Annotated in this window: 49 protein-coding genes and 1 riboswitch; of the genes, 22 read left to right on the forward strand and 27 right to left on the reverse strand. The window is 71.5% G+C overall.

Annotated elements, in window-relative coordinates; genetic code table 11:
* Positions 1-162 precede the first annotated feature (162 nt).
* Positions 163-399: a chaplin gene (locus tag ACZ58V_RS41060; protein ID WP_382484577.1), complete on the reverse strand. Its 237-nt coding sequence runs from the start codon at positions 397-399 to the stop codon at positions 163-165.
* A gap of 218 nt (positions 400-617) precedes the next feature.
* Between ACZ58V_RS41060 and ACZ58V_RS41065 the strand changes: the two genes are divergently transcribed.
* Positions 618-824 (forward strand): hypothetical protein, encoded by a 207-nt coding sequence (locus ACZ58V_RS41065; protein WP_189727596.1) that lies wholly within the window; start codon positions 618-620, stop codon positions 822-824.
* A 57-nt stretch (positions 825-881) separates the two neighbouring features.
* On the opposite strand, the gene ACZ58V_RS41070 is transcribed toward ACZ58V_RS41065, so the two are convergent.
* From ACZ58V_RS41070 to ACZ58V_RS41085, 4 genes are all read right to left on the reverse strand, one after another.
* Entirely contained in the window at positions 882-1,388 is a 507-nt protein-coding gene (locus ACZ58V_RS41070; RefSeq protein ID WP_471296478.1) for a DUF5709 domain-containing protein, read from the reverse strand.
* The gene (locus ACZ58V_RS41075) at positions 1,388-2,974 is read right to left on the reverse strand and encodes a hypothetical protein (protein WP_471296480.1); all 1,587 of its coding nucleotides are present in this window, start codon (positions 2,972-2,974) and stop codon (positions 1,388-1,390) included. The genes ACZ58V_RS41070 and ACZ58V_RS41075 overlap by 1 nt, the downstream gene beginning before the upstream one ends.
* Positions 2,975-3,085: 111 nt before the next feature.
* Positions 3,086-5,449: a glycoside hydrolase family 65 protein gene (locus tag ACZ58V_RS41080; RefSeq protein ID WP_471296481.1), complete on the reverse strand. Its 2,364-nt coding sequence runs from the start codon at positions 5,447-5,449 to the stop codon at positions 3,086-3,088.
* Positions 5,446-6,186 (reverse strand): HAD family hydrolase, encoded by a 741-nt coding sequence (locus ACZ58V_RS41085; RefSeq protein WP_468199529.1) that lies wholly within the window; start codon positions 6,184-6,186, stop codon positions 5,446-5,448. The genes ACZ58V_RS41080 and ACZ58V_RS41085 overlap by 4 nt, the downstream gene beginning before the upstream one ends.
* A gap of 103 nt (positions 6,187-6,289) precedes the next feature.
* Here ACZ58V_RS41085 and ACZ58V_RS41090 point away from each other — a divergent pair, with 103 nt between their 5' ends.
* Positions 6,290-6,946 carry a nucleoside/nucleotide kinase family protein gene (locus ACZ58V_RS41090; RefSeq protein ID WP_471296483.1) on the forward strand — a complete coding sequence of 219 codons (657 nt, stop codon included), beginning with the start codon at positions 6,290-6,292 and terminating at the stop codon, positions 6,944-6,946.
* A 2-nt stretch (positions 6,947-6,948) separates the two neighbouring features.
* Positions 6,949-7,554, forward strand: coding sequence for a hypothetical protein (locus ACZ58V_RS41095; protein ID WP_468199611.1), 606 nt, complete (start codon positions 6,949-6,951; stop codon positions 7,552-7,554).
* Between the two features lie 66 nt (positions 7,555-7,620).
* Here the strand turns inward: ACZ58V_RS41095 and ACZ58V_RS41100 are convergent, their stop codons facing one another.
* From ACZ58V_RS41100 to ACZ58V_RS41120, 5 genes are all read right to left on the reverse strand, one after another.
* A complete protein-coding gene (locus ACZ58V_RS41100; RefSeq protein ID WP_471296485.1) occupies positions 7,621-9,339 on the reverse strand; it encodes a hypothetical protein in 1,719 nt (572 codons plus the stop codon).
* 2 nt (positions 9,340-9,341) lie between these two features.
* Positions 9,342-10,241 carry a carbohydrate ABC transporter permease gene (locus ACZ58V_RS41105; protein WP_468199535.1) on the reverse strand — a complete coding sequence of 300 codons (900 nt, stop codon included), beginning with the start codon at positions 10,239-10,241 and terminating at the stop codon, positions 9,342-9,344.
* Complete coding sequence (locus ACZ58V_RS41110) at positions 10,238-11,149, reverse strand: carbohydrate ABC transporter permease (RefSeq protein ID WP_189727603.1); 912 nt, start codon at positions 11,147-11,149, stop codon at positions 10,238-10,240. Before ACZ58V_RS41110 ends, ACZ58V_RS41105 begins: the two co-directional genes overlap by 4 nt.
* 128 nt (positions 11,150-11,277) lie before the next feature.
* On the reverse strand, positions 11,278-12,600 hold the full coding sequence (locus tag ACZ58V_RS41115; protein ID WP_468199537.1) for an ABC transporter substrate-binding protein: 1,323 nt from the start codon (positions 12,598-12,600) through the stop codon (positions 11,278-11,280).
* 274 nt (positions 12,601-12,874) lie between these two features.
* Positions 12,875-13,996 carry an ROK family transcriptional regulator gene (locus ACZ58V_RS41120; protein WP_468199539.1) on the reverse strand — a complete coding sequence of 374 codons (1,122 nt, stop codon included), beginning with the start codon at positions 13,994-13,996 and terminating at the stop codon, positions 12,875-12,877.
* Positions 13,997-14,236: 240 nt separating this feature from the next.
* Here ACZ58V_RS41120 and ACZ58V_RS41125 point away from each other — a divergent pair, with 240 nt between their 5' ends.
* The 3 genes from ACZ58V_RS41125 to ACZ58V_RS41135 all read left to right on the forward strand — a co-directional run bounded on the left by ACZ58V_RS41125 (position 14,237) and on the right by ACZ58V_RS41135 (position 18,970).
* Positions 14,237-15,136 (forward strand): N-acetylglucosamine kinase, encoded by a 900-nt coding sequence (locus ACZ58V_RS41125; RefSeq protein WP_468199541.1) that lies wholly within the window; start codon positions 14,237-14,239, stop codon positions 15,134-15,136.
* A gap of 201 nt (positions 15,137-15,337) precedes the next feature.
* The gene (locus tag ACZ58V_RS41130; protein WP_471296491.1) at positions 15,338-17,254 is read left to right on the forward strand and encodes a phosphatase PAP2 family protein; all 1,917 of its coding nucleotides are present in this window, start codon (positions 15,338-15,340) and stop codon (positions 17,252-17,254) included.
* Between the two features lie 36 nt (positions 17,255-17,290).
* Positions 17,291-18,970, forward strand: coding sequence for a phospholipid carrier-dependent glycosyltransferase (locus ACZ58V_RS41135; protein WP_471296493.1), 1,680 nt, complete (start codon positions 17,291-17,293; stop codon positions 18,968-18,970).
* A 15-nt stretch (positions 18,971-18,985) separates the two neighbouring features.
* Here ACZ58V_RS41135 and ACZ58V_RS41140 read toward each other — a convergent pair whose 3' ends face one another.
* Together ACZ58V_RS41140 and ACZ58V_RS41145 are read right to left on the reverse strand one after the other, a co-directional pair.
* Entirely contained in the window at positions 18,986-19,387 is a 402-nt protein-coding gene (locus ACZ58V_RS41140; RefSeq protein ID WP_468199548.1) for a DUF3662 domain-containing protein, read from the reverse strand.
* Positions 19,388-19,451: 64 nt separating this feature from the next.
* Entirely contained in the window at positions 19,452-19,613 is a 162-nt protein-coding gene (locus ACZ58V_RS41145) for a hypothetical protein (RefSeq protein ID WP_468199551.1), read from the reverse strand.
* A gap of 133 nt (positions 19,614-19,746) precedes the next feature.
* On the opposite strand from ACZ58V_RS41145, the gene ACZ58V_RS41150 reads away from it, so the two are divergent.
* From ACZ58V_RS41150 to ACZ58V_RS41165, 4 genes are all read left to right on the forward strand, one after another.
* Complete coding sequence (locus tag ACZ58V_RS41150; protein WP_189727611.1) at positions 19,747-20,688, forward strand: MurR/RpiR family transcriptional regulator; 942 nt, start codon at positions 19,747-19,749, stop codon at positions 20,686-20,688.
* A 273-nt stretch (positions 20,689-20,961) separates the two neighbouring features.
* Positions 20,962-21,342, forward strand: a complete 381-nt coding sequence (locus ACZ58V_RS41155) for a hypothetical protein (protein WP_468199553.1) — start codon at positions 20,962-20,964, stop codon at positions 21,340-21,342.
* A 51-nt stretch (positions 21,343-21,393) separates the two neighbouring features.
* Complete coding sequence (locus ACZ58V_RS41160) at positions 21,394-21,960, forward strand: antibiotic biosynthesis monooxygenase (RefSeq protein ID WP_468199555.1); 567 nt, start codon at positions 21,394-21,396, stop codon at positions 21,958-21,960.
* Between the two features lie 87 nt (positions 21,961-22,047).
* Positions 22,048-24,456 carry a SpoIIE family protein phosphatase gene (locus ACZ58V_RS41165; protein WP_471296497.1) on the forward strand — a complete coding sequence of 803 codons (2,409 nt, stop codon included), beginning with the start codon at positions 22,048-22,050 and terminating at the stop codon, positions 24,454-24,456.
* Positions 24,457-24,663: 207 nt separating this feature from the next.
* Here the strand turns inward: ACZ58V_RS41165 and ACZ58V_RS41170 are convergent, their stop codons facing one another.
* Both ACZ58V_RS41170 and ACZ58V_RS41175 read right to left on the reverse strand, forming a co-directional pair.
* Positions 24,664-25,143, reverse strand: a complete 480-nt coding sequence (locus ACZ58V_RS41170; protein ID WP_468199560.1) for a flavin reductase family protein — start codon at positions 25,141-25,143, stop codon at positions 24,664-24,666.
* Between the two features lie 141 nt (positions 25,144-25,284).
* On the reverse strand, positions 25,285-25,980 hold the full coding sequence (locus ACZ58V_RS41175; protein ID WP_468199562.1) for a peptidoglycan-binding domain-containing protein: 696 nt from the start codon (positions 25,978-25,980) through the stop codon (positions 25,285-25,287).
* A 201-nt stretch (positions 25,981-26,181) separates the two neighbouring features.
* On the opposite strand from ACZ58V_RS41175, the gene ACZ58V_RS41180 reads away from it, so the two are divergent.
* Positions 26,182-26,850, forward strand: a complete 669-nt coding sequence (locus ACZ58V_RS41180; RefSeq protein WP_468199614.1) for a TetR family transcriptional regulator — start codon at positions 26,182-26,184, stop codon at positions 26,848-26,850.
* A 153-nt stretch (positions 26,851-27,003) separates the two neighbouring features.
* Positions 27,004-27,417, forward strand: a complete 414-nt coding sequence (locus tag ACZ58V_RS41185) for a Zn-ribbon domain-containing OB-fold protein (RefSeq protein WP_468199563.1) — start codon at positions 27,004-27,006, stop codon at positions 27,415-27,417.
* A 20-nt stretch (positions 27,418-27,437) separates the two neighbouring features.
* On the opposite strand, the gene ACZ58V_RS41190 is transcribed toward ACZ58V_RS41185, so the two are convergent.
* From ACZ58V_RS41190 to ACZ58V_RS41200, 3 genes are all read right to left on the reverse strand, one after another.
* Positions 27,438-27,662: a hypothetical protein gene (locus ACZ58V_RS41190; RefSeq protein WP_468199565.1), complete on the reverse strand. Its 225-nt coding sequence runs from the start codon at positions 27,660-27,662 to the stop codon at positions 27,438-27,440.
* Between the two features lie 122 nt (positions 27,663-27,784).
* Positions 27,785-28,171: a PPOX class F420-dependent oxidoreductase gene (locus tag ACZ58V_RS41195; protein WP_468199567.1), complete on the reverse strand. Its 387-nt coding sequence runs from the start codon at positions 28,169-28,171 to the stop codon at positions 27,785-27,787.
* Positions 28,172-28,214: 43 nt separating this feature from the next.
* The gene (locus ACZ58V_RS41200) at positions 28,215-29,393 is read right to left on the reverse strand and encodes a MalY/PatB family protein (protein WP_468199569.1); all 1,179 of its coding nucleotides are present in this window, start codon (positions 29,391-29,393) and stop codon (positions 28,215-28,217) included.
* 24 nt (positions 29,394-29,417) lie between these two features.
* Between ACZ58V_RS41200 and ACZ58V_RS41205 the strand changes: the two genes are divergently transcribed.
* Together ACZ58V_RS41205 and ACZ58V_RS41210 are read left to right on the forward strand one after the other, a co-directional pair.
* Entirely contained in the window at positions 29,418-30,431 is a 1,014-nt protein-coding gene (locus ACZ58V_RS41205) for a hypothetical protein (RefSeq protein WP_471296501.1), read from the forward strand.
* A gap of 117 nt (positions 30,432-30,548) precedes the next feature.
* Positions 30,549-31,886: a S1 family peptidase gene (locus ACZ58V_RS41210; protein WP_468199573.1), complete on the forward strand. Its 1,338-nt coding sequence runs from the start codon at positions 30,549-30,551 to the stop codon at positions 31,884-31,886.
* Between the two features lie 55 nt (positions 31,887-31,941).
* Here the strand turns inward: ACZ58V_RS41210 and ACZ58V_RS41215 are convergent, their stop codons facing one another.
* Positions 31,942-32,127 carry a hypothetical protein gene (locus ACZ58V_RS41215; protein WP_189727635.1) on the reverse strand — a complete coding sequence of 62 codons (186 nt, stop codon included), beginning with the start codon at positions 32,125-32,127 and terminating at the stop codon, positions 31,942-31,944.
* Positions 32,128-32,227: 100 nt separating this feature from the next.
* A complete protein-coding gene (locus ACZ58V_RS41220) occupies positions 32,228-33,388 on the reverse strand; it encodes an ROK family protein (RefSeq protein WP_468199576.1) in 1,161 nt (386 codons plus the stop codon).
* A 172-nt stretch (positions 33,389-33,560) separates the two neighbouring features.
* On the opposite strand from ACZ58V_RS41220, the gene ACZ58V_RS41225 reads away from it, so the two are divergent.
* The 4 genes from ACZ58V_RS41225 to ACZ58V_RS41240 are packed head-to-tail and all read left to right on the forward strand — an operon-like array spanning position 33,561 to position 38,057.
* Positions 33,561-34,526 carry a carbohydrate ABC transporter permease gene (locus tag ACZ58V_RS41225; protein WP_189727639.1) on the forward strand — a complete coding sequence of 322 codons (966 nt, stop codon included), beginning with the start codon at positions 33,561-33,563 and terminating at the stop codon, positions 34,524-34,526.
* A gap of 18 nt (positions 34,527-34,544) precedes the next feature.
* On the forward strand, positions 34,545-35,468 hold the full coding sequence (locus ACZ58V_RS41230) for a carbohydrate ABC transporter permease (RefSeq protein WP_468199580.1): 924 nt from the start codon (positions 34,545-34,547) through the stop codon (positions 35,466-35,468).
* A 10-nt stretch (positions 35,469-35,478) separates the two neighbouring features.
* Positions 35,479-36,828 carry an ABC transporter substrate-binding protein gene (locus ACZ58V_RS41235; protein WP_468199582.1) on the forward strand — a complete coding sequence of 450 codons (1,350 nt, stop codon included), beginning with the start codon at positions 35,479-35,481 and terminating at the stop codon, positions 36,826-36,828.
* Between the two features lie 29 nt (positions 36,829-36,857).
* Complete coding sequence (locus ACZ58V_RS41240; protein WP_468199616.1) at positions 36,858-38,057, forward strand: Gfo/Idh/MocA family protein; 1,200 nt, start codon at positions 36,858-36,860, stop codon at positions 38,055-38,057.
* A 27-nt stretch (positions 38,058-38,084) separates the two neighbouring features.
* Here the strand turns inward: ACZ58V_RS41240 and ACZ58V_RS41245 are convergent, their stop codons facing one another.
* The 5 genes from ACZ58V_RS41245 to ACZ58V_RS41265 all read right to left on the reverse strand — a co-directional run bounded on the left by ACZ58V_RS41245 (position 38,085) and on the right by ACZ58V_RS41265 (position 42,489).
* Positions 38,085-38,780, reverse strand: coding sequence for a L,D-transpeptidase family protein (locus ACZ58V_RS41245; protein ID WP_468199584.1), 696 nt, complete (start codon positions 38,778-38,780; stop codon positions 38,085-38,087).
* Between the two features lie 160 nt (positions 38,781-38,940).
* Positions 38,941-39,726: an SDR family NAD(P)-dependent oxidoreductase gene (locus ACZ58V_RS41250; protein ID WP_471296506.1), complete on the reverse strand. Its 786-nt coding sequence runs from the start codon at positions 39,724-39,726 to the stop codon at positions 38,941-38,943.
* 28 nt (positions 39,727-39,754) lie between these two features.
* Positions 39,755-40,669 (reverse strand): SDR family oxidoreductase, encoded by a 915-nt coding sequence (locus ACZ58V_RS41255; RefSeq protein ID WP_471296509.1) that lies wholly within the window; start codon positions 40,667-40,669, stop codon positions 39,755-39,757.
* 102 nt (positions 40,670-40,771) lie between these two features.
* Complete coding sequence (locus tag ACZ58V_RS41260) at positions 40,772-41,401, reverse strand: MBL fold metallo-hydrolase (protein ID WP_468199591.1); 630 nt, start codon at positions 41,399-41,401, stop codon at positions 40,772-40,774.
* Entirely contained in the window at positions 41,401-42,489 is a 1,089-nt protein-coding gene (locus ACZ58V_RS41265) for an S-(hydroxymethyl)mycothiol dehydrogenase (RefSeq protein WP_468199593.1), read from the reverse strand. Before ACZ58V_RS41265 ends, ACZ58V_RS41260 begins: the two co-directional genes overlap by 1 nt.
* Positions 42,490-42,671: 182 nt before the next feature.
* Between ACZ58V_RS41265 and ACZ58V_RS41270 the strand changes: the two genes are divergently transcribed.
* The 3 genes from ACZ58V_RS41270 to ACZ58V_RS41280 all read left to right on the forward strand — a co-directional run bounded on the left by ACZ58V_RS41270 (position 42,672) and on the right by ACZ58V_RS41280 (position 45,901).
* Positions 42,672-44,426, forward strand: coding sequence for an ABC transporter ATP-binding protein (locus ACZ58V_RS41270; RefSeq protein ID WP_468199595.1), 1,755 nt, complete (start codon positions 42,672-42,674; stop codon positions 44,424-44,426).
* A gap of 124 nt (positions 44,427-44,550) precedes the next feature.
* A complete protein-coding gene (locus ACZ58V_RS41275; protein ID WP_468199598.1) occupies positions 44,551-44,916 on the forward strand; it encodes a nuclear transport factor 2 family protein in 366 nt (121 codons plus the stop codon).
* 22 nt (positions 44,917-44,938) lie between these two features.
* A riboswitch (ZMP/ZTP riboswitch) is annotated at positions 44,939-45,021 on the forward strand.
* Between the two features lie 22 nt (positions 45,022-45,043).
* The gene (locus tag ACZ58V_RS41280) at positions 45,044-45,901 is read left to right on the forward strand and encodes a bifunctional 5,10-methylenetetrahydrofolate dehydrogenase/5,10-methenyltetrahydrofolate cyclohydrolase (protein WP_471296514.1); all 858 of its coding nucleotides are present in this window, start codon (positions 45,044-45,046) and stop codon (positions 45,899-45,901) included.
* Here the strand turns inward: ACZ58V_RS41280 and ACZ58V_RS41285 are convergent, their stop codons facing one another.
* Genes ACZ58V_RS41285 through ACZ58V_RS41295 form a run of 3 tightly spaced genes read right to left on the reverse strand, consistent with a single transcriptional unit; the run spans position 45,902 to position 47,640 of the window.
* Positions 45,902-46,900 (reverse strand): CU044_5270 family protein, encoded by a 999-nt coding sequence (locus ACZ58V_RS41285; RefSeq protein WP_471296516.1) that lies wholly within the window; start codon positions 46,898-46,900, stop codon positions 45,902-45,904.
* Positions 46,893-47,096 carry a hypothetical protein gene (locus tag ACZ58V_RS41290; RefSeq protein WP_468199606.1) on the reverse strand — a complete coding sequence of 68 codons (204 nt, stop codon included), beginning with the start codon at positions 47,094-47,096 and terminating at the stop codon, positions 46,893-46,895. Before ACZ58V_RS41290 ends, ACZ58V_RS41285 begins: the two co-directional genes overlap by 8 nt.
* Positions 47,089-47,640 (reverse strand): RNA polymerase sigma factor, encoded by a 552-nt coding sequence (locus ACZ58V_RS41295; protein WP_471296518.1) that lies wholly within the window; start codon positions 47,638-47,640, stop codon positions 47,089-47,091. The genes ACZ58V_RS41290 and ACZ58V_RS41295 overlap by 8 nt, the downstream gene beginning before the upstream one ends.
* A gap of 105 nt (positions 47,641-47,745) precedes the next feature.
* Here ACZ58V_RS41295 and ACZ58V_RS41300 point away from each other — a divergent pair.
* Positions 47,746-47,972 (forward strand): cbb3-type cytochrome c oxidase subunit I (locus ACZ58V_RS41300; RefSeq protein WP_451876439.1); only part of this gene is annotated, 227 nt, incomplete at its 3' end.

The raw sequence follows: 47,972 nt of genomic DNA on the forward strand, positions 1-47,972 counted from the left end.
GGCGGCACCGGTGTCGGGGCCGGTGCGCGAAGGACTCTCGGTACCTCCACATTACTCCCTGCCGGGCACCCTTCCCCCCCCCCCCCCCCCCCCCCCCCCTTCCTCCCCCCCCCCCCCCCTCCCCCCCCCCCCCCCCCCCGGCGGGGTCGTGCGACCGGTGCGTCAGTCCTTGATCGAGCACTTGTTGCCGATGGCGGGGTTGAACGCGCCGATGAAGTTGACCGAGTTGCCGCAGATATTGGCATCGATGTCGATGGGGATCTGTACGACATTGCCGGAAAGGAAGCCGGGGCTGCCGACGGCGATGGCTTCGGCCTCCGCGTCGGCGCTGGCCGTACCGGCACAGGCCAGCAGGGCGGCGCAGGCCAGGCCGAACGCGGCGGTCACACGTGTGCGCATGGGAAAGCTCCTGTCAGTCGCAGGGGACACGTGTGTCCACCGTCGCCCGGGGTGCGGCGAGGCGACATCGGTGGGCGTCCGAACGGGGGGCCGGGGTTTCCCCGGGCCCGGTCCGTGCTCTCCGGATGCACGCCGCGCTCCCGCGGGGAATGGTGAGAGCGGACCCGTTTTTCAGCACCGGGGCCGCACCAGCGATCCGGACCCTAGGAGCAGAGAACATGTCGACGTCACAGCCCCACGCGTCACGGCCGCCCGAGGACCGCGCCACCCCGGACCGCCTGCTCCACGCCCGCACCGGCACCGACGTGTCGCCGGAGGACCTTGTCCTTGCCTCGGGCAAGGACCTCACCCCGCACAACCTCGAATGGGCCAGGCGCAAGCTGGCGGCCGAGGGGCCCGCCGCGCTCGAGAAGCTGCTGCCGTAGCCGACAGCCCCCTCGGCGGCGTCCACCGAGGGGGCGAACCTCCCGGCCGCGGGCGGTTCACGCCCAGTCGTCGTCCCCGGGCAAGGTGCCGTCGTCCTCCACCACGTGCACGGCGGCCTCCTCCGCGCCGGCCGCGCCGCCGTCGATGCCGATATCGGTCGCGACGGTCTCCTTCGTGGTGTCGGCGTGGGCGCCCTCGTCCGGGGCGACCAGGCGTCCGGCTCGGGCGGTGCCCGCCTCCGGGTCCACCGGCTCGCCGTCGCTGTCGGGGCTGTCGCCCACGCCGTCCCCGGCCGGCTCGGCCGACACGTCGGGGACCTCCTGGGACAGCCGCTCGTCGAGGGTCTCGCCCTCGTGCTGCTCGGCGGCGGTGGTGCCGCTCCTGGTGACGCCGAGCGGCTTCTCCGGCGGGGAGTAGCCCTCGTCGAGGGTGTCGTCGTAGGTCCGTTCGTCGACGGCGTCCTGCAGATCCAGCGGCGCGGCGTCCGCCTGCTCCTCATTGGTCCCGGTGGGCTGGTACGCGTCGTCCGCCATCGGTCCGGGGCGCGTCGGTTCCGTGCCCATCACTTCTGCCTCCCTGTCGCGCGCTGCGTCGACTCGTCGGTGTCATGTGCCCGTTCCGCGTTTCCCGTTACGCGGGCTCTAACCTCGGCGGCCACCGCCCCGTCCCGCCGCTGCCGCGGTGCGACACGCACGTCCAGGTCCGAGATCCGGTGGACGGGCCAGGTGCGGGCGTAGCGGGGCGGGGTGCCGCCGGCCGGTGCGAGGTGGGCGACCGGGAGGCGGTCCGCGGTGCGCAGGATGGCGCCCGCTGTGGTGTTCTCGTTGTTGCCGGAGGTCGCGCCCGAGGAGCAGCCGGTGTAGTAGCCGATCGGGATGGACTCGTGGCCGGTGAGCAGGCAGGGCGGGCGGACGCCGAGGCGGTGCAGGGCGTCGGCGGTGCGGCCCCAGTCGCGGCGGCTCTCGGTGTTGCGGGACACGGCGCCGTCCAGCACGGCGAGCTGCGCCGCCAGATGCCCGGCCAGACCGAGCGCGACCAGGGTCGCGGCCACCGGGCGCCATTTCCCGCCCGGGGCCTTGGCCAGATGCCACAGGGCGTCGGCGACCGGGATCGCGAGCAGGGCGTAGGCGGGCGTGAGGAAACGGGGCGCCGCGTAGCCGATCATGAAGAGGTACGGCAGGGCGGCCGTGGCGGCACAGGCCAGCGGGACGAGCGTCCGGCCCAGGCGCCGGGCCCGGGCCGCGACGAGCAGTCCGAGGCCGGCCAGCACGGGCAGGACGAACCACCAGACGATGACCAGGGGGTTGGGCATCGGCCCGGTGCACGGCCGGCACAGGGCCCGGCCGCCCAGGCTGCGCAGCTGGTCGTCGACGGCGATGTGCCAGCCCAGACCGCCCTGGATACGGGAGGCTTCCGCCAGGCGCTCCCCCAGGCCGCCGTGGCCCACGTAGGCCTCGATCACCCACTCGACGGCGCCCGCGGAGAGGCCCGCCAGGAGGACGAGGAGCAGGCGCCAGTGGCGGCGCACGAGTGCGAGGACGAGCAGGGGCACCGTCACGTAGACCGCGTCGGTGGGCCGCATCCACGCCATGAGCGCGGCGCCGGCGGCGACACCCCACACGGCCGCTCGGGCGGAACGTTCCTGCCGGGCCCTCAGGAAGCAGCCCGCGCAGATCAGGGCGCCGATCGCGACCCAGTAGTTGGGCATGGCCTGCGGACCGTAGAAGAGGGTCACCCACAAGGAGGCGAAGAGGGCGCCGCCGACGACCAGGACACGGGTCGGGAACAGGCCCCGCCAGGTGCGCAGGGCCAGGTAGAGGGCGAGGCCGGACAGGAGGGCGAGGTAGACACGCAGCAGCGGGACGGACGTCGACCAGGACGCCACCGGGGCCACGAGCAGCGAGACGCCCCGGGAGCGCGGTGCGCTGAAGAAGGCCTCCGGGGTGTGGGAGGTAACCTGGCTGACGTAGACGATCTCGTCCCAGCCGAGGCCCAGCACGGGCCGGACCAGGACGAGTTGAGCCAGTGTGAAGACGGCCGCCACGGCGGCGAGCGCCCCGTTTCCCCGGTCTGCGCGGGGCGCGCCCGGCCCGGCCGCCTGTTCGCGTCTTCGCCTGCGAACCAGGATGGCGTTCGAGCCGTCGGTCATGTTCCGCCCCTTGTCCCTATGTTCGAAAAGCTGACAAACACGGACAAACTAACCCGCGGGGTGATGGAACGCAGGGCGGAATACGGCCAAGTGCCTGACGCGAAGTGAGCGTCAGCGGGCGTTCGGGGCGCGGTGCGGGGGCTGGCTCGGGGCCGGGCGCTGTGTCAGCGGGGGGACGGGCCGGGACACCGGGGCGTCTTCACTCACCGTCAGCTCGGTGCCGTGGTGATGGAGCGTCAAGGGCGGACCGGAGCTCAGGGTGTAGGTGGTGCGGTCGGCGGTCAGCTCCACGCACAGGCACCGGCCGAGGAACCCCACCGTGAAGGCCAGCCGGCTGAACCTCTCGGGCAGGCGCGGCGCGAACCGCAGGGCGCCGTCGGCGCACCGCATGCCGCCGAACCCGGCGACCAGCGCCATCCAGGTACCGGCAAGCGAGGCGATGTGCAGTCCGTCGCGGGTGTTGTGCTCCAGGTCCCCCAGATCCATCAGCGCGGCCTCGGCCGTGTAGGCGTAGGCCAGGTCCAGATGGCCCGCCCGGGCGGCCATGACGGCCTGGACGCATGCCGACAGGGAGGAGTCCCGCACGGTCAGCGGCTCGTAGTAGGCGAAGTTGCGCGCGATCTGCTCCTCGCCACGGCTGTCGAAGGACCCCTCGAAGAAGCTGCCGCAGGTGTACATCGCCAGCACCAGGTCCGCCTGCTTGATCACCTGCTTGCGGTACAGGTCGAAGTAGGGGAAGTGGAGCATCAGCGGGTACTGGTCCGGGCCCGTGCGGGCGAAGTCCCAGCGCTGACAGCGGGTGAAGCCGGCGTGCTGTTCGTGCACGCCGAGCTCCTCGTTGTAGGGGACGTGCATGGCCTCGGCGGCGTCCCGCCAGGCGGCGCTCTCCTCCTCGTCGGCGCCGAGCCGGGCCGCCTCGTCGGGGTGGCGTTTGCAGGCGTCGGCGGCCGCCAGCAGGTTCGCCCGGGCCATGAGGTTGGTGTACGTGTTGTCGTCGGCGATCGCGCTGTACTCGTCCGGACCGGTGACGCCGTCGATGTGGAAGGCGCCCCGGTCGTCGTGGTGGCCGAGGGAGCGCCACAGGCGGGCGGTCTCCACCAGCAGCTCGACACCGACCTCGCGTTCGAAGGTCTCGTCGCCGGTGACGGCCACGTACCGGACGACGGCGTCAGCGATGTCGGCGCCCACGTGGAAGGCGGCCGTGCCGGCCGGCCAGTACGCGGAGCCTTCCGAGCCCTCGATGGTGCGCCAGGGGAACGCGGCGCCCTGCAGGCCGAGTTGGGCCGCGCGTTCCCGGGCGGCGGGCAGCGTGTCGAGGCGCCAGCGCAGTTCCTCGGCGGCGGCTTGCGGCGCGGTGTAGGTCAGCAGGGGCAGGACGAACGCCTCGGTGTCCCAGAAGGCGTGGCCGTCGTAGCCCGAGCCGGTGAGTCCCTTGGCGGGGATGGCGCGCTGTTCGGCACGGGCGCCGGCCTGAAGGACGTGGAAGAGGGCGAAGCGGACGGCCTGCTGGATCTCCTCGTCGCCGTCGATCTCGACGTCGGCGCGGCCCCAGAAGTCGTCGAGGTAGGCCCGCTGGTCCTTCAGCAGCCCCCACCAGCCGCTGTGCGCGGCCGCCGCCAGCGCCGCCTCGACCTGGTCGCTCATCGCGGGCCGGGAGCGGACGCCGGACCAGCCGTGCGCGACCAGCTTCTCCACGCGCAGCCGCTCCCCCGGCTCCAGCACGGAGGTGACGGTCAGCCGGGCCACGTCCACATTGCTCTCGCCGCTCGTCGTGGTCCGGTCAGGGCCGGTGACGACGTGGTCGGCGGCCACGGCGACCCTGAGGCCGCTGCGCCGGGTGCGGTGGACCAGGCGCAGCCGGCTGCCCGAGGCGAGGTCCTCCTCCGGTTCCAGCGGCGACTTCAGCGCTTTGGCGGCGCGCGGGTCGCCGTCCGGCTCGGGCAGGCTCTCGTTGGCGACCAGCTCCGACTGGACGACGACGCGGGTACGGCTGTCGACGGGCTCCACCTCGTACGCCACGGCGGCGATCGCCCGCTGGGTCAGGGACACCAGCCGTGTGGAGCGCACACGGACGGTCGAGCCGGCCGGGGAGGTCCACTCACAGACCCGTTCCAGCACGCCCCGCCTGAGGTCCAGGGTCCGCTCGTGGGTGACGAGCCGTCCGTAGCGCAGGTCGAACGGCTCGTCGTCGACCAGGAGGCGCAGCACCTTGCCGTTGGTGACGTTGATGGACGTCTGGCCGGACTCCGGGTAGCCGTAGCCGGCCTCGGCGTAGGGCAGCGGGTGCAGTTCGTGGACGCCGTTGAGGTAGGAGCCGGGCAGGCCGTGCGGTTCGCCCTCGTCCAGGTTGCCGCGCCAGCCGACATGGCCGTTGGACAGGGCGAACACGGACTCGCTCTGGGCCAGGACGTCGAGGTCGAGTTCCGTCTCGCGCACGGTCCACGGCTCGACGGCGTACGCCCGCTGCTCGATCACTCCCGGCCTCCCAGCTCGTCGAGGTCCTTCACGACCACGTCGGCGCCGTGGGTGTACAGCGCGTCGGTCTGTCCGACGCGGTCGACGCCGACGACGTACCCGAAGCGGCCCGCGCGGCCCGCGTCCATGCCGGCCAGAGCGTCCTCGAAGACGGCGGCTTCGGCCGGAGCGATTCCCAGGTCCTCGGCGGCGGCCAGGAACGTGTCGGGGCGCGGCTTGCCGGGCAGCTTGCGCTCGGCGGCGACCACGCCGTCGATCCGTACGTCGAAGAAGTGCTCGGCGCCGATCGCGCGCAGCACGTCCCGGCAGTTGGCGCTGGAGGAGACGATCGCGGTGCTCAGGCCGTGGGCGCGGACCGCCTCCAGATAGCGCAGGGTGCCGTCGTAGGCCTCGACGCCGTCGGTGCGGATCTTCTCCAGGACCAGCTCGTTCTTGCGGTTGCCGAGCCCGTGCACGGTCTGCGCGGCGGGTGGGTCGTCAGGGCCTCCGTCGGGCAGGTCGATGCCCCGGGAGGCGAGGAACGTCCGCACGCCGTCGGCGCGTGGCCGGCCGTCGACGTACTCGTCGTAGTCGGCCGCCGCGTCGAACGGCCGGAAGTCCTCGCCGTCACGCTCGCGCAGGAACGCGTCGAACATCTCCTTCCAGGCGGCCGCGTGCACGACGGCCGTCTTGGTGACGACGCCGTCGAGATCGAAGAGGCAGGCGTGGATGTCTTCGGGGAGACCGAGCTGCGTCATACAGGTCCGGTTCCCCGCCCGGAGATGTCCAGTGAGTGGCGCACGCCACATCCACGGGTACGCACCCCGGACGGCCCAGTAGCGGGGTGACACACTCTGCTGTGTGCCGCTCACCTTCGACGACCTGGTCCACCGTGCCGGCGCCCTCCCTCGGGGCGGCCGGCGCGCGATCCTCGGCATCGCCGGCAGCCCCGGCGCGGGCAAGTCGACGCTCGCCGAGCACCTGGTGCGGGAACTGAACGGATCCGGCGAACCCTGGGTCGCGCACGTCCCCATGGACGGCTTCCACCTCGCCGACACCGAACTGGAGCGGCTCGGCCGCAGGGACCGCAAGGGCGCGCCCGACACGTTCGACGCGGCCGGGTACGCGGCCCTGCTGGGACGGCTGCGCGAGGAGAGGCACGACGACGTCGTGTACGCGCCCGGCTTCGAACGCGTCCTGGAACAGCCGCTCGCGGGGGCGATCCCGGTCCCGCCGACGGCCCGTCTCGTCGTCACCGAGGGCAACTACCTGCTCCTGGACACCGGCGCCTGGGCCCGGGTGCGCCACCAGCTCGACGAGGTGTGGTTCTGCGAACTCCCCGAGCGGGAGCGCGTCCGCCGACTCGTCGCCCGCCACGAGCGGTTCGGCAAGTCCCACGCGGAGGCGGTGGCGTGGGTGTCGCGCTCGGACCGGCCCAACGCCGAGCTGGTCGCCACGACCCTGGGCCGCGCCGACCTGGTGGTGCCGGAGTCGGCGCTGCCACGCTTGGAGACGTGACCATGGGCCTGGACATCACGGTGCTGGCCGTCGACTGGGAGCGGCTCGAGCAGACGCCGTTCGAGGAGCGGTACGCGTTGCTCGAGGATGCCGCGATGCCCGAGGACGAACTCGACTGGGATGCCGAGCCGCAGCGGGGCTGGGTGTGGCCCGCCGCGTCGAACGTCCCGTGGTGCGGCCGGTACGAGTTCCACAGCACCCCCGGCTCCTACAAGCCCCACTTCTGGGCCGGGCAGGCCTGGGACGACGTACGGGAGCATGCCGCCCCGGAAGCGCGTGAGCACCTGGACGCGTTCCTGCGGGACTTGATCTGGGACACGGACACCGAAGGCGCCTCCGTCTCCGGTCTCTTCCCCGCGGACGCCGACCCCTGGCACCGTCGGCTGCTCCTCGCCTGCCCGCCCGCGACCGTGTCCGCACTGGCCGGGCACTGGGCACGAGCCGAGCCCCTGCTGGAGGGCCTGCGCGTGCCGTACGGCACGCATGCCGCGTGCCCCGGCCGGTGGATCGAGGACTTCGACGAGTTCTCGGTGCTGCTGCGGGAGTGGGGCGTGGTGGTGACCGAGACCGAACGACGCTGGTGGGGACTGGTCGGCCTGCCCCTGTGATGCCTGGGCCGCCTCACCCGGACAGCGCCGGCTCCGGTTCCCCCGCGGCGTAGCGGGTCGCCGGAGTCACTCGACAGGTGCGGGCCGGCGGGCGCGCAGTGCGACGGTCAGTGTGTGCGGGCCGAGTCCACCGATGTAGACGCGGTTCCCGGTCGTCGCATCGGTGCCGCCCACCACGGTGTAGTCCTGCCCCGGGTCGTACCGCAGTACGTCGCTCCGGTCCGGCCCGGCCAGCGGTTCGCCTGCCTCGACGTCGGCCTCGATCCGGATCTCGTCGTCACCGGCCCGGTAGGTCATCGGCCCGGTCGTCAGGCACCAGCGCCCGTCGCCGACCGGTACGGCGCCCTCCGGCACTCCACCCGGCCGGAAGGTCAGTTCGAGGGCCCAGGGCACCCGCGGTCCGCTGATGTCGATCCGCAGGTCGGCACCGTCCTCCCTCAGGTCCACCTCGACGCGGGTCGTGTGGGAGACCTCGTCCCGAGGCCGGTCCGGGAAGGCCATCGCGGCCGAGAAGCGTCCCTCGTCCGCCGTACGGTAGGCGCCGTCGTCCCGGCGCCGGTCCGGCGGCAGCGGCTGGTAGTAGGCGGCCGTGAGGGTTTCGGTGAGCCGGTACCGGTTGTCGGCGGGCTGTCGCATGACGGCGGCGCGGAACGGGCCCAGGTCGAAGAATCCCCGTGAGAGGCGGACCGCGTCGAGGACCGCGTCGCCGGCGAACAGGCGCAGGAAGGTGGGATTGCAGGCGAGGCCCGAGCGGATGCGCCGGTGCTCGGGCACGTCGGAGCCGCCGTACACCACGGTGTGCGCGGTGGCCGAGGCTCGTGCGGCGAGGCGCGCGGTGGTGATGTACCGATCACGCGGAAGTGTCTCCGCGGCCGGTGGCGGCAGGACGTGGCACAGGTCCGGGGTGAGGAGGGTCTCGGCGAGCAGGTCGGGGTCGTCGATGCCGCCGGCGGCCGCCAGCCGCGCCGCCCGGCTGAAGTCGCCCCGGCCGGTGCGGATCGCGAGCAGCCGGTAGTGCGGCAGGTAGGGCGCCAGCGGGAACGGGTGGTTCTGGTCCTGCCGTCGCGAGTGGATGGTCTCCACCGTGCCGTCCGGCCTGATGAGGTCCAGGGTGGTGGCGAGATTGCGTTCGACGGCGTCCATCAGGTCGGCGCGGCCGAGGACGCCGGCCAGCAGCAGCAGCGAAGGGTTGGACACGTGGGCCGCGTAGTTGGCGCTCCGTTCCGAGTACAGGCCCTCCGCGTCGATGTCGACGCCCTCGGAGAGCCACTCCTCGACGCGGTCGAGGAGCCGGTCGTCGGGGAACGACCGGTGCAGCCGGGCCAGCGCCGCGCACAGCTCCCAGCGGTGGTTCGGCGTGTGCACCCCACCGGCCAGGAGACTGCCGGAGGCGGCGCCGGCGATCTCGGCGAGGGCGGCCGTGACATCGCGCAGTTCCGGCCCCGCGCCGGCGGCGAGGACGTGTGCGTCGCACACGTCGTTGACGGTGAACGCGGAGTCCGGCGGTGACTGCACGTTGTCGCCGCCGGCGAAGAGGCCGGTGGGTGTCTGCGCGGCCCGGAGGGCGCGGAGGTGGGTCGTCGCGGCGGCGACGGCCTGTCTGCTGCCGTGCAGGGCCGAGTCCGGGGACCGGTACGCCGCGACCAGGGTCTTCACCCGGCGCGCCAGGGCGCGGTGGGGCACACCGGTGGGTTCCTCGTCGGGGTCGGCCGCCAGCGGGGCGGCCGGCCGGTCGGCGGCGCGGGCCACCGCGCGGACGAATGCGTGGTCGAGCGGGGTGGGCACGGTCAGTCCTTCAGTCCGGCATTGATGTCGGCGCCCATGACGTAGCGCTGGAAGACCAGGAAGATGGCGATCAGAGGGATCATGGAGATGACCGATGCGCCGAGCAGTACCGACCAGTTGATGTTCTGCGCGCCCACGATGCTCTGGATGCCGATCTGCACGGTGAACTTGTTGGGGTCGTTGAGCATCAGCAGCGGCCAGATGTAGTCGTTCCACCGCCACTGGAAGGACAGGATGGCGAGGGTCAGCATGATGGGCCGGGAGAGCGGCACCATGATCCGCAGGAAGATCGACAGTTCGCGGGCGCCGTCGATGCGCGCGGCTTCCACGAGTTCGTCGGGCACCGTCAGGAAGAACTGGCGGAACATGAAACATCCGGTCGCGGTGAGCACGGCCGGGAGGATGATGCCGGCGAACGAGTTGTAGAGGCCTAGGTCGCGGACCACCAGGAACTCCGGGGCGAGCATGACCTCGGACGGCAGCATCGTGGTGGCCAGGATGCAGATGAAGAACACCTTGAGCCACTTGTTGTCGTACTTGGCCAGCGCGTACCCCGTGCAGCAGCTGACACCCACCGTGAGGATCGTCGTGATCACGCACACGATGGTCGTGTTGATGAAGTACTGGGAGAAGTTGGCGCTGTCCCACGCTGCCTTGAAACCCGACAGGGTGGGGTTGTGCGGAACCAGCGTCAGCGGATAGGAGAACAGGTCGCTGGCCGGCTTGAGGGAGCTGAGGATGAACCACAGCACCGGCAGCCCGTAGAGGCACGCCAGGATCCACAGCAGGGTCGTCGCGGACACCGCCTGCCGGAGCCCACCGGTGGCCGCTCCGCGGGGCCGCTTCTTGGAGACGGCCCGTCCGCCGGCGTCGACCGGGCGTGGCATGTCTGTGGTTGTCATCGGTTCTCCACCCGCCGGTTGACGATCAGCTGGATGATCGCGACGGCCATCAGGATGAGCATGAGCACGAACGACGCGGCGCTCGCGTAGCCGATCTGGCCCCGTTTGAAGCCGGTCTCATAGATGTACTGGACCATCAGGTTGTTCGACGTTCCGGGTCCGCCGTTGTTGAGGGCGACGAACACCGGGTATTCCTTCATCGCGTTGATCGTGTTGAGCAGGATGACGATGAACGAGGTGGGCGCGATGCTCGGCAGCGTGATGTGGAAGAACTGGCGCCACGGACCGGCGCCGTCGAGCGAGGCCGCCTCGTAGTACGACACCGGTACGTTCTTGATCGCCGCGATGAACAGCAGCATCGAGAAACCCGTCCAGGCCCAGGACGCCGCCATCACCACCACCAGCAGCGACAGGTCCGCGTTCGACTGCCACGGAACGGCGTGCCCGCCGAGCTCGTGGATGAGGTAGTTGACCAGTCCGAAGTTCTCACCGAACAGCCACCGCCACAGGACACCCACGACGATGGGCGACAGCAGCCACGGGATGAAGAAGATGACGCGGGCGACCGACGCGCCCTTGGCGTACTTGCTCACCACCACGTTGGCGATGAGCAGCGAGAACACGAAGTTCAGCGGGACGAAGAGCACGGCGTACAGCAGCGTCCGGGTCAGCGCGTCGTAGAAGGTGGAGTCCCCGAACAGGTTCTGGTAGTTGTCCAGTCCGACGAACTGGAACACCCCTACGCCCGTGTAGTTCGTGAAGGAGTAGACGAGCCCGATCACCGCCGGCCAGACGAAGAACAGCGCGAAGAGCACGACGTTGGCCGCGATGAGGACGAGCGGCGCAAGGGTGTACTTACTGCGTCTCCTGGGCGGGCTCGCGGACACGTCCGGGGCGCGTTTGGTCATCTTCCTGACTCCGTGCTGGTGGAATGGGTTCCTGTGGGCTCAGGCCATGAGCCCGGCGTCACGTGGGGGCCCGAGCGAGGCCGGGCGGCGGTGTCTCGACCCCGCCGCCCGGGCCTGCGGGCCTGCGCTCAGCCGCCGACCTGCTGGTTGTAGACGTCCACGATGTTCTGCAGGGCCTTGTCGGACGACTGCTGGCCGTTGATCGCCTTGCCGAGCTCCGTCTTGGTCGGGTCCTCGGGGAGGCTCTTGCCCTTCAGCACCCACTTCGTCTGCGCGGTGTTGAAGTAGCCGGAGATCGGGGCGTAGAGCGGGATCGACTCGTTGTACAGCTTGAACGCCGCCTGCGCCGCCTCGGACTTGAAGGGGTACTTCGGCTTCAGACCGCTCTCGACCGGCAGGAACCCGGACGTCTCACACAGCTCCTGGTAGTGGGCCGGCTCGTACAGCCAGGACAGGAACTTCGTCGCGGCGTCGGCCGCGGCGGCGTTGTTGTTGAAGCCCACCGTCATGCCGCCGCTGTTGACGTCGCTGGCCTGCACCGGCTGGGCGGGAGTCGGGACGCTCGCCCACTCGAACTTCTTGATGCTCTCCGCGAAGGCGGGAACCTGCCACACGCCGGACCAGTAGGCGACCACGTCACCGCTCTGGAACATCGCCGACGGGTCGGCGCCGCTGGTCCACACCGACTTCGGCATGGTCTTGTCGTCGTTCAGCCCGACGAAGTACTTCACGGACTTCTTGGTCGCCGCGTCCACCGAGAACTTGCCGGAGGAGTCCGCGTGGACGTACTTACCGCCCATCTCGTACACCATGGCGCGGAGCCGGGACGGCGACTGGTCGAACGTGAGGGAGTACTTGGCGCCGGTCTTCTCGCGGACCTTGTCCGCCGCCTTGATGAAGTCGGTCCAGGTCCAGGTCTTCTGGGGCGAGGCCGGGAAGGAGACGCCGGCCTTCTCGAACAGCGTCTTGTTGATGAACAGGCCGGACGCGGTGACGTCCGAGGGGATGGACAGCACCTTCCCGGACGAGTCCTTGGCGAGGAAGTTGGCGTTGATCTTGTTGCTCTTCTTGTTGGCGATGGAGCCGAGGTCGATCAGCTTGTTCGCCCAGATCGGGTCCAGCGCCGGCACGGCCGCCACGTCGGGCAGGGAGTTCGCCTGGGCGGCGTTGTGCAGCTTCGCCGGGTAGCCGTCGTAGGGGATGTTGACGATGTTGACCTTGACGCCGGTTTCCTTCTTGTACTGCGCCACCATCTTCTTCCAGCCCGCGTCCTGCCCCGGAACCGTGGAGATCCAGAACGTCAGCGACTTGGCGTTCCCGCCCGAGTCGGACCCCGACCCGCAGGCGGAGAGCAGAAGGGCACCTGCCGTGGCCACGGCAGCGAGGGGAACAACGCGGCGTATGCCGCCGCGGCCGAGCCGGCGAGAGCGCCGCACACCCAGACTGGTCATCTTCAATCCCTTTTCGTCGTAGCGGAAGAAGCACGGCGCCAGCCGAGGCGGCACGGGTGCATTTTGCAGGAAATTTCGCTTTCTGGGGGCACGACCTCGCCCGGCCGCGTCGCCTTGACGGGTGGGGTCCCCGGCCATGACGGCCGACGTCGCACAAGCACGCCCTCGTGCGGCTGCCGTACTTCACGTACGGGCGGGAGGCTCACCCGGAGTCGGCGTCCCGGCCGACTCAGAAAGCGCTTGTCCGGACATTGGCAGACCGATGGCGCAGCCGTCAATGCTTCGCCAGCACCGCTCCGGTCACGGTTTGAATTCCATGGGCGACCGCCAGCTTGCCGGCGCCCGCGACCGTGCCGGTGTCCCCCACCACGCTGCTGACCACCTCGGTGGGCCAGCTCAGCCGGGCCAGCTCGGCCCGCACACCGGGCAGCAGCTGCGGATCCGCGCCGGTGGCGCCGCCCAGCACGATCAGCCCCGGGTCCATGACGGCGACGACGGCGGCGGCGAGCCGCCCCACGTCGGCTGCGTGCGAGTCGAGGACGGCACGGGCCGTGCCATGCCCCTGCCCGGAGAGGGCGAGGAGCCGCTCCGCGGTGCGCGGGCGGGGGCCGTCGCTGTCCTGCCAGGTCTCGGCCGCCCGGCGGAGCAGGGTGCGCGACCCCATGCGCTGCTCCAGGCCTTCGTAGTGCGGGGCGCGGCTGTCGTCCCAGGGGTAGGGCAGCCGGGCCACCTCACCGGCGGCGCCGTTCGCTCCGCGCAGGACCCGGCCGCCGATGACGACGGCGAGACCGATGCCGACGCCGATGCGCAGGTAACCGAAGGTGTCGCGGCCGACGGCGGCGCCCTCGTGCAGTTCGGCGAGCGCGGCGCAGTTGACGTTGTTCTCCAGGTGGACGGGCACGCCCTCGGGCAGGGCGACGGCCATGGCGTCGAAGACGGGTCCCGCCTTGGCGGTCGCGGGGCGTTCCCCGGCGCCCTCCCCGTCGCGCGTGGTGACGTCACCGACGGCGACGACGACGGCCCGCAGCGGGGCCCCGGCGGGCAGTGCGCCGAGGACCTTGCGGACGGTGTCGGCGGCCTCCGGACGGGAGCCGGTGCCCTCCGCGAGCAGGGTGCCGTCCAGGGCGCAGCCGCGCACCCGGGTCCTGGTCGGGCCCAGGTCGACCGCGAGCACGGCACCGGCGGCCGGGCCGAGCCGGTAGACGGCGGCGCTGCGGCCGGTGCCGCCGGAGGCCCGCCCGGAGTGGGCGGCCAGCCCGACGGCCTCGAGCTCGGCGACGGCGGAGGAGACGGTCGGCTTGGAAAGGCCCGCACCGGCCGCCAGCTGGGGGCGGGTGGCCGTGCCGGCCTCGGCCAGTACGTCGAACACCACACGGGCACTCTCGCTCAGGTGCATGGTCTCCCCAGGTCGTGCTGCGGCCGTGCCGGCCGGGCGCAAGGGTGGCGCGGCATCGGGAATTCCGTGCCTCTTGACGCACCCTACTTCGTTAGTTAACTTCCTAACGAACTTCACGGTACTCGCCTGCCGTGGCCGACAGAAGCCCGTCCCGGGGCTTCCCTACCTCTTCAACTGCCGTGGTCCGACGGATGGTTCGCCTGCCGTCCGCCGTGACCGCGCAACGACGAAAGAGGACCCGTGCAGGACTCCACGCCTTACGCGGTCGGTATCGACGTGGGCGGCACCAAGACGCAGCTGCGCGCCCTCACGGGCGGCGACCGCGTCGTCGACCTCGTCCGCAGCAGTACGGGCTGGCGACCGCACGACCCCGGGGCCGCCGCTGACCGGCTGGCCGCTCTGATCCACGACGCCCTGCCGACCGGAACGCATCCGTCCGCCGTCGCCGTGGGCGGTCACGCCTGTGAGACACCACTCCAGTGCGAAGCGATCCGGGCCGCGCTCCATGAGCGGCTGGGGGTGCCCGTCCTGGTCGTGGGCGATGCCGAACTGCTCGTCCCCGCAGCGGGGCTGGACAAGGGCGTCGGTCTGGTCGCCGGTACCGGTTCGGTCGCGGTGGGGCGGTTGCCCGACGGCGGTCCGGTCCAGGTCGGCGGCTGGGGCGCGGTACTCGGCGACGAGGGCGGCGCGGCCGGACTCGTCCGCGAGGCCGCGCGGGCCGTCTGGGCGGCGCACGACCGCGGTGATCGGCCCGACGCGCTGGCCTCAGGGCTGATCACCGCCTTCGAGGTGGCCGAGGTGCCCGCGCTCGGCGCGGCACTGGAGGCCGCCACGGACGTCTCCGCCGAGTGGGGCCGGCACTCCCCCGTGGTGTTCGCCGCCGCCGAGGCGGGCTCGCCGCTCGCCCGGGCCGTGATCGCCGAGGGCGGCCGGGCGCTCGCCGCGCTCGTCGTACGGCTCGCCCGGCGCGGGGTCGCGGTGGACGACGTGGTGGTGGCGGGCGGCACGGTGCTCGCCCAGCCCGCGCTGTACGAGGCGTTCACCTCCGCGCTCGCCGAGGTCCTGCCCGGAGCCCGGCCGCAGCCCCTGCGCGTGCCGCCGGTAGAGGGCGCCGTGGCACTGGCCCGTTCACTCCTGTGAGCCGGACGGCCGCCGTTCACGTCCCGGACACCAGCCCGTGGCCGTTCCCTCTCCGAAGGGTCACAACACGGCCGTAGATCTTCGCTCGTACGCAACAGGTGCCACAGAAGTCGCCAGAGGCACCCCGAGTCGCACACTCTGCACCATCTCCCGGCCGTACGGCCGAAGCACCCGTCGCAGAACTCAAGAGAGGCGCACCGCATGCCGTCATCAGCCGGGCACCGCAGCACCGCAACCGTCGACCGACGGGGCTTCCTCAAGACCTCCCTCGGGGCCTCGGCGGGCCTGCTCGCCGCACCGGCCTTCGCCACCTGGCTCACCGCCGCCGACGCGAAGGCCGCCACCCCTCCCGCCGCGTTCGTCGACGACTACAAGTCGAACGTCACGACGAACCTGACCCCCGAGACCAACGCGGTCGTCCGGATCCTGGGCGGCATGTCGAAGGTGTGGAAGACCGGCGGCGCCTGGGACACCGGCCGGGTCCTGGACCGCGAGGTGCTGCGCGCCAACATGCGCTACTGCGCCCGGATCACGACGGCCCGCACCGAGGCCCAGGCGAAGGAGGCCTTCCTCTACGACCGCCAGCACCAGAGCTACGCCATGATCGCCGGGCTGGGTCCGCTCGCCGAGCTGTACAAGGCGGGTGCCAAGGCCGTCACGTCGATCACCAGCGCCCCGGACGGCACGCCCGCCGGCAAGATCAACGACGCCGTGCCCGCCGACGCCCCGGCCGGATCCGCGCTCGGCGCCGGCTCCTACGACTCGGAGCTCGGCAAGGTGGCCAAGCTGGTCGACACGGTGCGCGGGCCGTTCGCCTCGGGCAACCCCGGCAAGTTCGCCTTCCAGTACCCGCGTCCGTGGCGGATGAACGAGGACAGCGAGGTCGTCGACACCGGCAGGAAGGACGCGCTCGGCTACCCGGTGTACGACTCGGAGGTGGTCGTCGCCACGCAGCTGCTGCGCCAGCGCGCCGAGGAGCCCAAGGAGGACGGCGGTTTCCCCAGCGGCCACACCAACGCCTTCCACCTGGCCGGACTGGCCTACGCGTACGCGGTGCCCGAGCGGTTCCAGGAACTCGTGACGCGGGCGTTCGAGCTGAGTCACACCCGGATCATGTCGGGCATGCACTCCACCGTCGACGTTCTCGGCGGCCGGATCATGGCCACCGCCCTGACCGCGGCGACACTGGCCGACCCGGCGAACGCGGAGCTCAAGGCGGCGGCACGCGCGCAGGCCCTCGCCTACTTCACGCAGCGGACCGGCACCACCGCGGACACGCTGTACGCCCACGCGCACGCGGACGCCGGTGACGCGTACGCCGACCGTGAGGCCAACGCCCGGGCGATCGAGCCCCGGTTGACCTACGTCCTGCCCCGCCGCGGCCGCAAGGACCCGCTCACCGTGCCGAAGGGCGCGGAGGTCCTGCTGGAGACGCGACTGCCCTACCTGGACGCGGCCCAGCGGCGCGAGGTGCTGCGGACGACCGCACTGCCCTCCGGGTACGTCCTGCTGGACGGCTTCGAGCAGTGGGGCCGGCTGAACCTGTTCGCCGCCGCGGACGGCTACGCCGCCTTCGACCGCGACGTCACCGTGACGCTGGACGCGGCGGCCGGCGGCTTCCACGCGGCGGACAGCTGGCGCAACGACATCGAGGGCGACGGCGGGCTGACCAAGCGCGGCACCGGCACGCTCACCCTCACGGGCCACAACCGCTACCACGGCGGGACCGTCGTCGAGGACGGCGCGCTGGTCGCGGCCTCGCCCAACGCCCTGGGCGAGGGCGACGTCCGGGTCACCGGCGGCACGCTCCGCGCGGACAAGGTCCTGCGGGTGCGTGGCTCCTACGTCCAGGAAGGCGAGTCGACGCTGGGGCTGCCGCTCCGCAAGAACCACGGCCCGGCGCTCACGGTGAGCCGGCGGATCCTGCTGGGCCGGGGCAGCGTGCTGTCGCTGCGGCTCGACACCGAGCGCCCGCCGGTCGCGGGGACGACCGTCCCGGTCCTGTCCGCTCCGGCACTGCGCGGCGGGTTCGCCCGCGTCGAGCTGGACTCCGACACGCTGCGGGCCGTACCCGTGCACACGTCGGAGGGCCTGTCGGTACGACTCGTGCGGCGGTGACGCCGTGCGCGGCGGGGGCTGATGCAGAGTGGGTCCATGAGGGACCTCCGGATCGCTCCCGCCGTTCCCCGGCCGGTGTCGCTCTCTCCCCCGGCACCGGCAGGGGCCGTGCGGCGGCCCGGCCGCCGGTGGTGGGTGCCGCTCCTGGTGGTCGTGCTGCTCGCGCAGATGGCCTTCGCGATGGTCACGACCGCCGTGCGGCAGACCCCGACCATCGACGAACCGGTGTACGTGGGCGCGGCCGCCGAGTACACGCACGAGCACCGGCTGCGCCACAACCCCGAGCATCCGCCGCTCGGCAAGCTGCTCATCGGCGCCGGGGTGGCCCTCGCGGATCCGCACCTCGACCCCTCCTTCACCGGAGACCAGGGCAGGCTGGGACGGCACCTGCTCTACGAGTCGGGCAACGACCCGTGGCGGCTGATGCTGTGGGCCCGCCTCCCCGTGATCGCGCTGACGCTGCTGTTCGGTCTGGTCGTGTTCGCCTTCGCCCGTGAACTGGCGGGGACGGCAGGGGCGTCGGCCGCGCTCGCGTTGTACTGCTTCTCCCCCGACGTCATCGCCCACGGCTCCCTGGCCACGCTCGACGTGCCGGCCGCGGGTTTCGTGCTCACGTCGGCGTGGCTGCTGTGGCGGGCCCGCCGCAGACCGCGGCTGTGCGTACCGCTCGCCGGGGTGGCGCTGGGGGCGGCCCTGGCGACGAAGATGAGCACGCTCCCTGCCCTGCCTGTGCTCATGGCGCTGGGCGCCCTTTCGGTGTGGCACGCGTCGGCAGGCAGCCGGGGCCGGGTTCTGGTGCGGGCGATGGCGGGCGCGGGTGTCGTGGCCCTGGCCGCGGTCGCGGTCGTGTGGGCCACGTACGTGATGGTCGATCCGCGGCTGCGTTGGGCTCCCGAGCAGCATGTGCCGAACGTGCGGGGGATGCGGGGGCTGCTGGTCGAGCTCCTGCCGTTCCCTGAGGCGTACCGGGACGGGATGCGGGTCCAGTTCGGCCTGGAGAACCGTCCGTGGCAGGGGTTTCTGTTCGGGCGCCTGTACTCGGGCTCGCTCTGGTACTACCTGCCGGCCGCGCTGCTGGTGAAGACACCGCTGGGGATGCTCGGCCTGTGGGTCTGCGGTGCGGTGGTGGTGATCGCGGTGCGGCGGTTGCGGCCGGCGGCACCGTATGTGCTGGCCGCGCCCGTGGTGCTGCTGCTGGTGGCCATGCAGGGGGCGCGGGACCTCGGCACGCGGTACGCCGTCTTCCTTCCGCTGTTTCTCGCGGTGGGGGCGGGGTGCGTTCTCGTGGTGCGACGGTTGTGGGTGTCCGGTCTGGTGGGGGCGCTGGTGGTGTTCGTCGCGGTCAGTTCCGTGCGTACGTTTCCCTACTATCTGCCGTACTCCAACGAGGCGTTCGGGGGGCCGGGCAGGACACGGGAGCGGTTGCACGACTCCAATGTGGACTGGGGGCAGGATCTCGGGCGGCTCGCGGAGCGGTTGCGGGAGGAGCGGTACGCGGGTGAGCGGGTGTGGCTCGTGTACAAGGGCAGTGGGGTGCCGGGCGCCTACGGCGTCGAGGCCGGGGATCCGCGTGGGGTGCCCGTCGCTGATGTGCGGGGGTTGCTGGTGGTGTCCGATTCGGCTGCCGCGAAGGCGACGGGGCGGCTGGCCGGGTTGATCCGTGGCAGCCGCCCCGTCGACGATGTCGGGCACTCGATCACGATCTATCGCCGTTGAGGGTGCGTCCGGTTCTCAGTGTGCCGCGTGGAAGAAGCCGTCCACACTCACGTGCTCCATGACGCGACTGGCCACTCGGTAGCGGCCGTTGGGGACCTCCGGGCACCTGGCGACGTGTACCGCCAGCGGGCCCGCGAACTCGTAGCCCTTGCGTTCCGCGTGGCGGGCCAGGCTGTCGGTGAGGGCCTGGCACACATGGGTGCTGTGGCTGGCCAGTCGGTCGTGCACCTCGTCGGCGAGTTCCACGTCGTAGGCGTTGGGGACCATGACACGGCCCTGCCTGCACACCACGGCGTTGTCGTCGCACTCGCGTCGCAGAGCGTCGACGACCTCGACCGGGTCCTTGTCGAGGACCCGCGCCCACAAGGCGTCCCAGCGATTTTCCAGTGTCTCTTCCAGCGCACTCAGCGCGCCCATACGGTGTCACCTGCCGGAAGCTTCGTCGGTTCGGCCGGAGTGGCCGGGGTGGTCGGGGGTGGTGCTACCGCTCGTCGTAGTCGTCGGGGCGCACCTCGGCCTCCTCCAGGGCCTCGCGCAGCGTGCGGCCGGTGGCGCCCGGCGGCCGGGACGGGTTCTCGTCCCGGTGCTCCGGGATCTCGTCCGTGGTCTGCGTCTTGGGCCGGTTTTCCTCGGGGACGGTCATGGCGTCGGCTCCTCTCGGGATCTTCTGTGGCGGCGGGTTCCCACGCCGCCTCCGGGTATCCACGCGCCGGGCATCTCATGTGCTGTCCGGAGAAGCCCTGGTCACCACGGTGCGTGGGCTATGTTGAACGTCAATGGGAGACGAAGGAGGCGCACCGGTGCCATCGCCGCAGCAGGCACGCGCACAGGCATCCGCGATCACCTCGGGGAAGGCCGCACCCGAAGCGGAGGTCTCCCCGTCCTCCCAGCTGCGAACGCTCTTCGACCGTCCCCGGCTCTCCCCTGGTCAGCGGCGCATCGCCCAGTACCTGATCGAGCACATCACCGAAGCGGCGTTCCTGTCGATCACGGATCTCGCCGACCGGGTCGGCGTGAGCCAGCCCTCGGTGACACGGTTCGCCTCGGCGGTCGGCTTCAGCGGGTACCCGGCGCTGCGGGAGAAGCTCCAGTCGATCGCGCTCGGCACCCTCGCGGGCGGCCCGGCCGAGGAGATCCGGGGCAACGAACTGCAGGCGGCGGTCGACGCCGAGATCGAGAACCTGGAGAACCTGCGGCGGGACCTCGCCGATCCGAACCTGGTGATCGACATCGGCCGCAAGCTGTCGTCGTCGACCCCGCTGACCGTCCTCGGCCTGCGCATCTCCGTCTCGCTCGCCGAGTACTTCGCCTACGCCGCCCGGCGGATCCACCCGGACGTACGGCTCGTGACCCGGGGCGGCAGTGTCGCCTACGACGCGCTGCTGCAGTCGCGTGAGGCTGGCGGCACCTGGGTGCTGGCGTTCTCCATGCCCCGGCACGCGCAGGAGACCCTGACGGCCGTGCGCGTGGCACGGGGCGCCGGGCTCAAGGTCGCGCTGATCACCGACCTGGCGCTCGGGCCGCTCGCGGACGAGGCCGACGTCGCCTTCGCCACCGGCACCGGATCGCGCCTGGTCTTCGACTCCTACGCGGCCCCGGGCGTGATGTGCTCGGCGCTGCTGCAGGCCATGACGGACGCGGACCCGGAGCGGACGCAGGCCCGGCTTGAGGAGTACGAACAGGTCGCCGACCAGCACCATTTCTTCCTCAGGGACTGAGGCACAGCCGACTGGACCGGTCACTGGACCAGACAAAGGGATCATCCACAACAAAGCGCGCATGAATGTTTTCATGCTCCTTGCAAACCGGATGGCATATATAAATACTGCTCACGGATCGCGACCCGGCCCTACCGGATCCGTTCCGCACCCGAGGAGGCCGGGTCCTACCCACTCCGGCGTCCCGGGTGTCCGTGGCGGCCCCGGCCATCCCCTAGGCCGGGGCCGCCCCGACCCGTCGTCCACCCTCACGACGCCGCACACCCGGAAGCGATGATCATGCCCTTGACGTCCACGCGCATCAGCCCGGACTGGCCCTGCCAGGTCAAGACCCCCGGGAGCTACGACTGGGAGCGCTCGGCGGCCAAGTGGCTGCGCGAGCTGGTGCCCTCGCGCTACGGCGGCTACCCCGTGTTCATCCGCCACCCCGTCCTCCTCGCCCGGCACGCCCAGATCCAGGTCCAGCAGGAGATCCGGGTGGCCCGCACCGCCCTGCAGACCGCCCGCGCCGACCTGCCCGGTCTCGGCCTGCACGAGGGCGTCATCGAGCACACGATCAAGCTGTACGCGGCCGAGGTCATGCAGTTGCAGCACATCGCGCGCAGCGTCCGGGCGGTCAGCCAGGCGCTGGTGGAGGCGAACCGCCAGCCATGACCCCGGGGACCCGGGGGCATGACCCGCGCCGTGCGTGGCACACGTGACGGAATGAGCACCACCGAAGTCCGGCGCGGAGAGCCGGTGACCACGGTCCTGACCTGGCAGGTGCGCCCCGGCCATGAGCGGGAGTTCGAGCGCTGGACGCACGGCATCGCCCGCTGCGCCAGGCAGTTCCCGGGCAACGAGGGCGTCTCCTGGCTGACGCCGGAGGACGGCCACCGCTTCCACGCGGTGCTGCGCTGGTCCGACCAGCACCGGCTCGCCGCCTGGCTGGAGTCCGAGGAGCGGGCGCACTGGCACCGGAAGATCGAGGACATCGCCACCGAGGTCAGCAGCGAGCGTCAGTCGACCACCGGGATGGAGACGTGGTTCAGCCTGCCGGGCACCACGGTGCAGGCACCGCCCCGGTGGAAAATGGTCCTCACGACGTTCCTCGGCGCCTATCCGTTCACCCTCCTCATCCAGTGGCTGGTGACGCCGCAGACCAGCGGCTGGCCGCTGCCGCTGCGGGCCGCCGTGTTTCCCCTGGTGCTGCTGCCGGTGCTGACCTATCTGGTGATGCCGAGGCTCAGCCGGCTGCTGCGGCTGTGGCTGTATCCACGCGACGGCCGCTGACCAGCGCGGGGAGTCGGACGTGACGGGCAGGACGCCGCGAACGCGCCCGTGATCCGTGCTGACAAGGCAGTCTTCGAACGGGCCCGGATGTGCGATGCTCAACGCGTGACGAGCGAGCCTGTGAGGCCGGCGCAGCCCGGTGCCGCACCGGACCTGGTCGAACTGGCCAAGATCGTCGCCCGGCAGCGCGCCGAGCTGGACCGGCTGCGCGACCAGGCGGCGATGTCCGCTGTCGTGGAGCGGGCCACGGGCGCGGAGATGGCGCTGACCGGGTGTTCCGCGGACGCGGCCGGCGAGCAGTTGCTCCAGCGGGCCAAGGCGGCCCGTCACACCCTGCTGGAGGAGTGCTGGATCACGCTCGGGAGTCTGGCGCCGGTCGCGCCCGACCCGGGCGCGGCACCTGGTCCCGTCGGCACCGCGGTCCCCGGGTCCGCAGTGCCGGAGGAGACGACCACGCCGGACGACGTCGCCGCCGCCCTGGCCCGCCTCGGCCAGGCGCTCGTTCGGGTGCCGACACCGCACGACCTCGCCCTGTGCCTGCTGGAGCATCTCAGGCCGGACATGGCGGCGGACGCGGTCATGCTCTACGCCCGCAGGCCCGACGGCGGCCTCGAACTGATCGGGCACGCCGGCATCGAGGACAAGCTGGCCGCCCAGTGGAGCCAGGTGCCGCCGCTGAGCGGGATCGCGGCGCTGGACGCGCTGCGGGCGGGCGAGCCGCGCTGGCTGGAGGATTTCGCCTCGGACGCCCGGCGGTACCTGCTGATCGGCGAGCCGCCCGAGCAGTGGCGGTCGCGCGCCTGGCTGCCCGTGACCGCTGCCGGTTCGGCCGAGGTCTGCATCGGCGTGCTGCGCGGCCGAGCCGGGTCGTTCACGCCCCGCGACCGCGCTCACCTGCGGGGCGTCGCCGGGCTGTGCGCCGGGCGGCTGCGCGCCTTCGACGCACCGCCGGAGCGGGCCGCCGACGCCGCCACGGACGTGGTGCAGACGCTGTTCGACGCGCTGCCCCTCGCGGCGATGCTGCTCACCCCGCTCAGCGCCGCGACGGGTGAGACCGAGGACTTCCGGGTGGAGGCCGCGACCGCTCAGGCGGGCGACCTGCTGGGCCGTCCCGGTGAGGGGCTGGCCGGGCGGCGGCTGCTGGAGTTCCGGCCCGCCCTGGTGGGCGAGCCGCTGTGGTGGGGCTGCGTGCACACGCTGACCACCGGGGAGCCGTACGAGAGCGAGCCGTTCGCGCACGAGGAGGTCCTGGCGGGCATCGCCGCGCTGTCCACCTACTCGGCGCGGGTGGCTCGGCTGGGGGACGCGCTGGTCGTGAGCTGGGTCCGGCACGGCTCCTCCGACCGGCAGGAGCAGCGGCTCGCGGATCTCCAGCGGCTGGGCAACCTCGGCTGGGCGAACTGGAACCTGGCGACGCTGGAGGCCTCCTGGTCGACCCAGGTGTTCGCCATCTTCGGCCGGGACTCCGCGGACGGCCCGGTGGGGCTCGCCGGTCTTCCGGAGCTCGCTCTGCCCGAGGACGCGCCGGCGCTGACCCGCGCCGTCCGCGCACTCGTCCAGGACGGGCGGGCGTTCGACCTGCCGTTCCGCATCAGGACGTCCGGTGTCGTCCGGCACCTGCGCCTGGTGGCCGAGACCGTGGCCGACATGCACGGCACGCCCGTCGAAGTGCACGGTGTCGTGCAGGACTTGACCGCCCGGCGGCGGGCGGAGCTGGCCCTGGTCGAGAGCGAGCAGGCGATCCTCACGCAGAACGACGTGCTCCGGGCCGAACGGACCCTGGCGTCCCGGCTTCAGCACGCGCTGCTGCCGATGTCCAACCGGCCGGTGCAACTGGCGGGACTGCGGGTCGAGGTCGCCTATCTGCCCGCCCAGTCGGGTGTGCACGTCGGCGGTGACTGGTTCAGCGCCGTGGAACTGCCCGACGACGGCGCGCTGCTGGTGGTCGGCGATGTCGCCGGGCACGGTGTCGGCGCCGTCGCCACGATGGCCCAGCTCCGCTTCACCGCGAAGGGCATGGTCATCACCGGCTCGTCACTGACCGGCGCGCTCGCCCGGCTGAACACGCTGCTGCTGCACTCCCGCGACTCCCATGCGACGGCCACGATGGTGCTGGCCCGCTACAACCCCCGGCAGCGGCGCCTGGTCTGGACCCAGGCCGGGCATCCCCCGCCGCTGCTGCTGCGGGACGGCGAGGCGCGGTATCTGCGCCGGCCCCGCGGCATGGTGCTCGGGGCGACCTCCACGCCGGTCTACGAAGAGGCGGAGTGCCGCCTCGAACCGGGCGACCGGCTCATCCTCTTCACCGACGGCCTGGTCGAGCACCCTCCGGAGAGCATCGACCGGGGTCTGGAGCGGCTCGCCGAGGCCGTGGCGGCTCCGCACACCGACGGGCCCGGGTCTCTCGGGCCGTTGCTCGCGCAGATGTTGCCGGAGGAGCGGCGGGACGACGTGTGCGTCGTGGACGTCCGGGTTCCGAGGGTGCGGGAGCCGTAGGGGAAGGCCGCGCGCCCCTGGGTCAGGAGTCGCCCCGGTGCCGCCAGTACCGCCACAGGCCCAGGAGCAGGGCCGGCAGGAACAGGGCGGGCGGCACCAGGCCCGGTATGCGGGAGCCGTTCATGGGCCCAGGGTGAACCCCGTCGGCCCCGCCGTACCGCACCTTTTCCCAGCCGTTGCCCCGCGGCCGAAATGCGGCGCGCGAGATCAGTCGACCGGGTGACCGGGCGCGATGGTGTGGGCGTCGGACAGGCGCAGCAGGGGACCGTCGTACGCCTCCTGTCCGCCCCATTCGACCGGGTCGAGAACGAAGCCGATGTGGTCGCCGCCGCCGGCACGCGTCACGATCCGGCCGACGAACCAGGCCGGCACGTCCTCCAGGACGACGGCCCCGCCGTACGCCTCCCGCGACCGCACCCCCTGGAACTTGTCCGTCCGGTCGCCGGTCCGCCCGCCGAACAGCTCTGCGAGGCCGCGTTGTTCACGGGCGAGCAGATGCACGGCCAGCACCTCGGCGTTCCGGGCCACCCGGAAGGTGTGGTTGAGCTCGGACAGCCACACCACGAACCGCACGGGCCGGATCGAGCACTGCGAGGCGAACCCGACCAGACAGCCAGCCCGTTCACCCCCCGCGACGGCCGTGACCACACACATGTCGGGATCCAGCCGACCGACGAACGCGTCCATGCCCACACCACTACTCCTCCACCACGGTGGCTGACGCCCCTCGGCATCACCTCACCATGCCGGGGGTGGGGGTGCCATCCCGGGGACACGGTGCCGCTGTGGGGGCCGATACCACCTGACGGCAGAGGTAGGCGGTCCCCGTCAGCTCGTGTCCGGTGCTGTGCGGGATTCCAGTGCCGTGCGGGTGTCATTGCCGTAGACGCCCGTTTCGTCGCCGCGGATGCCGTACCAGAGTTGGAAGCGGGCGACCGCCGCGGTCAGGGTGGGGTCGTAGCTGCCGTTGGTGGAGCCGTCGCGGTAGACGTCCGGGATGCGCAGGAGGCGTTCCTGGAGTTCGGTCACCTCGGGGCCGGTGGATCCCTCGCGGAGGGTGCCGGGGCCGTCGGGGTCGGCCGGAGCCGCGGCGGGTGGGGTGGGTGTCGGTGTGGGGGTGAGGGCGGACGCGGTCGGGCGGGGTGCGGGGGCCGCGTTGTCCTCGGTCTTCTCGCCGCCGCGGAGCAGAAGCGCACCGCCGAAACCGATCACCGCCGCCGCGACGACCGCCACCGCGACGGCGGCGCGGCGCAGTCCGGATCCGGGGCGTGCGGCACGGCCGTCGCGGCGGGCGCGTGCGACCGGCGGGAGTTCCTGTGTCAGTGCCTCGGAGCCGGGTGCAGGACCCGGCAGAGTGACGGATTCATAGCCGCCGGACTCAGGGCCGCCGGATGCGGAGGCGGTCTGCTCCCGGTACTCCCGCATCAGTTCCGCCAGCGCGTCGGTGCGGCGGGGCCGCAGGACGCGGATGGGTTCCAGGGCCGGGCCGTCGTGCGGCTGCCGGGGCTCGGACGGTGTCGACACGTTGCACTCCTTCCGTCCGGGCTCGGAGGCGCCCGTCTTCGAGGATCGTTCCGCCGCTAGATACGCGGCTGCCGCGCCAGGAGTTCAGAGAGCACTCAGTTCCTCCCTGTGACTGCACTGAGTGCCATGAGTGGCCTTTCGGGTGCTACGTTCCAGCCCATGAGCTCCGAGAAAGCCGACCTGGGGAACGGAAAGCCGCCCATGCGGGACGCCCTGGTGGCGGCGGCCTTCCAGCTGTTCCTCGAGCGGGGTTACGAGCAGACCACCGTCGACGACATCGTGGCGCTCGCCGGCGTCGGACGGCGCTCGTTCTTCCGCTACTTCCCCTCCAAGGAGGACGTGGTCTTCCCGGACCACGAGCGCTGCCTGGCCGACATGACCGCCTTCCTGGCGGAGGGCTCCGATGACGACGAACCCGTGCGGCGGGTCTGCGACGCGGCCCGGCTCGTGCTGCGGATGTACGCCGAGAACCCGACGTTCTCCGTGCAGCGCTACCGCCTGACCAAGCAGGTCCCCGGGCTGCGCGCCTACGAACTGTCGGTGGTGTGGCGCTACGAGCGCGCCCTCGCCGAGTACCTGCGCCGGCGTTTCGCGGCCCGCCGGGACGGCACCCTGCAGGCCGACGTGATCGCGGCGGCGGTGGTCGCGGCACACAACAACGCGCTGCGCTCCTGGCTGCGTTCGGACGGACACGACGAGGCGAGCGCCACGGTGGACCACGCGCTGGCGTACGTGCAGTCCGCGTTCGGCGGCGCGCCGGCGCCCGTGGCGGAACCGCAGCCGGAGGACGTGGTGGTGGTCGTCTCGCGGCGCGGAGCGCCTCTGTGGCGGGTCGTGCAGGAGATCGAGTCGACCCTGGGGCGGGCCTGAGGGTCCGCATATTTGAGGGTACGGAGTGCCTTTACGAGTGGCACTGAGTGCCATACGCTGTGCTGCGTGCACGGTGGCACGGCGAACCGGGCACGCGTGTGCGCGGGGGACCGCGCACCCGGGATTCCGCCCGAGTGCAGGGAGTTGACCAGCGTGTACCACCACTCAGGAAGCGTCGCTCAGCAGACAGCCGGCTCCTCGACGGGTCTCCTCGACCCGAGGGGCCAGGACACGGATGCCATCCTCTTCCAGCGCTGCACCTGGTGCGGCACCGCCATGTTCCACCGCCTGCTGTGTCCGGTCTGCCGGGGCAGCGACCTGCGGACGGAGCGCAGCGAGGGCACGGGCACGGTGCGCCACTCCACGGTGGTGCACCGCAACACGCCCGCGGCACGCAATGTGTCCATGATCGAGATGGCCGAGGGTTTCGTCGTACGCGGCCGGGTGATGGGCCCGCCGATCGGCATCCACAGCGGGGACCGGGTACGGCTGTCCACCGCCAAGGACCCGGTGCGGAGCGAGCCGGTCTTCCAGTTGCTCGACGAGCCGTACCGGGCCTGGAGCTGACCCCCCTTCAGCCTGCGGGCTCAGCCTGAGAACAATGCGTCGGTGCGCACCGGCCGTCCCGTCTCGAAGCTCCGGTTGGCCGCCAGACCGACCGCCGGCGCCAGCACTCCGTCGCGTTCGGTGGCCGTCGGACGGTCCGCCACCGCGGTGTCCGCCGGGCGGGTGGAGTCGACGGGACCGAACAGCACGTCGCGCATGCGCGGGTCGCCGCCGCCATGGGCCTCGTGGGCGACCGCGAGCGGCACGTCCGTACAGGGCGCCGGCGGCCGACGTGACCCGGGTGAGGGCCGACCGCCAGCGGCTCTCCTAAGGATGGGCCGTCCACTCCCTTGCCGGGAGAAAGCACTTGCCGAATCTCGGAAACATCTCAAGGAGCGAGCACGATCCGCAGACCCACGGTGGCGTCCAGGCCCCGGCGCAGCCGGCTGCCGAGCAGGGTGAGCCTGCCCATGAGGCCGTACTTGCGGGCGATCAGCTTCCGGTAGCGGGCGGTGGTGGCCGGGTCGCAGATCTCCGCCGTCGCGGGCACCTGCTCGCCGGTGGGGTTGCCGCGCAGGTCACAGGGGCCGACCAGGACGTCGGCGCGGTTGCGGATCCGCTTCACCTTCCAGGAGTCGGCCACCGTCCAGACGCCGAGCGCGTCCCCGTCGCGTACCACCCAGACGGGGGTGGCGACCGGCGTACCGTTCCTGCGGTAGCTGGTGATCAGCAGGTACTTGCCCGCGCCCAGTTCGTCCAGCGCACTGTCGTCCATGGCGGGCAGTGTACGAGCGTGACCCGCGCGGCGCGCCCCGGGGTCAGCGCAGCGCGGCGGCCGTTCTGCGCACCGCCTCCGTGATCACCTCCGGCGAGGTCGCCAGGTTGAGGCGGACGTGCCCGGCGCCGCCGGTGCCGAAGGGCAGGCCGGAGTTGAGGGCCACGCGGCCGCGGTGCAGGAAGACGTCCGCCGGGTCGTCGCCGAGGCCGAGCGCGCGGCAGTCGAGCCAGGCGAGGTAGGTGGCGTCGCCCGGGCGGTAGCGGATCGCGGGCAGGTGCTCGGCCAGCAGGTCCGCGAGCAAGCGCCGATTGGCCTCGAGGCCGGTCAGCAGGGCGTCCAGCCAGGCGACGCCCTCGCGCAGGGCGGCGGTGTGGGCGATGACGCCGACGTGGCTCGGGCCGTGCCCGACCTCCTCGGGCATGCGTGCCAGGTCGGCGGCGGCCCCGGGTCCGGCGATCGCGAGGGCGGCCTTGAGTCCGGCGAGGTTCCACGCCTTCGAGGCCGACATCAGCGACAGGCCGCGCTCGGCGCCCGGCACGCTCAGGTACGGCACGAAGTCCGTGGCGCCTACGACGAGCGGCGCGTGGATCTCGTCGGCTACGACCCGCACGCCGTACCGCTCGGCGAGCGCGGCCACGGCGGACAGTTCCTCCGCCGTGTGGACGGTGCCGGTCGGGTTGTGGGGGCTGCACAGCAGGTAGGCGGCCCGGCCCCCGTCCGAGACGACCTGCCGGAAGGTCTCCTCCAGGACACCGAGGTCGAGCCGCCCGTCCGCGCCGAGCGGGGCCTCCACCACGCGCCGGTCCATGTGCGCGATGAACTGGTGGAACGGCGGGTACACCGGCGGGTTCACGACCACCGCGTCCCCGTTCCCGGTGACCAGCCTGAGCATCTCGACGACGCCCAGCATGACGTCGGGCACGATCGCGGTGCGCTCCACGGCGAGCCCGTCCCAGTTCCACCGCTTCTCGGCGAAGGCGGCCAGCGCCTCCGCGTAGGACGTGCCGGCGGGGTAGCCGGTGTCCCCGAGGCCGAGGGCGTCGGTGACGGCCCGCACCACGGGCTCGGCGAGCGGCACGTCCATCTCGGCCACCCACAGGGGCAGCACGTCCTGGGGGTAGGTGCGCCACTTCATGCTCGTGCGGCGGCGGAGGCGGTCGAGCGTAAGGGTTTCCAGGGGATTCGGTTCACCGGACGTCTCGTGCGGGATCCTGGTCATGGGCACACGATAGGGGGCTGCGCGGTGAGCGGGAATCTTGCGGACGGGGAGCGGGGAGGGCCGGCGGGCCCGTTCCTGGAGATCGCCTGCGACGAGTCGGGGTCGGACGGCGAGAACCTCACCGGCGGGAACACGGACGTGTTCGCACACGCCAGTGTCTCGCTGTCCATGGCGTCGGCCGCGGCGGCCGTACGGGAGATCCGGGACCGGATCCGTTCACCCGCCGAGGAGTACAAGGCGAACCACCTGCTGCGGGAGAAGCACCGCGCGGTGCTGGAGTGGCTGCTGGTGCCGGAGGGGCCGATGCACGGGCGGGCGCGGGTGCATCTCATGGAGAAGGCGTTCTTCGTGGTGGACCGGGCTGTCGGCCTGCTCCTGGACGACCCCGCCGCGGCCGTCGCCCTGTTCCGCGCAGGACGCCGGACCTTCGGGGAGGAGGGCTGGCGGGAGTTCCTGGAGGCGGCCAACCAGTTGCTCCGGGTCCGCAACAACGGAGAGCCGGGCGCCCCTGTCGAGGGGTTCTACGACACGGTCGACGCGCTGCGGCAGGCGCATCCGCACACCGACGCCGGGAGGGTCCTCGCCCGGCTCGCGGCGACCCGGTCACGCGCGGTGTCGTATCGGGCGGACTTCCTGGACGGACCGCCCCTGATCCCGGTGCTCAACCCGCTGCTCCCGGCGATCGTGCGGACGGCCGCGCTCTGGAGCGGGGACGGACGGGAGGTCCGTCTGGTGCACGACCGGCAGAACATGCTGACGCCCGACCGCATCGCGTGGATCGAGGAGGCGGCGCTGCGGGCGGGGGTCGGCCTGGCCGGGCTGCGGCTCGTCGTCGCGCGCGAGGACGCGCGGGTACAGGTGGCGGACTTCCTGGCCGGGATCGCCCGCAAGATCGCCTCCGACGAGCTGAACGGACGCGGGGACCCCGCGCTCACCGCCCTGCTGCGGCCCTACGTCGATCCGGCCTCGGTGTGGGGTGACACCCGCAGCCTGGCCCTGCTCGCCGCCCCGGCCGCTCCGGTCACCGGCCGGCGATGAAGAGATCACGCTCGCGCTGAACACGGCACGGCTCCGCTCCGTATGGAGAACAGGGCGCTCAACTCAAGGAGGGCCCCGCGGTGTTCGCACCGCGATGTTCGGGTTCGGGAGCCATGCATGAGGCACGCACGACGACGGGTCGTCCGGCGAGTGACACAGCTGGCGGCCGTCGGCGGACTCCTCCTCGGAGGAACGATGGTCACCAGCGCTGTGGCGAGCGAGCCCCCCGACCCTTCCGTCGGCGTCCCCTACTCGGCGAAGCCGGGCACGGGCATGGGCACCGACCTCGTGTCCCGGCTCGGGACCTCCCGCACGGCGGGCAGCTGGGTCGACTCGTCCGGGCGGCCGGTCGTCGCGGTCACCGACGAGAAGGCGGCCGCCGAGGTCAAGCGCGCGGGCGCCAAGGCGAAGATGGTGACTCACAGCATGAGCGCCCTCAAGTCCGCGACGTCGACGCTGCGTTCGGCGCCGCGGGTGGCCGGGACCTCCTGGGCCCTGGACTACCAGAACAACCAGGTCGTGGTACGGGGCGACAGCACGGTCTCCTCCTCCGACTGGTCCCGGCTGACGGAGGTCGCGGACGGCATCGGCGGCTTCGTGCGCATGGAGCGCACCGAGGGCACGTTCACGACGCGGATCAACGGCGCGGAGCCGATCCTGTCGACCGCCGGGCGCTGTTCGGCGGGCTTCAACGTGACCGACGGGACGACCGACTACATCCTCACGGCAGGGCACTGCGGACCCGACGGTTCCGTCTGGTTCTCCGACGACCGGGGCCGCGACCAGGTCGGCACGTCGCTGAAGGGGAGCTTTCCCGGCGACGACTACTCCCTGGTGAAGTACGAGAGCGGCAAGGCGGGCAAGGGCGCGGAGGTCGTGGCGGTCGGCGAGGGCGAGGGGGTGCGGATCACGGGTGTGGCCGATGCCGAGGTCGGGGAGAAGATCTTCCGCAGCGGCAGCACCAGCGGGCTGCGCGAGGGTGAGGTGACCGCGCTGAACGCGACGGTCAACTACCCCGAGGGCACGGTCACCGGGCTGATCGAGACGAACGTGTGCGCCGAACCGGGCGACAGCGGTGGCCCGATGTTCGCCGACGGCATCGCGCTCGGCGTGACCTCGGGCGGCAGCGGGGACTGCAAGGCGGGCGGTACGACGTTCTTCCAGCCGGTGACGAAGGCGCTGACCGAGCTGGGAGTCAAGCTGATCGTGGCCAAGCAGGCCGGTGGCGCCGCGCCCGCGCCGTCGGCCTCGGGTGCCGCTTCGCCCGGCTCGTCGGCGCCGGTGACGGGCGAGGACGTGGCGGGCCTGCTGACCCGCCTCACCGACCCGCGTAACGTCGGCCCCGGCCTGCTGGTGATCGCGGGCAGCCTCCTCGCCCTGGTGGCGACCCGCTGGATCCGCACGGAGCAGGACCGCAAGGCGTATCGGCAGTATTACGGGGCCACTTGGGGGTGACGGCTGCCGGGGGCACGGGGGGCGGGTCCGCTGTGTCAGCGGACCTGGATGACGCTCAGGCCGCCGGCACGGACTGTGGGGCCGCGGCGGCCCACTCCAGGACGAGCCGCCGGTACTCCTCGCGCTGCTCGACACTCAGTGTCCCGCCCGACCGGCGCCACAGGGCCCGGATCTCCTCGTTGACCTCGTCAGCCGATCGCTCGGATGAGGATTCAACAGTGGTGGACATGCTGTGAAGCATACGGTCCCGGACGTGAAGGCGATGTGAGTAATCCCGAGCCAAACGGACATTCCGGACAGTGTTGCTGATCACGTCCATCTCCCGGTAAACGTGAGGCTGTTCACGCTTCGGCCGATCCCAGGACCATCACCTTGATAGCCAGCACGGCCGCGCCGCGCGCCCAGTCGTGAAAATCGGACACCTTCGTCTCGAGGTCGACCGGTGCGGCCAGGGGATGCCGGTTGTCGCGGATGGCCTCCTCGACCGTCGCGCCCGCCACATCCATCAGCCCGACCCCCTCCCCCGCGAGCAGGATCTTCTGCGGCATCACGAAATTGGAGATCTGGGCGACGAGCGTGCCCAGGGCGCGTGCGGCCTCGCCGATGACCCGGGCGGGCATCGGCTCTCCGGCGGCGGCCAGCGCGAGGATCTCCTCGTAGGTCAGGTCGCGGCCGGTGGCGGCCTGGACCTGGTAGCGGATGTTGGGGATGGTCAGCAGCGAGACGGCGCTGCCGCGCCGGCCGTCCGGGGTGAGCGGGCCGTTGGGGTCCACGATCCAGTGACGGCCGAAGCCGCGGTCCTCCTCCGCGCAGGACACCCGCTTGCCGCCGAGCACGAGCCCGTAGCCGATGCCGGCACCGATGGTGAGGACGGCGAAGCGGTCCAGGCCGCGTCCGGCGCCGAACCAGGTCTCGGCCTCGACCAGGGCGGCGACGTCGTTCTCGACGACCACGGGCAGTCCGGTGCGCTCCTCGACGAGTTCGGCGAGGGGGACGTCCCGCCACAGCAGGAAGGGTGACTCCCCGACCACGGCACGGTCCCGAACGAAACCGCCGACCCCGATGCCGATCCCGGCCAGCCGGGGGTGTTCGGCCGCCAGTTCGGCGGTCATCGCGCCGAGCATGTCGGCGACCTCGGCGGGGTCGTGGGTGGTGAGCGGACGGTCATGGCGGGCCACGATGTGGCTGCGGAGCGTGGTGACGACGCAGTAGACCGTGTCCTCGGTGATCTTGAAGCCGAGGAAGGACCCGGAGTCGGCGACGACGTCCAGCGGCTGTGAGGGGCGGCCCTGGCGGGCCTCCGTCGGCGCTCCGGCCTCGGCCACCTCGATCAGCAGGCTCGACTCGATCAGCGGCTTGGTCAGCCGGGTGAGGCTGCCGGCCGACAGACCCAGCCTCCGGGCGAGCTCGGTCCGGGACAGCGGGCCGTGGACGAGTACTTCGATCGCCACGGAGCGCTCCCCCGCGCTCAGCGGCAGCCAGCCGGCGGTGCCTGCGGTCATGTACGTCCGACTCCCCTCAGCCTTTTTTTTCGCACTGAAACCAACATGACCACTCTAGGGCGATGGTGGTTCCTGCGAAAAGATGTTTGCACACCCCTTGACGCAGCAATTGTTTCGCACCAAAAGTAAGTCCCGCCAGAGGACGAGCCGCCGTATGCGAGGGAGTCGCCCGATGACCATCGCCTCCAGCAGTCCTCCGTCGCGTCTGCCCGCGGGCGGCGCCGCGGAGGCACGCAGCAAACCCAGGACACGCCGGACCGAGGTGGGGGACAACCGGGGAGACGGACGGCTGGCCGCGGTGTTCATCGCGCCGGCGCTGCTCGGCTTCGTGGTCTTCCTGCTCTGGCCGACGCTCCGGGGCATCTATCTGAGCTTCACCCGCTTCAACCTGCTGACACCGGCGGAGTGGGTGGGCCTGGACAACTACGTCCGCATGGTCAACGACCCCATCTTCTGGGACTCGCTGTGGGTCACCGTCGAGTACGTCGTCATCAACATCGGCGTGCAGACGGTCGCGGCGCTCGCCATGGCCGTCCTGCTGCAGCGGCTGACCCAGTCGGCGATGCTGCGCGGGATCGTGCTCACGCCGTACCTGATGTCGAACGTCGTGGCCGGCCTCGTCTGGCTCTGGATCCTCGACACGCAGCTGGGCATCGGCAACGAGATCATCAGCGCGCTCGGCGCCGACCGCATCCCGTTCCTCGCCGACGAGACCTGGGCGATCCCGACGATCGCGCTCATCAACGTGTGGCGGCACGTCGGATACACCGCCCTGCTGCTGTTCGCCGGTCTCCAGGCGATCCCGAACGACATGTACGAGGCGGCCAGGGTGGACGGCGCGAGCGAGTGGCGGATGTTCTGGCGGATCACCATGCCGCTGCTGCGGCCGGTGCTCGCGGTCGTGCTGATCATGACCGTGATCGGGTCGTTCCAGGTGTTCGACACCGTCGCGGTGACCACCGCGGGCGGTCCGGCGAACGCGACCAACGTGCTCCAGTTCTACATCTACGGCTCCGCCTTCGGGCGCTTCCAGTTCGGATACGCCTCGGCCATGTCCGTCGCCCTGCTGGTCGTGCTGAGCGCGATCACCGTCCTCCAGTACCGGCTCACCCGGGCCGGCCGGACCGACCTCGGCTGACGGAAGGGAGACACCGACATGGCCACCGTGACGACAACGACGCCGACGACCCTGCGACCGGTCCGGCGCAAGTTCCCCTTCGGGCGGGCCGCCGCCTGGACCCTGATGGGCGTGATCGTCCTGATCACCCTGCTGCCGTTCTACTGGATCCTGCGCACCGCGCTCTCCACCAACGCCGGCCTCAACGCCGACCCGACCAACCCGCTGCCGGTGGACCTCACCACGAGCGGATTCGAACGGGCCCTGGGCATGCAGTCGGCCGAGGAGGCCGTCAAACAGGGCGGCGCGGGCGGCGGGCTCGACTTCTGGCGCTATCTGCTCAACTCCGTGCTGGTCTCGACCCTGATCACCGGCTGTCAGATCTTCTTCTCCGCGATGGCCGCGTACGCCTTCTCGCGGCTGCGCTGGCGGGGCCGGGACAAGGTGTTCGGACTGTTCCTGGCCGGGATGATGGTGCCGGCCATCTTCACGCTGCTGCCGAACTTCGTGCTCATCAAGCAACTGCACCTGATCGACACGCTCCTCGGTATCGCGCTGCCCACCATGTTCATGACGCCGTTCGCGGTGTTCTTCCTGCGGCAGTTCTTCATGAACATCCCCCAGGAGGTCGAGGAGGCCGCGCTGCTCGACGGCGCCGGGAAGATCAAGATCTTCTTCCGGGTGGTGCTGCCGATGGCGTCCACGCCGATCATCACGCTGGGCGTGCTGACGTACATCACCTCCTGGAACGACTACTTCTGGCCGCTGATGGTCTCCTACAGCGACAGCTCGCGGGTGCTGACCGTGGCGCTGGCGGTCTTCCGGGCGCAGACCCCGGCGACCGGCGTCGACTGGTCCGGGCTCATGGCGGCGACGCTGATCGCCGCGCTGCCGATGCTGGTGCTGTTCGCCTGCTTCGCCCGCCGCATCGTCAGCTCCATCGGCTTCACCGGGATCAAGTAAGGGGACTGTGATGCGAATTCGACTTCGTCCGCTCGTCGCGGCGACCGGAGCGCTGGCGCTGTCCCTGGTCAGCGGGTGCGCGCAAGGAGGCGCGGCCGGATCCTCCGCGAACACGGTCACGTACTGGCTGTGGGACGCCAACCAGCTGCCCGCCTACCAGGCCTGCGCCAAGGGGTTCGAGAAGGAGAACCCCGGACTGAAGGTGAAGATCACGCAGCTGGGCTGGAGCGACTACTGGACCAAGCTCACCGCCGGGTTCATCGCGGGCACCGCGCCGGACGTGTTCACCGACCACATCCAGAACTTCGGCCAGTTCGCCGATCTGAAGGTCCTCGAACCGCTCGACGACCTCGGTGTCAAGAACTCCGACTACCAGCCGGGCCTCGCCGCCAACTGGATCGGCAAGGACGGCCACCGCTACGGCGCTCCCAAGGACTGGGACACCGTCTCGCTGTTCTACAACTCCAAGATGACCGAGGAGGCCGGGCTCACCGCCGAGCAGCTGGGCGACCTGTCCTGGAACCCGAAGGACGGCGGCACCTTCGAGAAGGCCATCGCCCACCTCACGGTCGACAGGAAGGGCAAGCGGGGCGACGAGCCGGGCTTCGACAAGAACAACGTCAAGGTGTACGGCCTGGCCACGGGTGGCGGCGGCTTCGGCGACGGCCAGACGCAGTGGAGCCCCTTCACCGGCTCCGCCGGGTGGAACTACCTCAACAAGGCGCGCTGGGGCACGAAGTACCAGTACGACAGCAAGACCTTCCAGTCGGTCGTCGACTGGTACTTCGGCCTGGCGAAGAAGGGCTACATGCCGCCGCTGTCGGACTACAACATCCAGTCCAACCAGCAGAACACGCAGATCGCGGCGGGGAAGGCGGCCACCGCGTTCGACGGGGCCTGGATGATCTCCACCTACACGGGCTTCAAGGGCCGGGACATCAAGACCACCCGGACACCGGTCGGACCGACCGGCAAGCGCGCCACCATGATGAACGGCCTCGCCGACTCCGTCACCAAGGCCTCCAAGAACAAGGCGGGCGCCAAGAAGTGGGTGGCGTATCTGGCCTCGGACAAGTGCCAGACCGTCGTCGGCAAGTACGGCGTCGTCTTCCCCGCCACCGCGGCCGGGACCGAGGCCGCCGTCGCCGCGTACCGGAAGAAGGGCATCGACGTCTCGTCGTTCACCGAACCCGTGGCCGACAAGAAGCGCTTCCGGACCTTCTCGTACCCGATCGCCAGCTACTCCGCGGACATGACGGCGCTCATGCAGCCGGCGATGGAGGACATCTACGGCAACGGAAAGCCCGTCAGCAGCCTCGACCAGACCAACGACCAGATCAACCTGATCCTCTCGCAGTGATCACCCGCACAGTGAAGGGCATGCCTCACATGACGTTCTCCCTCGGCATCGTCGGCGCCGGACAGTTCTCGGGCCAGTTCGCCACCCTGTTCCAGGCCCACCCCGGCGTCAGCGACGTCTACGTCACCGACCTGCTGCCCGAGAGGGCCGAACAGCTCGTCGCCGCGCAGGGCCTCGCCGGCTCCTTCCCGTCGTACCAGGCCATGCTGGAGTCGGAGGACGTCGACGCGGTCGCGATCTTCACCCAGCGCTGGACGCACGGCCCGCTGGTGCTGCAGGGCCTCAACGCCGGCAAGCACGTGTACTCCGCGGTCCCCATGGCGATCAGCACGGAGGAGATCGCGGCGATCATCGACACGGTCAAGGCCACCGGTCTGACGTACATGATGGGCGAGACCAGCGAGTACAACCCGGCGACCGTCCACGCCCGCAACCAGATCGCCGAGGGCGCCTTCGGGCGGCTCTTCTACGCCGAGGGCGACTACGTCCACGACATGGACCTGGGCTTCTACGAGGCCTACCAGTACAGCGGCGGCGAGAACTGGAAGGCCACCGCCAGCTATCCCCCGCTGCTGTACCCGACGCACGCGATCGGCGGGGTACTGGGCGCCTGGCAGACGCACGCCGTCAGCGTGTCGGCGATCGGTGTCCTCGACGACCGGGGCGACGGCGTCTTCGACAAGGACATCAGCCAGTTCGGCAACGACTTCTCCAACGCCACCGCGCTGTTCGAGGTCGCCGGCGGCGGCTCGTTCCGTACGAACGAGTTCCGGCGGGTCGGCTACCCCTCGCACATCCGCGAGTCGCGCTTCCGCTTCTTCGGCACCGAGGCGAGCATGGAGCAGCTCGCCACGGTCGCCCTGTGGCAGGACAAGCAGGGGGTGAAGGACATCAGCGAACTGCTGGAGCCCAAGCCCACCATGGCTCCCGACGACCCGTCGCTGCAGCACATCGCGCCGGAGCTGCGGGCCGCCTTCACCTCCGGGTCGGCGCCCGTGCACGACCGTGAGCGGCTGCCGAGGGAGTTCGACAACCTGCACAACGGCCACGAGGGCAGCCACCACTTCCTGGTGGACGACTTCGTGACCGCCGTCAACTCGCGCACCCTGCCGTCGGTGAACGCGTGGGTCGCCGCCCGTTACACCTTGCCGGGCATCATCGCGCACGAGTCCGCGCGGCAGGGCGGGGTGCGGCTGGAGATCCCGGACTTCGGGGACGCGCCCCAGTAGGAGCCCGTGCGGGCCGGGTGCCTGGGATCAGGTGCCCGGCTTGCGGCCGTACACGAAGACGTCGTCGCCCTTCTTCAGCAGCGACCAGTACTTCTTGGCGTCGGTCTTGGTCATGTTGACGCAGCCGTGCGAGCCCGGCGGGTTCCACACGCTGATGCCGACCGAGTGGAAGGCCTGGCCGCCGTCGAAGAACTGGGCGTAGGGCATCGGCACGTCGTAGATGGAGGAGACGTGGTCGATGTTGCGCCAGTAGATCTTCTTCAGGCCGGTGCGGGTCTCGTCGCCGTCGCGGCCGGTGCGGACCGGGACCGGACCGTAGACGAGCTTCTTGCCGTCCTGGATCCAGCTCAGCTGGAGGGTCAGGTTCACACAGGCGATCCGGCCCTTGTTGACCGGGCACTTGCCGTCCTTGTTGGGGTTCGTCCCGACGGCCTTCTGCTTCTGCATCAGGTCCATCACGCCCCAGGTGACGGGCCCGGCGTAGCCGATGTTCGGGGAGATCCCGTGCTTGGTCTGGAAGGCGCGGATGGCCTTGCAGTCGGTGGCGGACTGCTTTCCGTCGACTGGACGGCCGAGGAACTTCTCCACCTGCTTCTGGTACGGGCCGGTCTGCGTGGTGCAGCTCGCCGCCTGCGCCGGGGTGGCGCCGAGCGCGAGTGTGAGCGGTGCCACCAGGCCGGTGATCCCGAGTGCGACGGCTCCCCGTCTGCGTACGTCCCCCATGGCTCGTCATGCCCTTTCGCGGAGTTGGTCTGCGGTGTTCTGCCAGCTAGACGGGCGAAGGGCGGCTTCGGTTGTGCGGGGGTCCGGCCTGCGACGAAACGGTGACATACCTCACCGCACAGCCGGGGCGGAAGGCGCTGCCGCGAGGGGCCGGTTCCCGCTATGGGCGCAGGGCGTCGTGGAAGGCCGTGTTGACGGCGGTGAGGCCGCCGTCGACGGTCAGGGTGGTGCCGGTGATCCAGGAGGCGTCGGGGGAGGCGAGGAAGGTGACGGCCGCCGCGATGTCTTCCGGTTCGCCGACCCGGCCCAGGGGGTAGAGCCGGCGCAGCGCTTCCAGGTCCTCGTCGCGGCCCTCCCAGGCGGTGGTGCGGACGGTGCCAGGCACCACCAGGTTGACGCGGACACCGCGCGCGGCGGCGTGACCGGCGAGGGTGCGAGTCAGGGAGCCCAGGCCGGCCTTGGCGGCGCTGTAGGCGTGGTTGCCGAAGTCCTGCAGGCCGTTGACGGAGCCGATCGAGACGACGGCGCCGCGCCCGGAGGCGGCCAGGTGCGGCAGCGCGGCACGGCAGCAGCGGTACGCGCCGGACAGGGTGACGTCGAGGTCGCGCGCCCACGACTCGTCCGGTTCGTCCTCGAAGAGGGGCGCGTCGGGCGAGCAGTGGGCGGCGCTGTTGACCAGCACGTCGAGCGAGCCGAAGGTGTCGACGGCGTGGGCGACGGCAGCCTCGACCGCCGCCCGGTCGGCCACGTCGCACGCGCGCCCCTCGGCGGTGTGCCCCTGGTCCCGCAGGGCCCGCGCGGTCCGCGTGGCCTCGGCCGGGTCCTGGTCGGCCACCAGGACCCGCGCCCCCTCCCGCGCGAACCGGCGGGCGGTGGCGGCACCGATGCCGCGTGCCCCGCCGGTGATGAGAACCCCGTACCCCTCGAAGCGCCTGGTGCCCGTCATGGGCCGACCGTACTGCCCCGGGGGTGGCTCAGCGGTAGCCGCTCGTGTCGGCCGGCTTGCCCGTGTCCTGGACCTCGACGAGATAGCGCCAGGCGTCCGGGCGGCTGCCGTCGAGGTCGGTGAAGCCGTACACCTGGGCGAGGCCGCCGCTGGAGAGGGACTGGCCGTTCCAGCGCGCCACGTCCGGGTCGGCCGCGAGCGCGGCCACGGCCCGTCCGACGTAGCGCGGGGTCTCCGAGATGGCGAAGTGGGGGACGCGTTCCAGGGCGTCGCGCCAGTTCTCCTCCTGTACGCCGAAGGCCTCCAGCATGATCTCCGAGCGCATCCAGCCCGGCGTGAGGGCGACGGCGGTGGCACCGCGCGGACCGAGCTCGTGGCCGAGGGAGAAGGCCATGCGCAGGACGGACGTCTTGGCGAGGTCGTAGAAGAAGCTGTTGCGGTAGGTGTCGCGGTTGTAGTCGGCGGTGCCGTCGGTGACCTCGACGACCAGGCCGCCGGGGTGGCGCAGCAGCAGGGGCAGGGCGTGGTGGCTGGTGATCGCGTGTGTCTCGACGGCGAGCCGGAGCAGGCGCAGGCCGTTGTCGAGGTCGTGCTCCCAGACCGGGAGGTCCCATCCGAAGAGCTTCTCGCCGCCCCAGATGTCGTTGACGAGGACGTCGAGGCGGCCCTGCTCGCCGTCGATCCGCTCCACGAGCGTGCGGACCTGCGCCGGGTCGAGATGGTCCGTGGGGACGGCGATGCCCTGGCCGCCGGCCTCGGTGACCAGGTCGGCGGTGTCCTCGATGGTCTCGGGCCGGTCGTACTCCGAGCGGCGGGTGCGCGTGCTGCGTCCCGTGACGTAGACGGTGGCGCCCGCCGCGCCGAGTTCCACCGCCATGCCCCGTCCGGCGCCCCGGGTCGCCCCGGCGACCAGTGCGACCTTGCCCTTCAGCGGAGCTGACATGTCCGACCTCCCGTTGCCGTGAATGCGTGGTGCTTCGAGAGTGACGGGTAAGCCGGACATCTTCTGTCGCCTTTTCCGCGGGTGTGTCGTGGCGGCACGCGGTCAGTGACCGCGGGCGATCCACTCCTGCAGCTGCGGGGCCTCCGCACCGATGGTCGTGGGGTCCCCGTGGCCGGTGAGGACCTTCGTCTCGGGCGGCAGCGTGAGCAGCCGGTCACGGATCGAGTCGATGATCGTCGGGAAGTGCGAGAAGGACCGGCCGGTGGCGCCGGGGCCGCCCTGGAACAGCGTGTCGCCGCTGAAGACGGTGGCAAGACCCGGGTCGTACAGACACACCGCGCCGGGCGCGTGCCCCGGGGTGTGCAGGACCCGCAGGTCGGCGCCGCCGGCCTCGATCGTCTGGCCGTCGACCAGCCAGGCGTCGGGCTCCCGGTCCGGGTGGGTCTGCTTCCACAGCGGCAGGTCGTCGTGGTGCAGCCAGATCGTGGCCCCGGTGCGCTCGGCGAGGGCGGGGGCGGCGTCGATGTGGTCGTTGTGGGCGTGTGTGCACACGATGGCCGTGAGCCGGCGGTCCCCGACGGCCCGGGCGATGGCGTCGGCGTCGTGGGCGGCGTCGATGACGATCGCCTCGTGGTCGTCGCCGACGATCCACACGTTGTTGTCGACGTCCCAGGTGCCGCCGTCGAGGCTGAACTGGCCGGAGGTGACGAGGCGTTCGACTCGGGTGGTCATCAGAACACCACCACCGAGCGCAGCACGTCGCCGTGGTGCATCCGCTCGAACGCCTTCTCCACCTCGTCCAGCTGGATGGTCTCGGTGACGAACGCCGCGAGGTCCAGGCGCCCTTGCAGATGCAGGTCGATCAGCATGGGGAAGTCGCGGGAGGGCAGGCAGTCGCCGTACCAGCTCGACTTGAGCGATCCGCCACGGCCGAAGACGTCGAGCAGCGGCAGATCGAGCTTCATGTCCGGGGTGGGCACGCCGACGAGGACGACCGTGCCGGCGAGGTCGCGGGCGTAGAAGGCCTGCTTGTACGTCTCCGGGCGGCCGACCGCCTCGATGACGACGTCGGCGCCGAATCCGCCGGTGAGCTCGCGGATGGCCTCGACCGGGTCGGTCTCGCGCGAGTTGACGGTGTGGGTGGCGCCCATCGTCCGGGCGGTCTCGAGCTTGCGATCGTCGATGTCGACGGCGATGATCCGCGCCGCTCCGGCCAGCTGCGACCCTGCGACGGCCGCGTCACCGACGCCGCCGCAGCCGATGACGGCGACCGTGTCGCCCCGGCCGACGTTGCCGGTGTTGATCGCGGCACCGATGCCTGCCATGACGCCGCAGCCGAGCAGCCCGGCCACCTGCGGGGCGGCCTCCGGGGCGACCTTGGTGCACTGCCCGGCCGCGACCAGCGTCTTCTCGGCGAAGGCGCCGATGCCGAGCGCCGGGGAGAGCTCCTGGCCGGTCGAGGCGAGGGTCATCTTCTGCTCGGCGTTGTGGGTGTCGAAGCAGTACCAGGGCCGCCCGCGCAGACAGGCCCGGCACTTCCCGCACACCGCACGCCAGTTGAGGATCACGAAGTCGCCGGGCTCGACGTCGGTGACGCCGTCGCCGACCGCCTCCACCACGCCCGCCGCCTCATGGCCGAGCAGGAACGGGAAGTCGTCGCTGATGCCGCCCTGCTTGTAGTGCAGGTCGGTGTGGCACACCCCGCAGGCCTGGACGCGCACGACCGCCTCTCCGGGACCGGGGTCGGGCACCACGATCGTCTCGATGCGCACCGGCTCGTCCTTGCCGGGTGCGATCACACCGCGTACTTCCTGCGCCATCGCGCTGACTCCTTCGTCGGCCGGGGTCCGTCCCTTCCGACCCTACGCGCGACTGATCGGTAAGGGGCGGGGATCGGCCACCTCAGACGCATGATCACGAGTTCTGCCCAGCGCAGAAAGCAGGGCACCGTACTCGCCCCGCGCCGTAGCCTGAACGCTCCGCCCGACGCCGAAGGAGCGACGTGAGCATCGCAGAGACCGATTCCGCCGCGCCTCCCTGGCGGCTGCTCCTCGGGTACGTCCGGCCGCATCGCTGGTCCCTGGCCGTCGGTGCCGTGCTCTCGCTGGTCACCGGGGCGACCGGGCTGCTGCTGCCGTTGGTGGCCAAGGGCCTGATCGACGATCTGTCGAACGACCGGGCCATCACCGGAGCGCTGCTGGCGATGTCGGCGCTGGTGCTGGCCAACGCCGTGGTGGGGGCACTGGGTTCGTACGTGCTGCAGCGCACCGCGGAGTCGGTGGTGCTCGGGGCGCGGCGCGCGCTGTCGTCGTATCTGCTGCGGCTGCGGATCACGGCCGTGGACCGCAGCGAACCCGGGGATCTGATGGCCCGCATCACCTCCGACACCACTCTGCTGCGCCAGGTCACCACCAACTCGCTGGTCGGTCTGGGCACGGGCGGTCTCACCCTCGTCGCGACGATCGTGATGATGGGCCTGGTGGATGTCGTGCTGCTGGGCGTCACACTGGCCGTGATCGCGGGTGCGGGGGTGATCCTCGGCGTGATCGTGCCGCGCATCAACAAGGCGAGTCGGCGGGCGCAGGACGCGGTGGGTGTCATGGGTGCCTCGCTGGAGCGGGTCCTCGGCGCCCTGCGCACCGTGAAGGCGTCGGGTGCCGAGCACCGGGAGGAGGCCACGCTGCACGAGGCGGCTCAGGAGTCCTGGCGGCAGAGCGTGCGGGCCGCCAGGTGGTCGGCGGCCGCGGGCAACACGGCGGGGCTCTCCATGCAGATCGCCTTCATCACGGTGCTTGCGGTGGGCGGCGCGCGCGTCGCGACCGGCGCCGTCGACGTGGGCACGCTGGTCGCGTTCCTGCTGTACGTCTTCTACCTGATGTCGCCGATACAGCAGGTCGTCGGCGCCGTCACGCAGTACCAGACGGGCGCCGCGGCTCTCACCCGCATGCAGGAGGCGCTGCTTCTGCCCGCCGAGCCGTCCTCCCGGTTCGCGCCGCTCCCCTCACCCGGCGCACAGCCCGCCGCCCTCGCCTTCGAGGACGTCCGCTTCCGCTACGCCGACGACCTGCCGTACGTCCACCACGGCGTGACGTTCGCCGTGCCCGCGCAGGGCATGACGGCGTTCGTGGGCCCGTCCGGCGCCGGCAAGACCACCGTCTTCTCGCTGATCGAGCGGTTCTACGACCCCGACTCCGGCGTGATCACGCTGGACGGCCGGGACCTGTCCGACTGGGATCTGCCCCAACTGCGCGCCGCGATCGGCTATGTGGAGCAGGACGCGCCGGTCCTGTCGGGCTCGCTGCGGGACAACCTGCTGCTGGGCAACCCGGACGCGGACGAGGGCGCCCTCGCGCGGGTGCTGAAGACGACCCGTCTCGACGGCCTGATCGCCCGGCTGCCCGCAGGGCTCGACACGCTCGTCGGGCACCGCGGCACCAAGCTGTCGGGCGGTGAGCGGCAGCGCGTCGCCATCGCCCGCGCGCTGCTGCGCCGGCCCCGGCTGCTGCTGCTCGACGAGGCCACCTCGCAGCTGGACGCGGTGAACGAGGCGGCGCTGCGGGACACCGTCGCGGACGTGGCCCGGACGACCACGGTTCTCGTCGTGGCGCACCGGCTGTCGACGGTGACGATGGCCGACCGGATCGTGGTGATGGACGCGGGCCGGGTCCGGGCCGTCGGCACCCACCGCGAACTCGTGACCTCCGACCCGCTCTACGCGGAGCTGGCGGCGACCCAGTTCCTGGCCGCGGCCGACTGAGCCGTCGCCTCAGGGCCGGTGGCCCGGCTGCGCTTGCCGAGCCCGGCGGGCGGGAGGAGGCTCAAGGGTGAGGCTTCTCGCGGCCCGCTCCCCGTCGGGTCGCGGCCCTGCGAAGGAGGTCATCATGGGAACCGCGGCAGACCCCGCCTTCGACCGAGACACCCTGCGCCGGGGGGTGGAAGGACAGACCCCGGACATTCTGCTCTCCCTCTACGCCGACGACGCGGAACTCCGCATCGTGGACCGCACGACCCAGCCCAGCCACCCCAAGGTCCTGCACGGCCGGGAGGAGATCGGCCGGATGCTGGAGGACGTCTACAGCCGCGACATGACGCACAAGATGGAGCGGTGCGTCGTCCAGGGCGACGAGGCCGCCTACAGCGAGAGCTGCGAGTACGCGGACGGCGTGCGCGTCCTGTCCGAGTCCATGATCTCGCTGCGGGGCGGCAAGATCACCGAACAGACCCTGATCCAGGCCTGGGACGAGTAGGAGAAGCGACAGGATTAAGGTGGGGCCGGGCCGTGACTGGCGCTGAGGTGGAGCACCACCGGGGAGCGGCCCCGCGGAGCGATGCCGTGCGCCTGGGCGAAGCAGTACACCAGCCCAGGAGTGGATCATGTCCAAGGCACGGCTCATGGACGGCACCTCGCTCGCCCGGCAGATGGTGGAGCAGGCCGGCAAGCGCGCGGCGCACCTCACCGAGCAAACGGGCACCGCCCCGTGTCTCGCCACGGTGCTCGTCGGCGAGGACCCCGCGTCCGTCACCTACGTCCGTATGAAGCAGAACCGCTGCCGCAAGGCCGGTATCACCTCGCGGCATGTGACGCTGCCCGCCGCCACGACCACCGGGGAACTCGTCGGCGCGCTCGAGGCGCTGTCCGGCGACCCCGGCGTGCACGGCATCCTGCTCCAGCACCCCGTCGGCGAGCACATCGACGAGCGGGCCGCGTTCGAGGCGATCGCGCCCGGGAAGGACGTCGACGGCGTCACCTTCGCCTCCTTCGCGACGATGAGCTTCGGCCTGCCGGGCTTCTTGTCCTGCACGCCCGGCGGGATCATGCGGCTGCTCGACGAGTACGGCGTCGACCCGGCCGGGAAGCGGGCCGTGGTCGTGGGCCGCAGCGCGATCCTCGGCAAGCCGGTCGGCATGCTGCTGCTCGCCCGGGACGCCACGGTCACCTACTGCCACTCGCGCACCCGGGACCTGTCCGCCGCCGTGCGCGAGGCGGACATCGTGGTGGCCGCGGTGGGACGGCCCCGGCTGATCCGCGGCCAGGACATCAAGCCCGGCGCCGTCGTGATCGACGCCGGGTACAACGCCGGCAACGTGGGCGATGTCGACTTCGACTCCGCCGTGGAGCGGGCCTCGCTGATCACGCCGGTGCCGGGCGGGGTCGGGCCGATGACGATCGCCACGCTGCTGGAGCAGACCGTGGACGCCGCGGCCCGGCAGCTCGGTCTGCCCGGGGTGTGATCAGCCCATCCAGGCGCTGTACGACATGACGGCGCCCTTCTTGACGCCGTACTCCGGTTCGTCGGCGGTGAAGGTGCTCTCCAGGCCGAGGACGGCACCGGTGGCCGGGTCCGTGATCAGCATGTGGCGGACGCCGGAGCCGTCGTACACGTACGCCTGGCCGCGCCGGCCCAGCCGGTCGGTCACCTGGCCGACCGGCCGCAGCCCCTCGGCGCCGGCCAGGAGCCGGACGAGCGCCGCGGTCTCCCGTGCGCCGAGGGTCCAGTGGTCGAGCAGTACCTCGACGGCGTCCAGCAGTTGGGGCGTGGTCAGCGGCCCGTCGGTGTACTGGGCCTCCGTCAGATAGGCGCGCAGCCGTGCGGGGTCGCCCGGCGGAGGAGACTGGGGCGGTGCGTCGCTCCAGCTCGGCGGGTAGGTCCGGTCGCTGATGACGTGCCCGTCGTCGACGAGGTGGGGTTCGCCGTCCGCGTCGGAGAGGACCGGGCGGCCCGGATGCCTCGGGTCGGTGGCCACGACGAGCTCGGTGTGGCTGGCATCGGCCCGCCAGCGCACGATGCGTTCCTCGGGCAGGGTGATCGGGGGCTTGGCGTCCGACATGCCCAAGCTCCAGGACTGCACGTGCGTGCCCTTGCGCAGGCGGGGCGTGCCGTCGGCCGCGGCCTGCTCGGCACGTTCGGCCAGCCGGTCCAGGGGCACGGGGGTGGAGCCGGTCTGCACCACCAGTGGGCGGGGGGCCGCGACCGCCGGTGTGGTGTCCGGGCCGCCCAGCACGAGGGTGAGCGTCAGGGCGGCGACGACGGCAGTGGCCACGAGCCCCCAGGCCAGCCGGGGCCGGCCCGGGCCCGGCAGCAGCCTGTCCCGCAGACGGCCGGAGGGCCGCTCACGCAGCAGACGCTCGAGCCGGCGCTCCGCGTCGTGGTCCAGGGGACCGTCGCCGAGGTGGGGGCCGTCGTGCGGCACCGGGTTGGCGCTGCGCAGCAGTTCGAGTTCGTCAGCCATGGCCGTGTTCCTTCGGGGCGGTCATGCGGGCGGCGGGCAGGGGGCACGGGGCGCGGACCTCGCCGGCCGTGAGGGCGGAGGCACGCGACCGGATCTCACCGGCCGTCACCTCCCCGCTCCTGAGGGAGGCTCGGGCGGCGCGGGTGCGGCGTGGCGGGCGGGGGCCGCCGGTCGTCGTGCAAGACGCGTCAGTCATCGTCCCGCCCTCCCGCGGAGTGCGCCTCGGCCTTGGCGCGGTCGGGGGCCATGCGGTCGATCTCGGTTCTCAGACGGCGGCGGGCCCGGTGCAGCCGCATGGCGGCGGCCCGGCTGCCGCAGCCGAGGACGACCGCGACCTCGTCGACGCCGAGTTCCTCCCAGGCCGTCAGGCGCAGCACCTCCTGGTCGGCCGCGGACAGGCGGGACAGTGCCTCGTGGACCCAGGCGCCGGGTGTGTCGGCCTCGGGACCCATCGCGATGTGCCGCCCGTGCGCGGTGTCGTCGTTGCCGAGCCGGTCGACGAGCCGGCGGCGGCGTCCGTGGCCGCGTACCGCGTTGGCCAGGCAGTTGCGTGCCACGCCGTACAGCCAGGGCAGCGGGGTGGGCGGCAGGTCGGCCCGGCGCCGCCAGGCGACCGTGAACACCTCCGCCACCACTTCCTCCACCTCACCGGCCCGCCCCTCCAGTCGCCGTGCGACATAGCGGCTGACCGCCCAGTAGTGCTCGCGGTAGGCAGCGGCGAAGATCTCGTCGTCGCTCATGTCCCGTTCGTGTCCGGCACCTTGTCGATCGTCACACCCGTTTTCGTGATGCTCGTCGCGTCCGTGCAGTGTGACGTCCGGGCGGGGCTCGGACACAGGCGGGGTATGAGGCACCTCAAGTGGCTGACGACCACGGATCACAAGACGATCGGCACGCTGTACCTGGCGACGTCGTTCGCGTTCTTCGTCATCGGTGGCGTGATGGCGCTGTTCATGCGCGCCGAGCTGGCCCGGCCGGGTCTGCAGATCATGTCGAACGAGCAGTTCAACCAGGCGTTCACGATGCACGGCACGATCATGCTGCTGATGTTCGCGACGCCGCTGTTCGCCGG

It is taken from the genome of Streptomyces sp. NPDC040589, from assembly GCF_055594445.1.

Coding starts and splice junctions, on each gene's coding strand:
- ACZ58V_RS41060 (WP_382484577.1), bottom strand. CDS start 399: ATGCGCACACGTGTGACCGCCGCGTTCGGCCTGGCCTGCGCCGCCCTG.
- ACZ58V_RS41065 (WP_189727596.1), top strand. CDS start 618: ATGTCGACGTCACAGCCCCACGCGTCACGGCCGCCCGAGGACCGCGCC.
- ACZ58V_RS41070 (WP_471296478.1), bottom strand. CDS start 1,388: ATGGGCACGGAACCGACGCGCCCCGGACCGATGGCGGACGACGCGTAC.
- ACZ58V_RS41075 (WP_471296480.1), bottom strand. CDS start 2,974: ATGACCGACGGCTCGAACGCCATCCTGGTTCGCAGGCGAAGACGCGAA.
- ACZ58V_RS41085 (WP_468199529.1), bottom strand. CDS start 6,186: ATGACGCAGCTCGGTCTCCCCGAAGACATCCACGCCTGCCTCTTCGAT.
- ACZ58V_RS41095 (WP_468199611.1), top strand. CDS start 6,949: ATGGGCCTGGACATCACGGTGCTGGCCGTCGACTGGGAGCGGCTCGAG.
- ACZ58V_RS41105 (WP_468199535.1), bottom strand. CDS start 10,241: ATGACAACCACAGACATGCCACGCCCGGTCGACGCCGGCGGACGGGCC.
- ACZ58V_RS41110 (WP_189727603.1), bottom strand. CDS start 11,149: ATGACCAAACGCGCCCCGGACGTGTCCGCGAGCCCGCCCAGGAGACGC.
- ACZ58V_RS41115 (WP_468199537.1), bottom strand. CDS start 12,600: ATGACCAGTCTGGGTGTGCGGCGCTCTCGCCGGCTCGGCCGCGGCGGC.
- ACZ58V_RS41120 (WP_468199539.1), bottom strand. CDS start 13,996: ATGCACCTGAGCGAGAGTGCCCGTGTGGTGTTCGACGTACTGGCCGAG.
- ACZ58V_RS41130 (WP_471296491.1), top strand. CDS start 15,338: ATGCCGTCATCAGCCGGGCACCGCAGCACCGCAACCGTCGACCGACGG.
- ACZ58V_RS41135 (WP_471296493.1), top strand. CDS start 17,291: ATGAGGGACCTCCGGATCGCTCCCGCCGTTCCCCGGCCGGTGTCGCTC.
- ACZ58V_RS41140 (WP_468199548.1), bottom strand. CDS start 19,387: ATGGGCGCGCTGAGTGCGCTGGAAGAGACACTGGAAAATCGCTGGGAC.
- ACZ58V_RS41145 (WP_468199551.1), bottom strand. CDS start 19,613: ATGACCGTCCCCGAGGAAAACCGGCCCAAGACGCAGACCACGGACGAG.
- ACZ58V_RS41150 (WP_189727611.1), top strand. CDS start 19,747: ATGGGAGACGAAGGAGGCGCACCGGTGCCATCGCCGCAGCAGGCACGC.
- ACZ58V_RS41155 (WP_468199553.1), top strand. CDS start 20,962: ATGATCATGCCCTTGACGTCCACGCGCATCAGCCCGGACTGGCCCTGC.
- ACZ58V_RS41160 (WP_468199555.1), top strand. CDS start 21,394: ATGAGCACCACCGAAGTCCGGCGCGGAGAGCCGGTGACCACGGTCCTG.
- ACZ58V_RS41165 (WP_471296497.1), top strand. CDS start 22,048: ATGTGCGATGCTCAACGCGTGACGAGCGAGCCTGTGAGGCCGGCGCAG.
- ACZ58V_RS41170 (WP_468199560.1), bottom strand. CDS start 25,143: ATGGACGCGTTCGTCGGTCGGCTGGATCCCGACATGTGTGTGGTCACG.
- ACZ58V_RS41180 (WP_468199614.1), top strand. CDS start 26,182: ATGCGGGACGCCCTGGTGGCGGCGGCCTTCCAGCTGTTCCTCGAGCGG.
- ACZ58V_RS41195 (WP_468199567.1), bottom strand. CDS start 28,171: ATGGACGACAGTGCGCTGGACGAACTGGGCGCGGGCAAGTACCTGCTG.
- ACZ58V_RS41200 (WP_468199569.1), bottom strand. CDS start 29,393: ATGACCAGGATCCCGCACGAGACGTCCGGTGAACCGAATCCCCTGGAA.
- ACZ58V_RS41210 (WP_468199573.1), top strand. CDS start 30,549: ATGAGGCACGCACGACGACGGGTCGTCCGGCGAGTGACACAGCTGGCG.
- ACZ58V_RS41215 (WP_189727635.1), bottom strand. CDS start 32,127: ATGCTTCACAGCATGTCCACCACTGTTGAATCCTCATCCGAGCGATCG.
- ACZ58V_RS41220 (WP_468199576.1), bottom strand. CDS start 33,388: ATGACCGCAGGCACCGCCGGCTGGCTGCCGCTGAGCGCGGGGGAGCGC.
- ACZ58V_RS41225 (WP_189727639.1), top strand. CDS start 33,561: ATGACCATCGCCTCCAGCAGTCCTCCGTCGCGTCTGCCCGCGGGCGGC.
- ACZ58V_RS41230 (WP_468199580.1), top strand. CDS start 34,545: ATGGCCACCGTGACGACAACGACGCCGACGACCCTGCGACCGGTCCGG.
- ACZ58V_RS41235 (WP_468199582.1), top strand. CDS start 35,479: ATGCGAATTCGACTTCGTCCGCTCGTCGCGGCGACCGGAGCGCTGGCG.
- ACZ58V_RS41240 (WP_468199616.1), top strand. CDS start 36,858: ATGACGTTCTCCCTCGGCATCGTCGGCGCCGGACAGTTCTCGGGCCAG.
- ACZ58V_RS41245 (WP_468199584.1), bottom strand. CDS start 38,780: ATGGGGGACGTACGCAGACGGGGAGCCGTCGCACTCGGGATCACCGGC.
- ACZ58V_RS41250 (WP_471296506.1), bottom strand. CDS start 39,726: ATGACGGGCACCAGGCGCTTCGAGGGGTACGGGGTTCTCATCACCGGC.
- ACZ58V_RS41255 (WP_471296509.1), bottom strand. CDS start 40,669: ATGTCAGCTCCGCTGAAGGGCAAGGTCGCACTGGTCGCCGGGGCGACC.
- ACZ58V_RS41260 (WP_468199591.1), bottom strand. CDS start 41,401: ATGACCACCCGAGTCGAACGCCTCGTCACCTCCGGCCAGTTCAGCCTC.
- ACZ58V_RS41265 (WP_468199593.1), bottom strand. CDS start 42,489: ATGGCGCAGGAAGTACGCGGTGTGATCGCACCCGGCAAGGACGAGCCG.
- ACZ58V_RS41275 (WP_468199598.1), top strand. CDS start 44,551: ATGGGAACCGCGGCAGACCCCGCCTTCGACCGAGACACCCTGCGCCGG.
- ACZ58V_RS41280 (WP_471296514.1), top strand. CDS start 45,044: ATGTCCAAGGCACGGCTCATGGACGGCACCTCGCTCGCCCGGCAGATG.
- ACZ58V_RS41285 (WP_471296516.1), bottom strand. CDS start 46,900: ATGGCTGACGAACTCGAACTGCTGCGCAGCGCCAACCCGGTGCCGCAC.
- ACZ58V_RS41290 (WP_468199606.1), bottom strand. CDS start 47,096: ATGACTGACGCGTCTTGCACGACGACCGGCGGCCCCCGCCCGCCACGC.
- ACZ58V_RS41295 (WP_471296518.1), bottom strand. CDS start 47,640: ATGAGCGACGACGAGATCTTCGCCGCTGCCTACCGCGAGCACTACTGG.